Below are 55,433 nucleotides of genomic sequence, written 5' to 3'. Positions count from 1 at the left end.
CTGGCACTTTCCGCCACCGCGCTCGTCGCGGGCACGGCCGCGTGCGCCGCACCGAACGACGACACGCTCCCCGGGGATGACCAGATCTTCGTGCAGCTTCGCGAAGCCGCACGCCGCAACGACGCCGCGAAAGCCGCGCAGCTCGCGTCGATGATCCCGAACTATCCGGTCCCGTCCTACGTCGAGTATTTCCAGATCAAGCCGCAGCTGTTCGATTCGACGGGCCGCGCGCGCGTGGACGCGCCGGACGCGCCCGTGCAGTCGTTCCTGCAGCGCTACGACGGCCAGGCGATCGCCGACCGCATGCGCAACGACTACCTGCTCGTGCTCGGCGCGCGCCACGACTGGCGCAACTTCGACGATCAGTACAAGCGCTTCGTGCTCGACGACGACACGCAGGTGAAGTGCTACGCGCTCGAATCGCGCGCGTCGCGCGGCGAGAACGTCGCCGACGCCGCACGTGCGCTGCTCGTCGAGCCGAAGAACTACGGCGACGCGTGCGTCGACCTGATCACCGCGCTCACCGTCAACCAGCAGTTCACGAGCGACGACGTGTGGCAGCAGGCGCGCCTCGCGTACGAACAGAACTACACGACGCTCGGCGGCAAGATCGTCGACGCGCTCGGCGCGCGCCCGGTCGGCTTCGACCAGGCGACGAGCGCGCCGCCGCTGTACCTCGCGCGCGGCGTCGGCGCGGATGCCGCGTCGCATCAGCTCGCGCTGATCGCGCTCGGCCGCATGGCGCGCAACGATCCGGACGCCGCGGCCGGGATGCTGTCGACGGTCGCGCCGTCGCTGACCAAACAGGAGCAGGCGATCGCGTGGGGTGCGATCGGTTACCAGGGCGCGATCAAGCGCTCGCCGCTCGCCTCGGTCTGGTATGCGAAATCCGCGAATGCGCCGCTGTCGAACCCGGGCTACGAATGGCGCACGCGCGCCGCGCTGCTCGCCGGCAACTGGCCGATGGTGCGCTGGTCGATCGAGCAGATGCCGCCGTCGCTGCGCGACGATCCGGCCTGGATCTACTGGCATGCGCGCGCGCTCAAGCAGAGCGGCGACACGCTGCAGGCGAACCAGGAATTCGAGCAGGTCGCCGGCCAGTTCAACTTCTACGGGCAGCTCGCCGGCGAAGAGCTCGGCCAGCGCACGGCGATCCCGCCGCGCACGAAGGTGAGCGACGCCGAGATCGATGCGATGAGCAAGATTCCCGGCTTCGCGCTCGCGCAGCGTTTCTATGCGCTGAACCTGCGCCTCGAGGGCAACCGCGAATGGAACTGGCCGCTGCGCGGGATGACCGATCGCCAGTTGCTGGCCGCGGCCGAATACGGCAAGCGCGTCGAGCTGCTCGACCGCACGGTCAACACGGCCGATCGCACGAAGGCCGAGCACGACTTCACGCTGCGCTACCCGTCGCCGTACCGCAGCACCGTCGAGCGCTATGCGCAGTCGACCGGCCTCGACGTCGAATGGGCGTACGGGCTGATCCGCCAGGAATCGCGCTTCATCATCAGCGCGCGTTCGTCGGTGGGCGCGGGCGGCCTGATGCAGCTGATGCCGGCCACCGCGCAGATGGTCGCGAAGAAGCTCGGCATGGGCACGATCTCGCGCGCGCAGATGCACGACATCGATACCAACATCCAGCTCGGCACCTGGTATCTGGCGGACATCTACAACAACTTCGACAGCTCGCCGGTGCTCGCCACGGCCGGCTACAACGCGGGCCCGGGCCGGCCGCGCCAGTGGCGCCAGGTCTTGACGCAACCGGTCGAAGGCGCGATCTTCGCGGAGACGATTCCGTTCAACGAGACGCGCGACTACGTGAAGAACGTGCTGTCGAACACCGTCTACTATGCGGCGCTCTTCGAGGGCAAACCGCAGTCGTTGAAGAAGCGTCTAGGCATGATCTCGCCCTGATCCGCAATCTTCACACTGCCGCGCGAGACGCGGCAGTGTGCTTAAGGGCCCGTTCACGCTGATAACGGCCAGACCCCGGTTGTGATTTCTTCGTGGTCGGGCGAGCGTGCGTCATTAGCGTGAACAGGCCCCAGGAGCCTCGAATCATGGATCGCCAGACCGTCGCGCTGCTGGGCGGCACCGGCTTCATCGGCAGCCGGCTCGTCAATGCGCTGATCGATGCCGGCAAGCAGGTACGGATCGCCACGCGGCGGCGCGACCACGCGCGCCACCTGCAGATGCTGCCAGTCGAAATCGTCGAACTCGACGCGCTCGACACGCGCACGCTCGCGCGCTTCGTCGCGGGCGCGCATGCGGCGATCAACCTGGTCGGCGTGCTGCACGGCGGCCGCGGCACGCCGTACGGGCCCGGCTTCGAGCGCGCGCACGTCGCGCTGCCGGCCGCGCTCGCGACCGCCTGCACCCAGGTGGGCGTGCGGCGCGTGCTGCACATGAGCGCGCTCGGCGCCGATTCGCACGGCGCGAGCATGTACCAGCGTTCGAAGGGCGACGGCGAGGCCGCGCTGCATGCGATCGCGGCGACCGACTCGCTCGCGTTGACGATCTTCCGCCCGTCGGTCGTGTTCGGCCCCGGCGATGCATTTCTCAACACGTTCGCGAACCTGCAGCGCACGGTGCCCGTGCTGCCGCTCGCGATGCCCGACGCGCGCTTCCAGCCGGTGTTCGTCGGCGACGTCGTGCGCGCGTTCGTCAACACGCTCGATCTCGCGGCCGCGCACGGCAAGACCTACGAGCTGGGCGGCCCGACCGTCTACACGCTCGAGCAACTGGTGCGCTATTGCGGCACGCTGGTCGGCCGGCAGGCGCGCATCGTGCGGCTGCCCGACGCGCTCGCGCGGGTGCAGGCGAGCGTGTTCGAGTGCCTGCCCGGCGAGCCGGTGCTCACGCGCGACAATCTCGCGTCGATGTCGGTGCCGAACGTGCTGTCGGGGCCGCTCGCGCCGGAACTCGGGATCACGCCCGCGAGTCTCGAAAGCATCGCGCCCGCGTATCTCGGCCACGCCGCGCAGCGCTCCCGGTTCGACTGGTTCCGCTCGCGCCGCTAGGCCGGCAGCGTCTTCCTTTTCACCTTCGCGTTTTCCGGAACACCGTCATGAAACTCGTCATTGGAGACAAGAACTACTCGTCGTGGTCGATGCGCCCGTGGCTGCTGCTCGCGCATTTCGGCATCCCGTTCGACGAGATCGCGATAGAGCTGCGCCGCGACGACACGGACGCGCGCATCCGCGAGTATTCGCCGTCCGGCAAGGTGCCGTGCCTGATCGACGACCACGGCGTCGCGATCTGGGATTCGCTCGCGATCGCCGAGACGCTCGCCGAGCGCTATCCGCAGTTCCCGATGTGGCCCGCCGATCCGCTCGAGCGCGCGCATGCGCGCTGCGTCGCGGCCGAGATGCATTCGGGCTTCGCGGCGCTGCGCACGCAGATGGGCATGAACGTGCGCGCGTCGATGCCGGGGCGCGGCGCGACGCCCGATGCGCTCGCCGACGTCGCGCGCATCGATGCGCTGTGGAGCGAGTGTCTCGAAGCGTCGGGCGGCCCGTTCCTGTTCGGCGAATTCGGGATCGCCGATGCGATGTACGCGCCCGTCGTGATGCGCTTCAACACGTACGCGCCGGGCCTGTCGACGGAAGCGGCCGGCTATGCGGCCCGCGTGACGGCGCTGCCGGCCGTGCAGCGCTGGATCGACGGCGCGCGCCGCGAAACGAACGTGATCGCCGAATACGAGCCGACGCCATGAACATCTACGCAGTAGGCGGCGCGATCCGCGACGAATTGCTCGGCGTGCCCGTGCAGGACCGCGACTACGTGGTGGTGGGCGCGACGCCCGAGCAGATGGCCGCGCAGGGCTTCCGGCCGGTCGGCAAGGATTTTCCGGTGTTCCTGCATCCGCGCACGCAGGAGGAGTACGCGCTCGCGCGCACCGAGCGCAAGACGGCGGCCGGCTATCACGGCTTCCAGTTCCACTACGCGCCGGACGTGACGCTCGACGAGGATCTCGCGCGGCGCGACCTGACGATCAACGCGATGGCGCGCGAGGTGAGCCCGGAGGGCGCGCTGGTCGGGCCCGTGATCGATCCGTTCGACGGGCAGGCCGACCTGCGCGCGCGCGTGTTCCGGCACGTGAGCGACGCGTTCGTCGAGGACCCGGTGCGGATTCTGCGGATTGCGCGCTTCGCCGCGCGCTTCGCGGATTTCACGGTCGCGGACGAAACGCTCGCGCTGATGCGGCGGATGGTCGACGCGGGCGAAGTCGACGCGCTCGTGCCCGAGCGCGTATGGCAGGAAGTCGCGCGCGGGCTGATGGAGGCGAAGCCGTCGCGGATGTTCGCGGTGCTGCGCGAATGCGGCGCGCTCGCGCGCATCCTGCCCGAAGTCGATGCGCTGTGGGGCGTGCCGCAGCGCGCCGATTACCACCCGGAAGTCGATACCGGCGTGCACGTGATGATGGTCGTCGACTATGCGGCGAAGCAGGGCTACTCGCTGCCGGTGCGCTTCGCGGCGCTCACGCACGATCTCGGCAAGGCGACGACGCCGGCCGACGTGCTGCCGCGCCACGTCGGCCACGAGGGGCGCAGCGTCGACCTGCTCAAGCCGTTGTGCGAGCGGCTGCGCGTGCCGAACGAATGCCGCGATCTCGCGCTGGTGGTCGCGCGCGAACACGGCAACCTGCATCGCGTGATGGAGATGGGCGCGGCCGCGCTGGTGCGGCTCTTCGAGCGCAGCGACGCGCTGCGCAAGCCGGCGCGTTTCGCCGAGATGCTGCAGGCGTGCGAGTCGGATGCGCGCGGGCGGCTCGGGCTCGATGCGCAGCCGTATCCGCAGGCCGAGCGGCTGCGCGTCGCGCTCGCGGCCGCGCGCAGCGTCGACGCCGGCGCGATCGCGCGCGGCGTCGGCAACGATTCGGAGAAAATCCGGGAAGCCGTGCATCGCGCACGGATCGAAGCCGTCGCGCAGGCGCTCGCGATCGGCGAATAGGGTCGACGGGGAGGGCGCGCGCCGCGCGCCTGCCGCCGGACGATCGTTACGACTTCTTCTTGCGCGCCGGCTTCGCGGCCGCCGGGCGTTTGCCGGCGGACGAGCGCGGCCTGGCCGCGGCTTTCTTTCCTTTTCCGGCTGCGGTGGCGGCGCGATCGCGATCCGCCCGTTTGGGCGCCGGCACGCGGCGCTTCGCGCGCGGTTCGCCCGGCGCCGCTTTCCCGGGATCCATCGTCGCGGACACGAACCTGGCGCTGCGGTCGTCGAACAGCGGCAGCGTGCCGACCGTGATCACCTCGGCCGGCCCGTCGCCGACGTTGGCGACCCGATGCCGCTTGCGTGCGTCGAAATGCAGCGAGTCGCCGGGCGACAGCGGGTATTTCTTCCTGCCGACCGTGTAGCAGATCAGGCCGGCCAGCACGTACACGAATTCGTCGCCGCCGTGCGCGACCCATTCCGAGCAGTAGCCTTCCATCATCTGCACCTTCACTGCATTGATCTGGCTGCCGTCGAACGTGGTCGAAAGGCGTTCGTACCACTGCGATTTGGCGTCGAGCGCATACGGCTTGCGACTGCCTTCGTGCGAATCGGGCTGCGCCTGGCGCGGCTGGTCGATCAGCGCGCCGAGCGGCACGTCGAGCGCCTTCGCGACGTTGACGAGCGACGACAGCGAGATGCCCGTGAGGTGGCGCTCGACCTGGGACAGAAACCCGACCGACAGCTTCGCTTCGGTCGCGACTTCCAGCAGCGTCTTCTTCGCTTCCCGGCGCAGGCGGCGAATGCGCTGGCCGATACGCATGAGGTCTGAATCCATGAATCTCTTTCGTGGCAACGAGTCGGGAGGCGAGCGGCCGGGCGTGCGGCCGCCGGACGGTGACGGCCGCGCATCGCACGAAGCACGGCCGTCGGGACGACGATGCGCGCGCATTGTACCGCGCAGCGTTCGCCGGCGAACTCGCGTTGTGCCGGGATGCGCGGGTGTCGTGCCGATTTTAGCCCTACGAAAATTTGCGCTTGACCTCGATTTCAGCGTGCTCTAGATTCTGTCGCGCGTATCAAAAAAAGTTAAGTGGGACGAAAATTTTTAAAGGGCCCGCCGCCGCAGCGGCACGGCGGCCCGGCATCGCGCCGGGCCGGCCTCGGGCCTGCACCCCGCCACGTCACGCCGCGTCACCGCCGGCCGCCGACAACCATGACAACGGGCTTCCGATGATCGATCGACTCAAATACAGCTTCTCCGGCCTTCCCCCGTACGACGCGTCCGTCGTCGACACGCAGGCGGGCCTGTCGCGCCTGCTCGACGCGCTGCGGCTCGACGCGGTGCTGGTCACGTCGCAGGACGAATACGTGACCGAGTACCTGCCGCTCGCGAACAACCCGCGCTACGCGCTGACGGGTTTCGACGGCTCGGCCGGCTGTGGGCTTTTCCTGAGCGCGGCGACCGCGCAGGCGCTCGGGCTGCCGTCGTTCGTGCTGTTCGTCGACGGCCGCTATCACCTGCAGGCCGAGCAGCAGTGCGATCCGGCGCGCGTGCGCATCGAGAAGCTCGGGATGAACGTGACGATCTGGCAGGCGATGGCCGACTGGCTGGTCGCCCACGGCAGCCGGCTCGCACGGGTCGGCTACGACGCGCGGCGCATCAGCGTCGCGCAGCGCGATCGTCTGTTCGAACGGACGCAGGCCGTGTCGCTCGACTGGACGAGCCTCGTCGATCGCGAGATCGATCGCGCGATCGCGTTGCCGGGCTGGGTCGTCGAGCGGCCAATCTTCGAGGTGCCGGAATCGATGACCGGCGTGAGCGTCGCGCAGAACCTCGACGCGCTGAACCGCAAGCTCGCCGCGCATACCGGCGCACCGGACGGCAAGACCGCATTCTTCACCTGCGCGTCCGACGATCTCGCGTATCTGCTGAACAGCCGCGGCTATCACATCCCGAATGCGTCGTCGCATCTCGGCTTCCTGTTCGCGATCGGCGGCCAGGTGGCGTTGTTCCTGCCGGAAGGCTGCGACCGCTGCGACGTGTCGCTCGCGTCGTATCCGGCGCTGCACGTGATCCGGCGCGACGTCGCGGCGCTCGAGCGCTTTCTCGCGACGTTCGCGGTCGAGCACGTGTGCTACGGCTTCGAATCGGTGAACTGCGCGCTCGTCGATGCGGTGAAGCGCGTGTGGCCGCACGCGCGGCATGCCGACTTCAACCCGGTCGAAGCGATGCGGGCCGCGAAGACGCCGGCCGTGCTCGACCGGTTCCGCGACGCGTTCGCGCGCAGCTCCGCGGCGATCGCCGAGACGATGCGCTGGGCGAAGACCGGCGAGCCGGGTGTGCGCCATACCGAATACGACCTGGCGCGCACGATCAACGACGCGTACGGCGCGCGCTCGGCGGTGGCGCTGACGTTTCCGTCGATCGCGGCGAACGGCGCGAACAGCGCGTTCGTGCATTACACGGCGGCGAGCGCGGACGTCGAACTGGCGGAAGGCGAACTCGTGCTGCTCGACAGCGGCGCGTATTACGAAGCCGGCTTCGCGACGGACTGCACGCGCGTGGTGCTGCGCCGGACCCGGCCGGAGACGGTCGCGCAGCCGTGGCAGCGCGAGATCTACACGGTCGCGCTGAAAGCTTGCATCAAGGGGCTCGTCACGCGTTTCCCGAGCACGGCAAAGGGCGGCGACGTCGATGCGCTCGTGCGGCAGGTCTGCCGCGACCACGGCCACGATTTCGGCCACGGCACCGGGCACGGCGTCGGGATTCACGTGCACGAGGGCGGCGTGCGGTTCGCGCCGGGCGCGCAATACGGGCTCGTGCCGAATGCGGTGATTTCGGTCGAGCCGGGCATCTACCTGGCGGGCAAGGGCGGCGTGCGGATCGAGAACATCGTGATCATCCACCGCGACGACGCGCAGCCGGATACCGTGTCGTTCGAGAACATCGTGACGGTCGGCTACGACTGGGACCTGATCGATCTCGACCTGCTGGACGACGGCGAGCGCGTGTACCTGCGCGACTACGAGCGGCTGTGCGCGGCGCGCGGCACGCAGGTCACCGCGTGTCCGCTGCTGTAAGCACCGCCGCCCGCGCAGCTCAGTCCAGCAGGCGCGCGCGCACGAACGGCGCGATCCGCTCGGCGAGCCACGCGTGCGTACGCGTGGTCGGGTGCAGCGTGTCCCAGAACACGAAGCGCGCCGGCAGCCCTCTTCTGATTGTTGTGACGGGACGGCGGCGCGGCTGCGCGGCCGTGTATCGGAGGGGATGGTACGTGCCGGGCTCGGGCCCGGTCTGTCGAAGCGTGGGACGCCGCGGACGGCGGCGAGAGGCGGGAAGTATGGCGGCGGTGCGGCCGCCGATCAATCAGTGGGTCAGCGCGTGAGCGCCGACACGCGCCCGTCGGGGCCGTAGACGCCGGCTGGCGCGGGCGCCGAGCGCAGCACCGCGAGCGCGCGCTCGTTGTAGTCCATCCGGATCCGGATCAGCATCCCGTTGTTCGCATTGGCCTGGCGTGCGCGTTCGGCGGACTGCTGCAGCAACTGCCAGCGGCCGGCGAGGCGCGCATCGCGCTCGGCGGCCTGGTCCATTCCCTTCTTGCCGGCCGGAAAGCCGAGTGCGCCAAGCTGCGTGTCGCGCGTGCGTTCGAGCTGCGCGAGCCGGTCGATCAGTTCGCTTTTCTTTTCGACGATGCCGGGCAGCATCTCGAGCGGCTGCGCCATCGTCAGCGCCTTTTCCTCGTAGGCGAGCAGGGACGCGAACGCTTCGACCGTCGCGTGTTCGTCGTTGACCGTGGCCAGCAGCTCTTCTCTCATCGCGTCATGCTCGTCGCGCCGGCGCGTCAGGCGCGCCGGCAAACCGGGGGGAGACCGGCAGGGCCGGCTTCAGCTGCCCGGGCGCTGCTGTTGCAGCAGCTCGCGGGCGGTATTCAATACGCCGTCGGCGATCTTGTTCGCATCGATCGTCAACGTGCCGTTGTTCAGCGCGTCCTTGATCGACTGGACGAGGCCCGTGTCGATATCGCCGTTGCCGGACGCGGACACCGAACGCAACTGGCCGGACAGACCCGACAGGTTCACGCTCGTGTCGCCGCCGGTCGACTCCGCGTCGGCCGCCTGCGCGGACGAGGACGAGGCCGCGCCGGATTGCGCACGGGTCGCGCCGTTGCCGGTCGGCGCCAGGGGGCTCGGGTTCGGAGTGGAATCGATCTTCACGATGGGTTTCCTGTTCGGTTTGACCCAGATAACGGCCGGGTCGGCCCGAACTTTAGCATCGCGAGCCCGAAATGCTCCGAATAAACAATTCTTTACATTCTTGCGGCGCGGTCCGTCCCTACAGTGGAATTTCCACGGTGCCGGCGTCCTTGACGATCGCCGTGACGATCTGGCCCGCCGCCATCCGCACCCGCACCGACTGGCCGGGCGCCGCATTCGCGAGCGCGCTGCCCTCGGCCGAAATCGTGAAGCCGGGCCCGGCCGCGACGACCCGCACCGTCTGGCCGGCCGACACCGACGCCGCGCTCTTCAGCATGTCCTGCCGCAGCGGCAGCCCGGCCGAGATGCGCGCGAGCGCGGTCGCGCCGATCGCCTGCGCCGGATCGGTGATCACCGCGAGCGGCAGCACGGTCAGGTCGCCGTCGCGGGCGACCAGGTCGGCCGCGGACAGCGGCTCGCCGGGCGCGATCTGGCGCGCGGCGACGTAGTAGGTGGCCTGCACGGCGACTTTCGCCTGCAGGTAGACGGTCCACGGCCGCTCGCCGGCGCAGCGCACGCCGACCGTCGTGCGGCCCCACAGGCGCGCGCCGGTCGGCAGGAACGGTTCGAGCGTCGTGCAACTGACGAGCCCGCGCGGAAACGCGGTCGTGACCGTCGCGGTGGTCTTGCCCGGCAGGCCCGCGATCTGCTGCTGCAGGAACGCGAGGGCCGCGCGGCGGATCGTCTCGGGGTCCTGCTGGCCGGGCGGCGTCGCGGGTTGGGCCGGGGCCGCGTTGGCGGAAGCCGGCACCGCGCGCGGCGCCGGCGCGGCCGACGCCACGCGGGCCGCGGCCACGCGCGCGGCGACGGCCGGCTGCGGGGCCGGCCGTGCGGAATTCGACGCGGGGTCGGCCGTGCCGGCGACGACCGTCGCGATCGCGCCCGGATCGGCGGCGCGCGGCGTGCCGTAGCCGGTGCCGGCGTTCATGCGGGCGGCTGCGTAGACGGGGCGACGCGCAGGGGCCGGGGCGGGCGCGGGCGGCGGGACGGTCGTCACGACCATCGTGCCGGCCGGTTGCGCCGCGTAGCCGGCGCCGGACACGCCGGCGGCGGCGCCCGTGCCGCTCGGCGCGCGGGCCGCGTCCGGCGCCGGGCCCGAACCCGCCGCCGTCGCCGCATTCCCGCCGAACTGCCCGCCGCTCGCCGCACTGGCGTGCGCGAGCGCGGTTTCGGCCGTCTCGCCGCGGCCCGGAATCACGATCATCCCGTCGTCCGCGTGCGCGGCCGGCGCGGCGATCCACAGCGCCGCGGCGAGCGCAAGCGCGCGCCGGACGTGCGTGCGCCGCCCGTGCCTTTCGCGAAGTGCGCTGCCCGTCATCGCCGTATCCCCGATCCGTTGTTCCGCTTCGCATTCTAGGGAGCGGGGCCAGCGCGCAAACGATGAATAGAGGGGGCCTTTGCCGCGTTATTCGCCCGATTGCCGGTTGCGTCCGGCGCCTACCATCGCTGTCATGGAAAAAAGCCTCTCGGGTCGCCATCCGGCGCGAGGGGCGTGCAGCGCTTCATACGGAGAGACGCACACATGCTGGACAAACTCGATGCGGAATTCGCGTTCGGCCGACAGGCGCTGGACGTACGCGCCTACCGGCAGGAACTGCTGTCGTCGAACATCGCGAACTCCGACACGCCCGGCTATCAGGCCCGAGACGTCGATTTCGCGTCGACGCTCGCGCGTTCGCTGAAGCAGGCGGGCGGCGGCCTCGCGCCGAGCAACGCCGGGCAACTGCCGATGACGCAGCCGGCCGGCGTGACGAGCGGGATGTCGATGGTGTCGACGGCGGCGGGCCACATGGCCGGCACCGCGAGGCTGATCCCGACGGGCGGCCCGTCGGACGACTACGGCCGTGCGCAATACCGGATGCCGCTGCAGCCGTCGCTCGACGGCAACACGGTCGATCTCGACGTCGAGCGCGTGCAGTTCGCGAACAACGCGCTGCACTACCAGACCGGGATGACCGTGATGACCCAGCAGATCAAGGCGATGATCGCCGCGATCACGACGAACCAGTGACGGCGCGCAGCGCCCTCCGCATCCGAGCAAAAGGAGCTTCCATGCCTTCGTTGATGAACATCTTCGGCGTCGCCGGTTCGGCGCTGTCCGCGCAGTCGCAGCGCCTGAACGTCACCGCGTCGAACCTCGCGAACGCCGACAGCGCGACCGGCCCGGACGGCAAGCCGTACAAGGCCAAGCAGGTCGTGTTCGAGACCGACCCGATCGGCGGCGCGCGCACCGCGTCGGGCCAGGGCGTGGGCGGCGTGCGTGTGACGAAGGTGATGGACGACCCGTCGCCGATGAAGTCGACCTACGACCCGTCGAACCCGGCCGCCGACGCGAACGGCTACGTGCAGATGCCGAACGTCGACCCGGTGCAGGAGATGGTGAACATGATCTCGGCGTCGCGTTCGTACCAGGCCAACGTCGAGACGCTGAACACCGCGAAGACGCTGATGCTCAAGACGCTGACGATCGGCTCGTAAGCCGCGCGCCGACCGACGTTACAGACCCGACAGTATCGACAGTCCCGACAGAAGGCCACCCAGGATGACTTCCTCCAACACGACGATCGGCGGCAACGGCACCAGCGTGTCGAACCTGCCGACCGACACGATGAACACCAACAAAGTGTCGTCGACCAACGGCACGTCGGCGAGCGACCTGCAGGCGACGTTCCTGAAGCTGCTCGTCACGCAGCTGCAGAACCAGGACCCGACCAGCCCGGTCGACAGCTCGCAGATGACGTCGCAGCTCGCGCAGATCAACACGGTGAGCGGCATCGCGCAGCTGAACACGTCGCTCACGTCGCTGTCGACGCAGCTCACGGCCGGCCAGCAGACGCAGGCCGCGCTGCTGATCGGCACGAACGTGCTCGCGCCGGGCAACGCGGTCGCGGTGAAGAGCGGCGCGGCGTCGCCGTTCGGCGTGTCGCTCGCGAGCTCGGTGTCGAACCTGACGATCACCGTGAAGAACGCGGCGGGCAACGTGGTGAGCACGATCAACGCGGGCGCGCAGTCGGCCGGCACCGTGCCGTTCAACTGGACGCCGACCGACGCGGCGGGCAATGCGCTGCCGGACGGCAAGTACACCGTCAGCGCGTCGTACACCGACAGCAACGGCACGCCGCAGCCGGCCACGACGCTCGCGGCGTCGACCGTGCAGAGCGTGATCAAGCAGGCCGACGGCACGGCGGGGCTCGTGCTGTCGAACGGCACGACGGTGGGGCTGACCCAGGTCGCGTCGATTTTCCCGAACACCGCGTCGTCCTCGTCCGGCGGCACGACCACCAACTGATACTGATCGAGCATTCTCGAAACGGAGACCGAAATGGGTTATCAACAGGGTCTGAGCGGCCTCGCGGGCGCGTCGAACGCACTCGACGTGATCGGCAACAACATCGCGAACGCGAACACGGTCGGCTTCAAGTCGAGCACCGCGCAGTTCGCCGACATGTACGCGAACTCGGTCGCGACGTCGACCAACACGCAGATCGGCATCGGCACCGCGCTGAACGCGGTGGAGCAGAACTTCGGCCAGGGCACGATCAACACGACGAACTCGTCGCTCGACGTCGCGATCAACGGCAACGGCTTCTTCCAGATGTCGAACAACGGCGTGACGACGTACTCGCGCGACGGCACGTTCCAGCGCGACAAGAACGGCTTCATCGTCGACTCGCAGGGCCGCAACCTGATGGGCTATGCGGCGAACGCCGGCGGGGTGATCAACACCGCGCAGACCGTGCCGCTGCAGGCGCCGACGACCAACATCGCGCCGACCGCGACGACCAAGATCTCGGCCCAGTTCAACCTGAACTCGCAGGACACGGTGCCGACCAAGACGCCGTTCAGCGCGACCGACAACACGACCTACAACTACACGACGTCGATCCAGGTGTACGACTCGCTCGGCGGCTCGCAGGCGGTCAACATGTACTTCGTGAAGTCGGCGGCCGGTACGTGGGAAGCGTATGCGGGCGTGCAGGGCGCCATCAACGATCTCGGCACGGTCAACTTCAATGCGTCGGGCGCGATCCAGAGCACGACGACGGGCACGCCGCCCACGCCGACCGCGTCGGTCGGCCAGTTCCAGTTCACGGTGCCGAACACCGACGGCTCGGCGACGCCGCAGAGCCTCACGCTCGACCTGACCGGCACGACGCAGTACGGCGGCAAGGACGGCGTGAACAATCTCGCGCAGGACGGCTACGCGAGCGGCACGCTGACCACCTACACGATCGGCACCGACGGCAAGCTGACCGGCAACTACTCGAACGGCCAGACCGCCGTGCTCGGCCAGATCGCGCTCGCGAACTTCAACAACCCGAACGGGCTGGTGAACCTCGGCGGCAACCAGTATGCGGAAAGCGCCGCGTCGGGCGTGCCGCAGATCTCGGCGCCGGGCAGCACGAACCACGGCACGCTGCAGGGCAGCGCGCTGGAAAACTCGAACGTCGACCTCACGTCGCAGCTCGTCAACCTGATCACCGCGCAGCGCAACTACCAGGCGAACGCGCAGACGATCAAGACGCAGCAGACCGTCGACCAGACGCTCATCAACCTGTAAGCGCGGACAACCGGCAGCCATGGACCGACTGATCTACACGGCGATGACGGGCGCGTCGCAGTCGCTCGACCAGCAGGCGATCGTCGCGAACAACCTCGCGAACGCGTCGACGACGGGCTTTCGCGCGCAGCTCGCGACGTATCGCGCGGTGCCGATGAATTTCGGCGACGGCAGCAACATCGACCCGACGACGACGCGCACCTACGTGCTCGCGTCGACGCCCGGCGCCGACTACGCGCCGGGCCCGATCACGCGCACCGGCAACCCGCTCGACGTCGCCGTCCAGGGCGCCGGCTGGCTGGCCGTGCAGGCGGCCGACGGCAGCGAGGCGTACACGCGCGCCGGCAACCTGCACGTCGACGAGAACGGCCAGCTCGTCAACGCGAGCAACCTGCCGGTGATCGGCAACGGCGGCCCGATCTCGGTGCCGCCGAACGCGGAAGTGACGATCGGCAAGGACGGCACGGTGTCCGCGCTGATGCCGGGCGACCCGCCGACGGCGGTCGCGATCGTCGACCAGATGAAGCTCGTGAATCCCGATCCGGCCACGCTCGCGCGCGGCAACGACGGGTTGTTCCGCACCGCCGACGGCAATCCGGCCGATGCCGACCCGAACGTCGTCGTCACGCCGAATTCGCTCGAAGGCAGCAACGTGAACCCGGTGACCGCGATGGTCGCGATGATCGACAACGCGCGCGCGTTCCAGCTTCAGTCGAAGCTGATCCAGACGGCGGACCAGAACGAGCAGACGGCGAACCAGCTGCTCAATTTCAGCTGAGCGCCAGACCTTACGCCAGCCCACGCAGGAGACCTGACAAGTGAATCGTTCGCTCTACATCGCCGCCACCGGCATGAATGCGCAGCAGGCGCAGATGGACGTGATTTCGAACAACCTCGCGAACACCAGCACGAACGGCTTCAAGGCGTCGCGCGCGGTGTTCGAGGATCTGCTGTACCAGACCATCCGCCAGCCCGGCGCGAACTCGACGCAGCAGACCGAGCTGCCGTCGGGCCTGCAGCTCGGCACCGGCGTGCAGCAGGTCGCGACCGAGCGCCTGTACACGCAGGGCGGCCTCACGCAGACCGGCAACTCGAAGGACGTCGCGATCAACGGCGCGGGCTTCTTCCAGGTGCTGATGCCGGACGGCACGAACGCGTACACGCGCGACGGCTCGTTCCAGACCAACGCGCAGGGCCAGCTCGTCACGTCGAGCGGCTACCAGATCCTGCCGGCGATCACGATTCCGCAGAACGCGACGTCGCTCACGATCGGCAAGGACGGCGTCGTGTCGATCACGCAGCCGGGCTCGACCAATGCGGTGCAGATCGGCTCGCTGCAGATCGCGACCTTCATCAACCCGGCCGGCCTCGAGGCGCGCGGCGAGAACCTGTTCTCCGAAACCACGTCGTCGGGCGCGCCGAACGTGTCGCAGCCGGGCCTGAACGGCGCGGGCACGCTCAACCAGAGCTACGTCGAAGCGTCGAACGTGAACGTCGTGCAGGAGCTCGTCAACATGATCCAGACGCAGCGTGCCTACGAGATCAACAGCAAGGCCGTGACGACGTCCGACCAGATGCTGCAGACCGTCACGCAGATGAAGAGCTAACCGGAACACCCGTCGTCGCCATGAAGCAGGTTCGCCTCCTCCCGTCAGCCACCGTCCGCGCCGCGTGCGCGGTCGCGGTGGCGGCGCTCGCCGCCGGTTGCGCGCAGATCCCGCGCGACCCAATCATCCAGCAGCCGATGACGGCGCAGCCGCCGGTGCCGATGTCGATGCAGGCGCCCGGCTCGATCTACAACCCCGGCTACGCGGGGCGCCCGCTCTTCGAGGATCAGCGGCCGCGCAACATCGGCGACATCCTGACGATCATGATCGCGGAGAACATCAACGCGACCAAGTCGTCGGGCGCGAACACGAACCGGCAGGGCAACACCGACTTCAGCGTGCCGACGGCCGGCTTCCTCGGCGGGCTGTTCGCGAAGGCGAACCTGTCGGCCGCCGGCAACAACAAGTTCGCGGCGACGGGCGGCGCGAGCGCGGCGAACACGTTCAACGGCACGATCACGGTGACCGTCACCAACGTGCTGCCGAACGGCAACCTCGTGGTGAGCGGCGAGAAGCAGATGCTGATCAACCAGGGCAACGAATTCGTGCGCTTCTCGGGTGTCGTCAACCCGAACACGATCTCGGGCGCGAACTCCGTCTACTCGACGCAGGTCGCCGACGCGAAGATCGAATACTCGTCGAAGGGCTACATCAACGAAGCCGAGACGATGGGCTGGCTGCAGCGCTTCTTCCTCAACATCGCGCCGTGGTGACGACGATGCGCAACACGCCTTTCCACCGCCTGCCGGCCCGCGCGCGCACCGCCGCGCGGCTCGCCGTCGCGTTCGCGGCCGTGGCCGCGGCGTGCATGTTCGGCGCGGCGCCCGCGCACGCGGAACGCCTGAAGGATCTCGCGCAGATCCAGGGCGTGCGCGACAACCCGCTGATCGGCTACGGCCTCGTCGTCGGCCTCGACGGCACGGGCGACCAGACGATGCAGACGCCGTTCACGACGCAGACGCTCGCGAACATGCTCGCGAACCTCGGCATCTCGATCAACAACGGTTCGGCCAACGGCGGCCCGTCGTCGCTGAACAACATGCAGCTGAAGAACGTCGCGGCCGTGATGGTGACGGCTACGCTGCCGCCGTTCGCGCGGCCCGGCGAGGCGCTCGACGTGACCGTGTCGTCGCTCGGCAACGCGAAGAGCCTGCGCGGCGGCACGCTGCTGCTCACGCCGCTCAAGGGCGCGGACGGCCAGGTCTATGCGCTCGCGCAGGGCAACATGGCGGTCGGCGGCGCGGGCGCGAGCGCGAACGGCAGCCGCGTACAGGTGAACCAGCTCGCGGCCGGCCGGATCGTCGGCGGCGCGATCGTCGAGCGTTCGGTGCCGAACGCGATCGCGCAGATGAACGGCGTGCTGCAGCTGCAGCTGAACGACATGGACTACGGCACCGCGCAGCGGATCGTGTCCGCGGTCAATTCGAGTTTCGGCCCGGGCACCGCGACCGCGCTCGACGGCCGCACGATTCAGCTCGCGGCGCCGGCCGATTCGGCGCAGCAGGTCGCGTTCATGGCGCGGCTGCAGAACCTCGACGTGAGCCCGGACAAGGCCGCGGCGAAGGTGATCCTGAACGCGCGCACCGGCTCGATCGTGATGAACCAGATGGTCACGCTGCAGAGCTGCGCGGTCGCGCACGGCAACCTGTCGGTCGTCGTCAACACGCAGCCGGTGGTGTCGCAGCCGGGGCCGTTCTCGAACGGGCAGACGGTGGTCGCGCAGCAGTCGCAGATCCAGCTCAAGCAGGACAACGGCGCGCTGAAGATGGTGACGGCCGGCGCGAACCTCGCCGACGTCGTGAAGGCGCTGAACACGCTCGGCGCGACGCCCGCGGACCTGATGTCGATCCTGCAGGCGATGAAGGCCGCCGGCGCGCTGCGCGCCGACCTGGAGATCATCTAAATGGCAGCCACGCTCCCGAACGCGAACGACCTCACGCAGCGCTTTGCGCTCGACGTGCAGGGTTTCGATGCGCTGCGCGCGCAGGCGAAGCAGTCGCCGCAGGCCGGCGCGAAGGCGGTCGCCGGCCAGTTCGACGCGATGTTCACGCAGATGATGCTCAAGAGCATGCGCGACGCGTCGCCCGACGGCGGGCTGTTCGATTCGCATACGTCGAAGATGTACACGTCGATGCTCGACCAGCAGCTCGCGCAGCAGATGTCGACGCGCGGGATCGGCGTCGCCGACGCGCTGATGAAGCAGTTGCTGCGCAACGCGGGGCAGGGCGCGGGCAGCGGCTCGGCGGCCGACGTCGGCGCGGCCGGGCTGGGCGCGGCCGGCCTCGGCGGGGCCGGCAACGAAGGCGGCCTCGCCGCGATGAACGCGATGGCGCGGGCCTACGCGAACGCGGCGAACAACGGCGGGCTCGCCGGCACGCGCGGCTACTCGGCCGGCAGCGCGCTGACGCCGCCGCTGAAGGGCGCGAGCGGCGTGCAGGACGCCGACGCGTTCGTCGACCGGCTCGCGGGCCCCGCGCAGGCGGCCAGCGCGTCGACGGGCATCCCGGCGCGCTTCATCGTCGGCCAGGCCGCGCTCGAATCGGGCTGGGGCAAGCGCGAGATCCGCGCGAGCGACGGCTCGACGAGCTACAACGTGTTCGGCATCAAGGCGACCAAGGGCTGGACCGGCCGCACGGTGTCGGCGCTGACGACGGAATACGTGAACGGCACGCCGCGCCGCGTGGTCGCGAAATTCCGCGCGTACGATTCGTACGAGCACGCGATGACCGATTACGCGAACCTGCTGAAGAACAATCCGCGCTATGCGGGCGTGCTGAGCGCGAGCCGCAGCGTCGAAGGCTTTGCGCACGGGATGCAGAAGGCCGGCTACGCGACCGATCCGAACTACGCGAAGAAGCTGATTTCGATCATGCAGCAGATCGGCTGACGGCCCCGTCGGCGACCGCCCGCTGCACCCTCTGGACCGCGCCCGGCAGCCCGCCGCGCGCGGTTTCAACGTTTGCGCGAAAATAATCCCCGAATTCGATCTAAACTTTCGGTCAGCACTGCCGCTAAGTGTGAGAGACCTGCGACCGGGCCCCCGTTCTGGCCCGGTTTTATCGCGCACCGGTTGCACGGGCGCCCATGACAAGAAAGACCGGCTAGCCATGAATATCGAAACGTCGACGGACCCCAGCCTGGATGCAGGCCACTCCGGGCCCGACTATGCCCGCCGCAATCCGCTGGAAATCGGCGTGCAGCTGCGCAACCTCGTCAACCGCGGCGATTTCCTGACCGTCCAGTATCCGGGCGGCCAGCTCGTCACGCGCCTGCTCGAGGTGGATGTCGGCGCGCGGACGTTCACGTTCGACTGGGGTGCGCTGGCCGAGCAGAACGCCGGCATCCTCGGCGCGTCGCACTGCACGTTCGCGGCCGCGCCGGAGGGCGTGCGCGTCGAATTCTCCACGGGCACGCCGCGCGAGACGCGCTACGAGGGGCTGCCCGCGTTCGTCGCCGATTTCCCCGACGTGCTGACGTGCATCCAGCGCCGCGAATATTTCCGCGTCGATGCGCCGATCGTCGATCCGTTCCTGTGCCGCGGCAAGCTGCCGGACGGCGAAAGCTTCCTGTTCGAGGTGCACAACCTGTCGCTCGGCGGCGTGGGGCTGCGCACGGCCGACGAACGCGTCGAGACGCTCGAGGTCGGCACGCTGCTGCCCGACGTCGAGCTCGAGCTGACCGGCCACGGCAAGCTGTCGCTCGACCTGCAGCTCGTGTCGCAGCGTTCGACGCAGATGCCGAACGGATCGCGGCGCTACCAGCTCGGCTTTCGCTACATGTCGCTGCCGGGCAGCGCGGAGAACACGCTGCAGCGGCTGATCACGCAGCTCGAGATGAAGCGCCGCTCGCTCGCGCGGGCCTGACGCGCACGCGTCGGCCGGCCCCGCCCGGGGCGGCCCGCGCACCGTCGGCGCACAGTCGGCGGCCGGGTCCGCCGCACGCTTCGACCCGTGACGCGCGCACGCGCGTCGCGCGTGCATTTTTCCCTCAATTTTCCGAAATCGCGGCCGTTATACCGGGAGTCACGCAACCCGGCGGCCGCAGCGCGGCCGGCTCATCAGGATCGCGCATGTCCAACACACTCATGAACCTCGGCGTCAGCGGCCTGAATGCCGCGCTCTGGGGCCTCACGACGACCGGCAACAACATCAGCAACGCGGCGACGCCGGGCTATTCGGTCCAGCGGCCCGTGTATGCGGAAGCGAGCAGCCAGTACTCGGGCAGCGGTTACATGCCGCAAGGCGTGAACACCGTCACCGTGCAGCGGCAGTACAGCCAGTACCTGAGCGACCAGATGAACACCGCGCAGACGCAGGGCGGCGCGCTGTCGACGTGGTACACGCTCGTCGCGCAGCTGAACAACTACATCGGCAGCCCGACGGCGGGGGTCTCGACCGGGATCACGAACTACTTCACCGGGCTGCAGAACGTCGCGAACAACGCGTCCGACCCGTCGGTGCGGCAGACCGCGATCAGCAACGCCCAGACGCTGGCCAACCAGCTCAACGCGGCCGGCCAGCAGTACGACGCGCTGCGCCAGAGCGTGAACACGCAGCTCACCAGCACCGTGTCGCAGATCAACACGTACACCGCGCAGATCGCGCAGCTGAACCAGCAGATCGCGGCGGCGAGCAGCCAAGGGCAGCCGCCGAACCAGCTGCTGGACCAGCGCGACCTCGCGGTGTCGAACCTGTCGGGCCTGGCCGGTATCCAGGTCGTGCGCAACGACAGCGGTTACAGCGTATTCATGTCGGGTGGCCAACCGCTCGTCGTCGCCGACAAGAGCTACCAGCTTGCGGCCGTCACGTCGCCGTCGGATCCGAGCGAGCTGACCGTCGTGTCGCAGGGGATCGCCGGCGCGAAGCCGCAGGGGCCGGACCAGGTGTTGCCCGATTCGTCGCTGTCGGGCGGCACGCTCGGCGGCCTGCTCGCGTTCCGCAGCCAGACGCTCGACCCCGCACAGGCCCAGCTCGGCGCGATCGCGACCAGCTTCGCCGCGCAGGTCAACGCGCAGAACGCACTCGGCATCGACCTGTCGGGCAACAAGGGCGGCAACCTGTTCGCGACGCCGTCGCCGACCGTGTACGCGAACCAGGGCAATACCGGCAACGCGTCGCTGTCCGTGTCGTTCGCGAACGCGTCGCAGCCGACGACAAGCGACTACACGCTGTCCTACGACGGCGCGAACTACACGCTGACCGACCGCGCGAGCGGCGCGGTGGTCGACCAGAAGGCGGGGCCGATGCCTGTTTCGCTCGGCGGCCTGAATTTCTCGATCCCGTCGGGCTCGATGAGTGCCGGTGACAAGTTCACCGTGCTGCCGACGCGCGGCGCGCTGAACGGCTTCGGCCTCGCCACGACGAGCGCGTTGGCGATCGCGGCAGCATCGCCGGCCGTCACGTCGGCGGCGAGCACCAACATCGGCACGGGCAAGATCACGCTGGGCGGCGTAACCGCGGGCTATCAAGTGCCGACGACCAAGCTGACCTATGACGCGACGGCGAAAACGCTGACGGGTTTCCCGGTCGGCACCACGGTGACGATCGGCACCACGCCGCCGACGTCGGTCACGATCAACAGCCCGACGGACACCGTCCCGTACGATCCGGCGGCGGGCGCGACGATGACGATGTCGGGAACGGCCGCGGGCGCGCTCAACGGCGTGAGCGTCACGCTGTCCGGCGCACCGGCGACCGGCGACTCGTTCACGATCGGGCCGTATGCGGGCGGCACCAGCGACGGCTCCAACGCGCTCGCGCTGTCGAAGCTGGTCAACGCGAAGGCGTTCGGCAACGGCACGACGACGCTCACGGGCGCGTATGCGAGCTACGTGAACGGCATCGGCAACACGACGACCCAGTTGAAGTCGTCGAGCGCCGCGCAGACCGGGCTGATCGGCCAGATCACCGAGGCGCAGCAGTCGGTGTCGGGCGTGAACACCAACGAGGAAGCGGCCAACCTGATGCAGTACCAGCAGTTCTACCAGGCGAACGCGAAGGTGATCCAGACGGCGGCGACGCTGTTCCAGACCGTACTCGGCCTGTTCAATTGACCGGATTCGAGGGATAGAAGCGATGCGGATTTCCAGCGCCCAGTTCTTCCAGCTGAACGTTTCACAAATGAACGATCAGCAGGCCCAGCTTGCGCAGCTGTATCAGCAGATCTCGAGCGGTGTGAGCCTGCAGACGGCGGCGGACAATCCAGCCGGCGCGGCGCAGGCCGTGCAGCTGTCGATGACGTCGGCGACGCTGTCGCAGTACGCGACCAACCAGAGCGCGGCGCTCGCGTCGCTGCAGGCCGAGGACCAGACGCTGCAGAACGTGAGCGGCGTGCTGACGAGCGCGCAGTCGCTGCTCGTGCGCGCCGGCGACGGTTCGCTGTCCGACAGCGACCGCTCGGCGCTCGCAACGCAACTGCAGGGTTACCGCGACCAGTTGATGACGCTCGCGAACACCAACGACGGCGCGGGCAACTACCTGTTCGCCGGCACGAAGAATTCGGCGGCGCCGTTTTCGACGACGCCGAGCGGCAGCGTCACCTATGTCGGCGACACCGGCACGCGCCAGGTGCAGATCGCCGATTCGAGCACCGTGTCGCAGGGCGACACGGGCGCGGCCGTCTTCATGTCCGTGCCGACGATCGGCAGCTCGCCGGTGCCGTCGGCCCGCGCGGGCAACACGGGCACCGGCACAATCGGCGCGGTCACGGTGACGAACCCGTCGTTCGCGACGAACGGCCATCAGTTCTCGATCACATTTGGCGGCACGGCCGCCGCGCCGACCTACACCGTGACCGACAATTCGGTCAGCCCGCCAACCACCACGCCGGCGCAGGCCTATTCGTCGGGCTCGGCGATCTCGCTCGGCAGCGGAATGACGGTGGCGGTGTCGGGCACGCCGGCCGCCGGCGACACGTTTGCTGTTGAGCCGGCGCCGCAGGCGAGCGGCGGCTCGGACGTGTTCTCGACGCTCGACGCGATGGTCGCGGCGCTGAAGACGCCCGTGACGGGCAACCCGGTGGCGGCCGCGGCGCTGAAGAACGCGCTGATGACCGGCTCGACCAAGCTTGGCAATACGATGCGCAACGTCACGACGATTCAGGCATCGGTCGGTGGCCGCGAGCAGGAAGTCAAGGCGATGCAGGCCGTCAACCAGACCGCGTCGCTGCAGGTCACCAGCAACCTGTCCGACCTGACGAGCACCAACATGGTGACGACGATCAGCCAGTTCCTGCAGATGCAGAACGCGCTGACGGGCTCGCAGAAGGCTTACTCGCAGTTGCAGAATCTGTCGCTGTTCCAGTACATCAACCCCTGATGCACGGCGCGCCGGCCGCGATGTGAGCGCACGCTTGCATCGCGGCCGGCGTCGATCACCGCCCGCGCATGCCCCCGCGCGGACGGGCGCGACACCGGGTCGCGCCATCGCGCCCATTCATTGGGCCCTTTCATCGTGCCCCGTTTCACCCACGCGGCAAGCCGCGCTTCGGCCTCGCCGGCCCGCGCATCAGCGCGCTTGCCAGCCCCATTTCCGCTCCGTAAACTCGCGCCAGATTCCAGACCGGCGCATCCTCCGCAGCCGGCGACCGACAGGAGCCCTTTTCCCCATGTCCGATTCCTACTTCCCGCGCTGGCGGGTGCAATCGACCGGCGCGGCGTCGCGCGTGGTCGGCCCCGACGAGCGCCTGGCGTGGCCGCAGATGGTCGCGATGGGCGTGCAGCACGTCGTCGCGATGTTCGGCTCGACCGTGCTCGCGCCGCTGCTGATGGGCTTCGACCCGAACCTGTGCATCTTCATGTCGGGCATCGGCACGCTGCTGTTCTTCGTGCTGGTCGGCGGCCGCGTGCCGAGCTACCTCGGGTCGAGCTTCGCGTTCATCGGCCTCGTGATCGCGGTGACCGGCTACGGCGGCAGCGGCCCGAACCCGAACATCCCGGTCGCGCTCGGCGGGATCGTCGCGTGCGGTGTCGTGTACGTCGCGCTCGGCGCGCTGGTGCAGGCGATCGGCACGCGCTGGATCGAAACGCTGATGCCGCCCGTCGTGACCGGCGCGGTGGTCGCGGTGATCGGGCTGAATCTCGCGCCGATCGCGGTCAAGGGCGTGTCCGCGTCGACCTTCGAATCGGTGATGGCGCTCGTCACGGTGCTGTGCGTCGGCGGCGTCGCGGTGTTCTCGCGCGGCATGGTGCAGCGCCTGCTGATCCTCGTCGGGCTCGTGATCGCGTACGTGATCTACGCGATCGCGACCAACGGGCTGGGGCTCGGCAAGCCGATCGATTTCTCGATCGTCGGTCATGCGGCGTGGTTCGGCGTGCCGAGCTTCCGCGCGCCGGTGTTCGATCCGCACGCGATGCTGATGCTCGCGCCGATCGCGGTGATCCTGGTCGCGGAGAACCTCGGCCACATCAAGGCCGTCAGCGCGATGACGGGCACGAGCCTCGATCGCTACGTGGGCCGCGCGTTCATCGGCGACGGGCTCGCGACGATCGTGTCCGGCAGCGTCGGCGGCACGGGCGTGACGACCTACGCGGAGAACATCGGCGTGATGGCCGTCACGCGGATCTACTCGACGCTCGTGTTCGCGGTGGCCGCGCTGATCGCGATCGTGCTCGGCTTCTCGCCGAAGTTCGGCGCGGTGATCCAGACGATTCCGGGCCCCGTGCTCGGTGGCGTGTCGATCGTCGTGTTCGGGCTGATCGCGGTGACGGGCGCGCGGATCTGGGTCGTCAACAAGGTCGATTTCTCCGACAACCGCAACCTGATCGTCGCGGCCGTCACGCTGGTGCTCGGCGCCGGCGACTTCTCGCTGAAGATCGGCGGCTTCGGGCTCGGCGGGATCGGCACCGCGACGTTCGGCGCGATCATCCTGTACGCGATCCTGCGCAGGGAAAAGGAGCCGGGCCCGGTGGTCTGAGCGCTCGGGCGGGCGGTGCGTTGCCGCCCGCGTCGTTTTCCGCGGCGAACGTCGAAGCGCTACGCGCCGACGTTCGACTGCGTCTGCAGCCACGCGCAGAACTGTGCGACGAGCGGATCGTCGGCCGGCGCGCGCGGCGCGATCCACCAGTAGCTGCGCGTCGCGATGCGCGGCCCTTCCAGCGGCATCACGAGCCGGCCGCTCGCGAGTTCGTCGTCGATCAGCGGCAACGGGCCGAGCGCGACGCCGAGGCCGTCGACGGCCGCCTGCAGCGCCAGGTAGAAGTGATCGAACGACTGCCGCTTGCGCCCCTTCATCGCCACGCCGGCCGCCGCGAACCAGTCGCGCCAGCCTTCCGGCCGCGTATCCGAATGCAGCAGCACGTGGCGCGCGAGATCGTCCGCGCGAGAGATCGGCGCGCGCTTGAGCAACGCGGGGCTGCACACCGGAATCACGCTTTCGTCGAGGAAGTGGCCGCTCGTGCAGTTCGGCCAGTGGCCGGGGCCGCGGCGGATCGCGACGTCGAAGCCGTCGAGCGCATCGAGCGGCGCGTTCGACGTGGACAGCTTCAGCTCGACGTTCGGCACGTCGCGCTGGAACCGCGACAGGCGCGGCAGCAGCCATTTCATCGCGAAGGTCGGCAGCGCGTTGATGCGCAGCACGCGTGCTGCGCCCGTGTGGCGCAACTGCTCGGTCGCGTGCGCGATGCTGTCGAACGCGGCGCGCACGGTGTCGAGGTAGCGGCGGCCTTCGTCGGTGAGCCTCACGCGCTTGCCGTACCGGTGGAACACCGGCTTGCCGAGCCACGCCTCGAACCCGGCGATCTGCCGGCTGATGGCACCGTGAGTCACATGCAGCTCGTCGCCGGCGGCGCTGAAGCTTTCATGTCGTGCCGCGGCTTCAAAGGCCCGAAGCGCGGAAAAGGGCGGGAGATCGCGTGCCATGCTTGTGATTCTAGATCACAAGGGCGCGCCGATAAAATCGTTTTGCCGGCCGGTCGGACGGCGGTAACCTCGGGTCACCGTTCGATAAGGAGCCCCATGCAATCCGCTTCCCCGCCTGCCGCCTCCCCGCGCCGCATCGGCCTCGCCGAGCTGTTCACCGGTTTCCTGTCGCTGGGCCTGATGTCGTTCGGCGGCGCGCTGCCGTTCGCGCGGCGCACCATCGTCGAAGAGCGCAAGTGGCTCTCCGCCGACGAATTCACCGATCTGCTCGGGCTGTGCCAGTTCCTGCCGGGCGGCAACGTGATCAACCTGTCGGTGGCCGTCGGCATGCGCTTTCGCGGCGTCGCCGGCGCGTTCGCCGGCATTCTCGGGCTGATCGCGGGGCCGACGCTCGTCGTCGTCGCGCTCGGCGTGCTGTACGCGAAGACGCAGAACGATCCGCGCGTGCAGCACCTGTTCGCGGGGCTCGCCGCCGCGGCCGCCGGGCTGCTCGTCGCGATGGCCGTGAAGGTCGCGAAGCCGCTGCGGCATGCGCGCGCGGCAGCCGGCATCGCGGCGCTCGCGTTCGTCGCGATCGCGGTGCTGCGCATTCCGCTGTTGACCGCGATGCTCGTGCTGACGCCCGTGAGCATCTGGCTCGCGTCGCGGCGCCGCGACGCACCCGCACCGCAGCCGGCGCCGGCCGCGGCGCGCGACACGCAGCACGGAGGCCGGCCGTGAACGACACGCTGATCGCAATCGCGACGATCTTCAGCCAGCTGTCGCTGCTCGCGTTCGGCGGCGGCAACACGATCCTGCCGGAGATGCAGCGTCAGGTCGTCGACGTCCATCACTGGATGAGCGCGCACGAATTCACCGCGCTGTTCGCGCTGGCCCAGGCGGCGCCCGGGCCGAACATGATGATCGTGTCGCTGGTCGGCTGGCACGTGGCCGGCTGGAGCGGGCTGCTCGTCGCGTCGCTCGCGAAGTTCGGGCCGTCGTCGATCGTCACCGTGCTCGCGCTGCATGCGTGGGAGCGCTTTCGCGACCGGCCGTGGCGCCGCTACGTGCAGCAGGGGATGATGCCCGTCACGGCCGGGCTCGTCGCGGCGAGCGCGGTGCTGATCTCCGAAGCGTCGAACCGCACCGCGATCCAGTGGGGCATCACGGCCGCGTGCGCGGTGCTCGCGTGGCGCACGCGCATCCATCCGCTGTGGCTGCTCGCGGGCGGTGCGCTGATCGGGCTCACCGGCATCGGGCAGTGAGCGGCGCACACTGACCGCCCGTGCGCCATACTGGCGCGAATCTTCACGGGAGGATCGATGGATCTCGACGGCGCCAGCCGCAATCTCACCGTCGCCGCGTTGCTGACGCTGTCCGGCGGCTACCTCGACGCGTACACGTACGTCGGCCACGGGCACGTGTTCGCGAACACGATGACCGGCAACGTCGCGCTGCTCGGCATCAACCTGTCGGCCGGCGAATGGGCCGCCGCGCTGCATCACGTGCCGCCGCTCGGCGGCTTCGTGATCGCGGTGTTCGTCGCGCACCTGCTCGGCCTCGCCGCGCAGCGCGGCTGGATGAAGCACACGGCGTTCACGAGCCTGCTCGTCGAGATCGCGTTTCTCGGCGTGGCCGCGAGCGGCGTCGTCGGCGCGTCGAGTGCGTGGCTGATTCCGGGCATCTCGTTCGTCGCGACGCTGCAGACGCTGTCGTTCACCCATCTCGAGGAACTGTCGTACACGTCGGTGATGACCACCGGCAACCTGCGGCGCGCCGCGCAGAAGCTGTTCGTCGGGCTGATCCCGCGCTACGACGCGGGTGCGCTGCACGACTCGGCGCTGCTCGCGACGATCAGCTTCTGTTTCCTGGCCGGCGCGGTGGTCGGCGGCCTCGTGACGCGGCTCGTGCCGGAACTCGCGCTGTGGGGCGCGGTGCTGCTGCTCGTCGGCGCGTTTGCGGAAATCGTGCGGCGCGCGTGGCGCCGGCACACGGCCGACGGCGGTCCGGCAGCGGTGTGAGCGCGCCAGGCGTGGCGCGCGTCGCTGCGTGCGCCGCGTGCCCGCTGTGCGCATACCGCGCGTGTGCGCGTGTCGCGCGGCGTCGGCTGCGCGATCCTTTCAGACCCGACACACCGTAAGCGGCGCGATCGCCCGTTGCCGGGCGGCGTCCGAACGCGCCCGCGCCCGCCCGCCGCGCGCAGCGTTGTGCGCGGGCGACAGTTCCGCCGTGACCGCGCATTTCAATTTCTTTCAGCGATGGCACTCGTCATATGATTCAGCCCACATCGCGCGCGCCAAGAACGCGAGCGATCGCCACCCGGCTGCGCACGCGGCCGGCCATGAATGGAGACACCTACAAAAAGGAAAGCTCATGAAGCAGACCACCCGACTCGCAGCCATCGCAGGGGGCGCAGCGCTCGCATTTGCCAGCCAGTACGCGGCCGCACAAAGCTCGGTCACGCTCTGGGGCGTCGCCGACGCCAGCATCCGTTACCTCACGAACGCGAACGCGAAGAACGACGGCCTGCTGTCGATGACCAACGGCGCGATCACGAACAGCCGCTTCGGCATCTACGGCACCGAAGATCTCGGCGGCGGCCTGAAGGCCGTGTTCAACCTCGAAAGCGGCGTGAACCTGCAGAACGGCGCATTCGCCGACAGTGGCCGCCTGTTCAACCGCGCGGCGTACGTCGGCCTGCAGAGCCCGTACGGCACGGTGACCCTCGGCCGCCAGAAGACGCCGCTGTTCGACCTGCTGTCGGACACCTACGATCCTCTGACGGTCGGCAACTACCTCGAAAACGCGTGGCTGCCGGTCGCACTCGGCGGCGGCCTGTATGCGGACAACCAGATCAAGTACACGGGCAAGTTCGACGGCCTGACCGCGAAGGCGATGTACTCGACCGGCACCAACTACGAATCGACCGGCGCCGGCGGCTTCTCGGGCCAGATCCCGGGTTCGCTCGGCAAGGGCAATGCGTGGGGCGTGTCGCTGTCGTACGTGATGGGCCCGCTCAGCATCGCGGCCGGCGCGCAGCAGAACAGCGACAACTCGGCGCGCAAGCAGACGATCTACCACGCGAACGTCGTGTACGCGTTCAGCAAGGCGAAGATCTACGCGGGCTACCTGCGCTCGAAGGACGACACCGGCTTCGTCGACAGCCTGCTCGCGCAGCAGACGATTCCGGTCGCGAAGAGCACCGGCCGGATCGACGACGGTCCGTTCGCGGGCGTGAGCTGGCAGGTCAGCGCGCCGCTGACGCTGACGGGCGCGTTCTACTACGACCACATGCGCAATGCGATGACCACGAACGGCACGCTCGCGAGCGGCAACCGCTACGCGGTCGTCGGCATCGCCGAGTACGCGCTGAGCAAGCGCACGGAAGTCTACGGCACCGTCGACTTCAACAAGACGAACGGCGCGGCGAACGTCGAGCTGCCGGGTCGCAGCAACCAGACCGGCATCGCGATCGGCCTGCGCAATATCTTCTGACGAACGTCGGAACGCACGTGCCGGCAGTCGTCCGGCATGCATCGAAGGGGCGCCGCGAGGCGCCTCTTTTTTTCGTCGCGCGACCGTCATGCGCGTGCACGACTATTCGGCGAATGCTCCATTGCGCGCGCCCCGCGCCGTAAGCGATCCGTCGGCAATCCAGAACATACTTTGACAGTGCGCGCATGGCCTTTCGGCTACGCTGCGTGCATCGCCCGTTGCGTGCCGTGCGGCCCGCGCGTGCGGCGTTCCGGTCACGCTCGGCGAGTGCGGCCGGCCTGGTGCGTAACTTGTGTATCCGGCGATGACAATCGCGGTGCACCGGTTTTTTTCGTGGGACGATGCGGTCACGATTTTCTCGAAAGGGGATGACGATGGGTATCCTGAACACCGTGGGTGAAATCGCCGGCGCAATCGCCGCCGTCGAAGGCGCGGAAAAGCTCGATCCGGATGCGGGCCTGCTGACCAAGGCGGCCGCCGCCGTCGCCGGCTTCAAGGGCGCGGAAGCGATCGAAGGCATGCTCGAGAAGAAGGAAGAGCAGCCGCAGCAGGCGGACGACACGCAGGCGACGGACGGCAGCGACACGTCGCAGGCATGAGCATGGCGGCTGGCCGGCCCTCGGTGCGCCCTTCGCGCGCCCGGGCCGGCCGGTGCCGCGCAGCCGGCAGGTCGGGCATGCGGTCGATCGGTGACGCATGGCACACCCGGCAGCCGGTTTGACCGGCGAGAGGCCCCTGTCTCTCGCCGTTTTTTATTGGGCACGCGCCGCGCCTGCACCGTGCGCCGCACGATTGCCGGAATCTTGCTATCGTCCCTCCATCCGAACTGCGATGAGGGAATGCGATGGATTTCGACTACGACCTGTTCGTCATCGGCGCCGGCTCGGGCGGCGTGCGGCTCGCGCGGATGTCCGCGTCCTACGGCGCGCGCGTCGGCATAGCGGAAGAAGAGCAGATCGGCGGCACCTGCGTGCTGCGCGGCTGCATCCCGAAGAAGCTGCTCGTCTACGCATCGCACTATCCGCATGAAGTCGAGGACGCGAAGGGCTTCGGCTGGACCTTCGGTGCCGGCACGCTCGACTGGCCCGCGCTGATCGCCGCGAAGGATCGCGAGATCAACCGGCTGAGCGACATCTACATCAACCTGCTGCGGCAATCGGGCGTCGACATGCACGCGGGGCGCGCGACGCTCGTCGACGCGCACACGGTCGCGATCGGCGAGCGCCGGTTCCGCGCGCGCCACATCGCGATCGCGACCGGCTCGCGCCCGTCGCTGCCGTCGCGCCCCGGCATCGAGCACGCGATCACGTCGCGCGAGGCGCTGTCGCTCGCCGCATTGCCCAAGCGCATCGCGGTGGTCGGCGGCGGCTATATCGCGGTCGAGTTCGCGGGCATCTTCAACGGCTTCGGCAGCCACGTCGACCTGTTCTATCGCGGCGAGAAGATCCTGCGCGGCTTCGACGACGACGTGCGCCAGTTCCTGACCGACGAGATGACGAAGCAGGGCGTCGCGATCCACGCGCGCGCGGTGATCGAATCGATCGAGCGCGCGGACGACGGCACGCTGAGCGTGCGCGTCGGCGATGCGCGCCACGGGCCGTACGACGCGGTGCTCTATGCAACCGGCCGCGTGCCGAACGTCGACGGGATCGGGCTCGAACAGGCGGGCGTGTTGCTCGACGCGCGCGGCGCGATCGCCGTCGATGCGTATTCGGCGACGTCGGTGCCGTCGATCCATGCGATCGGCGACGTCACGTCGCGGCCGCAGCTCACGCCGGTGGCGACGCGCGACGGTGCGCTGCTCGCGCGCACGCTGTTCGGCGGCTCGCGCGTCGCGGCCGATCACGAGTACGTGCCGTCGGCCGTGTTCAGCCAGCCGGAGGTCGCGACGGTCGGGCTCACCGAGGCGAGCGCGCGCGACCTGTACGACGGCGACGTCGACATCTACCGCACGTCGTTCAAGGCGCTGCGTCATACGCTGTCGGGCCGCGACGAGCGCACGCTGATGAAGCTCGTCGTCGCGCGCGACAGCCAGCGCGTGGTCGGCGCGCACATGGTCGGCCGCGATGCGGGCGAGATCATCCAGGGCATCGCGATCGCGATTCGCGCGGGCGCGACGAAGGCGCAGTTCGACGACACGATCGGCATCCATCCGACCGCGGCCGAGGAGTTCGTGACGATGCGGCAGAAGGTGGGCGGCTAGCGAAAGCGGGCACGCGCGCGCCAGCGCGCGTGCGTCTGTGATGTGCCGGATCGCGGAATCGCCGGGTCGGGAATCGGCCGGCGCGCGATTTACCGGCGCGGAAAAGCCCGATTAATACGGGTGATCGTTTTCAAGTGATCGGCAACGCAAGTCGAGCTGCGCGCGATGTATCTCGATATTGTCCGACCGGAGCGCGATGCGTATCGGCAAAAATCAAACTATCGAAGTGCGCTGCTCGGATACCGGATCACCGCTGTCCGGCAACGGGTTGGCGCGAATCCGGTCGCGCTTTGCGTATCAGTAAGAAAATCGTCAACTATTATCAAGATACCCCGTCTCGATAAACAGGCTTGATATGATCGCGAAAAATCATATCCGGGGGTCGATCATGCGCGATCAACAGCGCAATCACGAGCATTACGCAATCAAGCACGCACGCGCATCCGTCGCGTATCGCGTCGCGCATCCGCTTCGGGTTGCAGCGCGCCTGCTGCCTACACCCGCCCATCCGTAGTCGAGATCGCCAGCCCGGCGACGAATGCGTGCGCGCGTCGCACCGACGCGCACATGCCCGTTCGCACTGCAATCATTTCGAGCGCCGGCTCGTCCGCGAGCCCGCGGCTCCGCTCGGCGCCCTCTTTCCCTCCAAGGAGACCAGCAGTGAACATTCAGACACGACGCACCGTCCTCGTGGCGGCAGCGGTCGTCGCAGCGTTGTCCGGCTGCGCGACCGAATCGTCGCGCACGCTCGACGTGCCGGCCGTCAGCAGCGCGCAGAAGCCGTATGCGGGCAAGCCCGTCGCGATCGCGGTCGGCAAGTTCGACAACCGCTCGAGCTACATGCGCGGCATCTTCTCGGACGGCATCGACCGCCTCGGCGGCCAGGCGAAGACGATCCTCGTCACGCGCCTGCAGCAGAGCCGCCGCTTCAACGTGCTCGACCGCGAGAACCTCGACGAGATCCGGCAGGACGCCGGCTTCATGAAGAAGGCGCAGGCCGTGAAGGGCGCGAACTACGTGGTGACGGGCGACGTGACCGAGTTCGGCCGCAAGGACGTCGGCGATCACCAGCTGTTCGGCATCCTCGGTCGCGGCAAGACGCAGGTCGCGTACGCGAAGGTCAATCTGAACATCGTCGACACGACGACGTCGGAAGTCGTCGCATCGAGCCAGGGCGCGGGCGAATTCAGCCTGTCGAACCGCGAGGTGATCGGCTTCGGCGGCACGGCCGGCTACGACTCGACGCTCAACGGCAAGGTGCTGGACCTCGCGATCCAGGAAGCCGTGAACCATCTCGTCGACCAGGTCGACGCCGGTACGCTGAAGGCGGCGAAGTAACGGGCGCGTGCGGTACCGCCTGAACTCATCATCACATCAACCAGAAGAGACAAGACCATGAAACGGGGAATCTGGCTGCCGGCGACGGCGGCCGTCATGCTGTTCGCGGGCTGCGCGGCGCCGACCACGCCGCCGCTTTATCAATGGAACGGCTATCAGCCGCAGGTGTACGAATACTTCAAGGGGCAGAAGTCGCCGCAGGAGCAGATCGACGCACTCGAAAAGGCGCTGCAGGAGATTCGCGCGAAGGGCCATACGCCGCCGCCGGGGTTCCATGCGCATCTCGGGATGCTGTATGCGAGCGTCGGCAACATGCAGCAGGCCGGGCAGGAGCTGCAGGCCGAGAAGCAACTGTTCCCGGAGTCCGCGCCGTACATGGATTTCCTGATGAAGAAGAAGGCCGGTGACTCGAAAGCCGCGAATCCGACGGCCGCCGGCCAGACGGTCGCCGCCCGCAAGGCCGCCGATTCGAACCCCGTCAAACAGTGAGTGACGCGCCCGCCATGTTCAAGACACTTTCATTCAAGCTGTTGTCCGTGCTGTCGATCGCCGCACTGCTGAGCGCGTGCGCGCAACCGGTGAAGCGCCCCGATTACACGGCGTTCAAGAAGAGCCAGCCGCGCTCGATTCTCGTGCTGCCGCCCGTGAACGAGACTACCGACGTCGGCGCGACCTACGGCGTGCTGTCGCAAATGACGCAGCCGCTCGCGGAGTCCGGCTATTACGTGGTGCCGGTCGCGGTGATGGACGAGACGTTCAAGCAGAACGGCCTGACGAACGCGACCGATATCCAGAGCACGTCGCCCGCGAAGCTGCGCGAAATCTTCGGCGCGGACGCCGCGCTGTATTCGAAGGTCACGCAGTACGGCTCCGTCTATCAGGTGGTCGACAGTACGACGATCGTCTCCGCATCGGCGAAGCTCGTCGACCTGAAGACCGGCGACGTCCTCTGGCAGGGCGACGGTCGCGCGACCGGCAAGGAAGTCGGCAACAACATGAGCGTCAATGCGTTCGGGGTCGTCGGCGCGCTGGTGCAGGCGGCCGTCAAGCAGGTCGCGCATTCGCTGACCGACGAAGCGCATGACGTGGCCGGGCTGACGAGCAGCCGGTTGCTGTCGGCCGGGCCGCCGAACGGGTTGCTGTACGGGCCGCGCTCACCGAAGTACGGCACGGACTGATACGCGGCCGACGCGTCGAAGTCCTGCCATCGGCTCGAACAGCCGCGCAAGTGCGCGGCTGTTTTTGCATCTGCATATCGATGTATCGACGTATCGACGTGTCGTCACGCTCAATGCATGCCGAACGCATCGAGCAGCCGGTACCAGCCCATCGCGAGTACCAGCGCCGGCGTGCGCAGAGCTTCGCCGCCTGGAAAGTCGCGATGGCGGATCTTGTCGAACAGGTCGAAGCGGCTCGCCTGCCCGTCGATCGCCTCGGCGATCAGCTTGCCCGCGAGTGCGGTCGTGTTCACGCCGTGCCCTGAAAACCCCTGCGCGAAATACGTCGTCGGCGTGAGGCGGCCGAAGTGCGGCGCGCGGTTCATCGTGATGTCGACGAAGCCGCCCCATGCGTAGTCGACCTTCACGTCCGCAAGCTGCGGGAACGTCTTCAGCATGTCCGCGCGCATTGCCGCCGCGAGGTCGCGCGGTTGCCGCGTCGAATAGCTGACCTTGCCGCCCCACACGAGCCGAGTGTCGGGCGCCGGCCGGAAATAGTCGAGCACGAAACGGCTGTCGCAAATCGCCGCGCGCGCGGGCATCAGCGCGGCGGCGCGTGCGTCGCCGAGCGGCTCGGTCGCGATCACGTAGGTGCCGACCGGCATGATCTTCTTCGACAATGCGGGTGCGACCGAGCCGACGAAGGTATTGCATGCGAGCACGACGAAGCGCGCGCGCACGTTGCCGCCGCCCGTCTCGACGACGTGGCCGCCCGCGACGTCGCGCACGCGCGTCACGCAACTGTCCTCGTGGATGCGCACGCCCGCTTCGGTCGCTGCGCGCGCGAGGCCGAGCGTGTAGTTCAGCGGATGGAGGTGGCCGCTGTCCGGGTCGTACAGGCCGCCGCAATAGCGCTCCGACTGCACGTAGTCGCCGAGTGCGTCGGCTTCGACGAAGCGGAATCGGTCGTAGCCGAAGCGCGTCGCGGCTTCGTCGCGCCAGCGTTTCAACGCATCGGCGTCGCGCGCGGTGTTCGCGGCGGTCAGGTAGCCGGGCACCAGCGCGCAGTCGATGTCGTGCTGCGCGATGCGCGATTTCACGAGCGACAGCGTTTCGAGCCCCATGTCCCAGATGCGCTTCACGTCGCCTTCCGGCATGAATTGCGCGAACGTGTCGATGTCGCACGCGAAGCCGCCGATCAGCTGGCCGCCGTTGCGGCCGCTCGCCGCCCATCCGACCCGCGACGCTTCGAGCACGGTCACCGAATGGCCGCGCTCGGCGAGGTTGAGCGCGGCGGACAGGCCCGTGAGGCCCGCACCGATCACGCACACGTCGGCATCGGTCGTGCCGGCGAGCGGCGCGTGGCGGGTCGTATCGTTGGCGGTCGCCGCGTAGTAGGACGCGACGTGCGGCTGGTTGGCGAAGGTCTGCATGATCGGGAGAACGGAAGAAGTTGGGCTCAGAACAGCTCGCGCACGCGGTGGTACAGCATCCCGAGTTCGAGCGCGGGTTGCCGCCATGCGTCGCCGCCGGGAAAGCGCCGGTGGCGCAAGCGCGCGAACAGGTCGAACGCGCGCGTGTCGCCCGCGATCGCGCCGGCGACCGCGCGTCCGGCGATACCGGTGAGCGCGACGCCGTGCCCGCTGAAGCCCTGGACGTAGAAGAAGTTCGGATCGAGCGCGCCGAAATCCGGTGCGCGGTTGCGCGTGACGTCGACGAAGCCGCCCCATGCGTGGTCGACGCGCACGTCGCCGAGCTGCGGGAATACGCCGACCATGCGGCGCCGGATCGTGTCGGCGAGCGTGGCGGGCGATGCGCCGGCCGAATTCGCGCGGCCGCCGAACAGCATCCGGTGGTCGGCGGACAGCCGGAAATAGTCGAGGAAGAAGTTGTTGTCGCACACGGCTTCGCGTTGCGCGATCAGCGCGTCGGCGCGCGCGTGGCCGAGCGGTTCGGTCGCGATGATGTACGACGCGATCGGCGCGATGCGCGCAGCGGTCGCGGCCGGCAGCACGCCGCCGGGGCCCGCGTTGCAGCACGACACGACGAAGCGGCAGCGCACGTCGCCCGACGGCGTCCGCACGACGGGCCGCGCGCCGCGCACGACGTCGAGCGCCGGCGTGTGCGCATACAGCGCGACACCCTCGCGGCGCGCGGCATCGGCGAGGCCGAGGCAATACTTGAGCGGATGCAGATGGCCCGACAGCGGATCGTAGACGCCCGCGAGATAGCGCGTCGATGCGATGCGCGCGCGGATCTCGCCGGTGTCGAGCCATGCCAGCGACGGATGGCCCCAGCGCCGGGTCGCGGCGCTCATCCACGCGCGCAGGTCGTCGACGCGGCGCGGCCTGGTCGCGACCGTCAGGTAGCCGCGCGTGAAATCGCAGTCGATCCCGTAGCGCGCGATCCGCTCGGCGATCAGCGCGACGCCGTCGAGCGACAGCGCCCACGCGGCGCGCGCGCCGTCGGCGCCGAGCTGCCGCTCGATCACTTCATCCTTCGCGAAGCCGGTGATCGCCTGGCCGCCGTTGCGGCCCGACGCGCCCCAGCCGGGCCGCTGCGCGTCGATCACCGCGACGGACAGCCCGCGCGCGCGGCACTCGAGCGCCGTCGACAGGCCGGCGAAGCCGGCGCCGATCACGCAGACGTCGACGTCGATCGTGCCGTCGAGCGCCGGAGCGCCGGCCGCGTGGTCGTCCACGGCGGGGCGCACGGCCGTCGCTTCGTAGTACGAGTCGTGCGCGAGCGCATCGGCGCGGCGGGTGAAAGACTGCGTCATGAAACTCACTCCCTCGAAAAGACTGCATCCTGCGCGCAGTCGCCCGGAAAACGGCGCGGGACGCCGTGCGCGCGGCACGGCGTCCCGCGCGAGCCGCGTCAGAACGAATAGATGAACTGCGTGGCGAGCAGGTCGTTGGACTTGCCGTACGACCCGTCGTTGCGCAGGAACACCTTGTTGTTCGCCCAGTCATGCCGGTATTCGACCTTCACGGTGATCTGCTGGGTCGGATAGAACAGCAGGTCGAGCGCGACGTCCTGGCGCACCGCGCCCTTGCACTCGAAGCCCAGGCCGCCGCCGGCCTTCGACATCGCGAGGCAGTCCGCGTCGACGCCGAAGCCGTTGCTCGGGTCCATCCCGTTGCCGTTCAGCGCGATGCCGCCGCCGCCGCCGCCGTTCTTCGAGTTGGCGAGCAGGTCGTAGCGCAGCGTCACGCCCATCCGACCGACCACCGGCGCGTTGAACTTGCGGTGTGCGAGCAGCGACAGGCCGTACCACTGCGCAAGCCCGCCGTTGAACGCCGCGTGCTGCTGACGACCGTAGTCGACTTCCGCGTTGTACTGAATATCGGCGAGCGTGTAGGTCGCGTCGAGTTCACCGAAGAAGAACGAACCGTAGCCGCTCGGCGCCGCGCCGCCCGGGCCGTAGTGGACGGTGCCGTCCGCATCGATCGCGCTCGCGAGCGTCTGGCGCCCGATGTTGAACGACCCGCCGAGGTCGAGCGCGCTCGACCACGTGTAGTCTGCGCGCGCGGTGAAGGTCGGCACCTTGTTGCTGGTGGTGATCGGATCGCCGAGCGCGTTGGTGCCCGTCTGCGTGACCGACCCGTACGTGCGGTACTGCTCGTTGCCGAGGAAGAACTTCCACGCCCAGTTGCCCTTCGTGTAGTTCGCGCCGATACCGACGTAGCTGCCCGGGTCGGAGAAATCGTACAGCAGGTTGTGCGTGAGCGTGAGCATCTGGTTCGACTGCTGCACCTCGTAGCCGCCGAAGCTCGGGATCAGGCCGGCGACCAGCGTCGTTTCGGCGGTGATCGGCACGTTGATGACCGCCGTGTTCAGCAGGTTGTCGGTGATCGAGCCGCGCGAGTTCTGCAGCAGCGTGATGCCGTTGCCGCGGTTCGGCATCAGCGTGATTTCCGCGGACGGCGCCATCGGGCCGACGCCGAACGTCTTCTTGATGTCGAGGTAGAGATCGCCGAACGTGCTGTTGAAGTAGTTGTACGCGTTCTCGTGGTTCGCGAACAGGAACGACGACGTGCCGGCCGCGCGGTTGTAGATGTAGGTCGGGTCGATGTAGCCCGTGACCGACAGGCCGGCGAGCGGGCCGGTGCTGGCCGCGTCGGTCAGCGAATCGACCTTCAGTTGCTGGTTCGCGATCTGCTGCTTCATCTCGCTGACCTCGTCGTTGGTCAGCGTGGCCTGCGCCTTGCCGTAATCCGGCGAACCCGGATCGGCGGCCACCGCGACGACCTTGCCGCCGCCGGCCGTACCGGCGCTCGCGCCGGACGTCGCGACGGCCGTGCCGCCCGGCTTCGCGGCGAGTTGCGCCTGCATCGCCTTCATCTGCTTCTGCAGCGCCGCGACCTGCGCCTGCAGCGCCTTGATCTCGGCGGATGTCGAGCCGGCCAGCGCGATGCCCGGCAACGCGCCGGCCACCAGCAGGCAGATCAGTTTCTTCTTCATTGCGGATTCTCCTTGTCGTGCACCTGTCGAATCGGAATCGAATCGCGCGCCCCCCCTGGGGCGGCGCGTGTTGCTTTGTCTGCAGTGCTTGTTATCTGCGAAGAGGCGGCCGGCGCGTCACGCCACCGCGAACGCCGCCTTCATGTCGGCGATGCGGCGCCGCTCGCGCATGATCATCATCCGGTTCACGACGATCACGCCGATCGTCACGGCCGTGATGAACAGCGTCGCCAGCGCGTTCATCTCCGGGTTCAGCCCCAGCCGCACGCGCGAGAACACCACCAGCGGCAGCGTCGTCGAGCCGGGCCCCGACAGGAACGCCGACAGCACCAGATCGTCGATCGACAGCGTGAACGACAGCAGCCAACCCGACAGCAGCGCCTGCGAGATCAGCGGCAGCGTCACCACGAAGAACACCTTCAGCGGCGTCGCGCCCAGATCCAGCGCCGCCTCCTCCAGCGACTTGTTCATCTCCTTCACCCGCGACTGCACGATGATCGCCACGTACGACACGCACAGCATCACGTGACCGATCCAGATCGTCACCATCCCGCGCCCCTTCGGCCAGCCGAACATCTGCTCCAGCGCAACGAACAGCAGCAGCAGCGAGATACCCTGGATCACCTCCGGAATCACCAGCGGCGCGTTGATCATCCCCGTGTACAGCGTGAAGCCCTTGAAGCGGCCGAAGCGTGCGAGCACGAAGCCCGCCCAAGTGCCGATCACGACCGACGCGGTGGCCGTCATCAGCCCGATCTTCAACGACAGCCACGCGGCGTTCAGCAGCTCGTCGTCGTCCAGCAGCGCCGCGTACCACTTCAGCGAGAAGCCCGACCACACCGTCACCAGCTTCGACTCGTTGAACGAGTACACGACCAGGCTGATGATCGGGATGTACAGGAACAGGAAGCCGAAGGCGAGGACGCCCGTCGACAGCGGTTTGCTCGGCTTGATCATTTCGCGTCCTCCAGTTCCTTGACCTGGTAGTACTGGAACAGCGCCATCGGCACCAGCAGCAGCATCACCATCGCGACCGTCACCGCGGACGCCATCGGCCAGTCCATGTTGTTGAAGAATTCATCCCACATCACGCGCCCGATCATCAGCGTATCGGCGCCGCCCAGCAGCTCCGGAATCACGTACTCGCCCACCGCCGGGATGAACACCAGCAGGCTGCCGGCGATGATCCCGTTCTTCGACAGCGGCAGCGTGATCCGCGTGAACGCGACCCACGGCTTCGCGCCCAGGTCGTACGCGGCTTCGAGCAGCGTCAGGTCCATCTTCACCAGGTGCGCGTACAGCGGCATCACCATGAACGGCAGGTACGAATAGACCATCCCGATGTAGACGCCCGCGTCGCTGTGGTACAGGCGCAGCGGCGTGTGGATGATGCCCAGCGCGATCAGCGTGTGGTTCAGCAGGCCGTCGTCCTTCAGGATGCCGATCCATGCGTACACGCGGATCAGGAACGACGTCCAGAACGGCAGCATCACGGCCATCATCAGCACGTTGCGGCGGTTCGGTTCCGAGCGCGCGATGTAGTACGCCATCGGATAGCCGATCAGCAGGCACAGCACCGTCGACACCGCGGCCATCTTCAGCGAGCTGAGGTAGGTCGCGATGTACAGGTCGTCCTGCAGCAGGAACGCGTAGTGCGACAGCTGCAGCGCGAAGTGCACGACGCCGTCCTTGAACTCGACGAGCGACGTGTACGGCGGGATGCCCATCACCTGGTCGGCGAAGCTGATCTTCAGCACCAGCACGAACGGCAGCGCGAAGAACACGGCGAGCCACAGGAACGGCACGCCGATCGCGACGCTGCGGCCCGACGGCAACAAGCGCGACAGCGCGGCGAAGCGGCCCGGGCGCGCGCGGCCGGCGCCGGCGCCCGCGGCGCTCGTCGACACCGGCGCGGAAGGCGTGGAAGCAGGGTTTGTCATCATCGCGTCCTCACTGCGTCAGCACGACGCCGCTGGCCGGCGACCACGACACGAACACGTCGTCGTTCCACGCCGGCGCACCGTCGTTCATCAGGTGCGAGCTCGACAGGTTCGACACGACCGTCTTGCCGCTCGGCAGGCGCACGTGGTACAGCGAGTAGCTGCCCATGTACGCGATGTCGGTGACGACGCCGCGCGCCCAGTTGTGTTTCGAGCCCGGCTTCTCGCGCGACACGTGAATGCGCTCCGGGCGCACCGAGATGCCGACGGGCATCCCGAGCGGGCCGGTCACGCCGTGGCTCACGTACATGCGCGTTTCGAGGTCGTCGCTCTCGACGAAGATGTGATCGGGTTCGTCCTCGACCACGCGGCCTTCGAACAGGTTGGTCGAGCCGATGAATTCGGCCGAGAAGCGGCTGTTCGGGTATTCGTAGACTTCGCCGGGCGAGCCGATCTGCACGATCTTGCCTTCGCTCATCACCGCGAGGCGGCTGGCCATCGTCATCGCCTCTTCCTGGTCGTGCGTGACCATCACGCAGGTCACGTCGACCTTCTCGATGATGTTCACGAGTTCGAGCTGGGTCTTCTGGCGGATCTTCTTGTCGAGCGCGGACATCGGCTCGTCGAGCAGCAGCAGCTTCGGGCGCTTGACCAGCGAACGCGCGAGCGCGACGCGCTGCTGCTGGCCGCCGGACAATTGATGCGGCTTGCGCTTCGCGTACTTGCTCATCTGCACGAGCGCGAGCGCGTCGGCCACGCGTTCCTTGATCTCGTTCTTCGGCGTGCCCTCCTGCTTCAGGCCGAACGCGACGTTCGATTCGACCGTCATGTGCGGAAACAGCGCGTACGACTGGAACATCATGTTCACCGGGCGGCGGTACGGCGGCAGCGACGCGAGGTCCTCGCCGTCGACGAAGATCTTGCCGGAGGTGGCGGTTTCGAGGCCGGCGAGCATGCGCAGGAGCGTCGACTTGCCGCAGCCGGAGCTGCCGAGCAGCGCGAACAGTTCGTTCTTCGCGATCGTCAGGTTCACGTTGTCGACGGCCGTGCTGTCGCCGAATTTCTTCACGACGTTTTCGATGCGCACGAAGGCGTCGTTCGGCGACCGGGCCGCGGCCGGTTGGGTCTGTCGTGCAGCAGCGGAAGAGGGTATCGATTGCATGGGAGTCACCATTCGTTCTTCACGGATTGCAGGCGTGAGCGTCCCCTCACGAGGCGCGCAACGCGACTCGCGGACAACGGCTCGTGCCGGATGGAACAGGGCGCGCGGCGCGCGCGGGCGGACTGAGGTCCGCGAATCTCAGGCGGGCAGGCGTACCGCGATGCCTGCGCCGCCGTCATGCATCGCGATCAGTGGCCGGTTTTCAGCTGCGCCCACAGACGGTTCTCGAGGCGCAGGATGTCGGCCGGCATCGGCTTCATCAGCACCATCTTCTTCAGCACGTCTTCAGGCGGGTAGACGGTCGGGTCCTGCGCGACGGCCGGCGTGACGAACTGATGCGCGGCCTTGTTCGCGGTCGGGTAGAACACCGTGTTGGTGATCGCCGCGTTGACCTTCGGGTCGGACACGTAGTTGATCCACTTCATCGCGGCTTCGGGGTGCGGTGCATCCTTCGGGATCACCATCACGTCGAACCACAGCAGCCCGCCTTCCTTCGGATTCGCGAACTTGATGTCGTACGAACGCTTCGCCTCCGCCGAGCGGCGGTGCGCGATGCCGACGTCGCCCGACCAGCCGAGCGCGACGCACACGTCGTTGTTCGCGAGGTCGTTGATGTAGCCGGACGAGTTGAACTGGGTGATGTACGGACGGACTTTCTTCAGGACTTCGAATGCAGCCTGGTAGTCGCCGGGGTTCTTGCTGTTCGGATCCTTGCCCATGTACTGCAGCGTGGCCGCGAACACGTCGACGGCCTGGTCGAGGAACGACACGCCGCAGCCCTTCAGCTTTTCCATGTTGGCCGGGTCGAACACCAGTGCCCAGCTGTCGACCGGCGCCTTGTCGCCGAGCGCCTTCTTCACCGCCTGTACGTTGTAGCCGATGCCGTCGGTGCCGTACGCCCAGGGCACGCCGTACTGGTTGCCCGGATCGGCATCCGAGATCATCTTCATCAGCAGCGGATCGAGGTTCGCGAGGTTCGGGATCTTCGACTTGTCGAGCTTCTGGTATACGCCGGCCTGGATCTGCTTGGCCATGTAGTTCGACGTCGGCACGACGATGTCGTAGCCCGAACTGCCGGCCAGCAGCTTCGCCTGAAGCGTGTCGTCGCTGTCGTAGTTGTCGTACTTGACGTGAATGCCCGTCTGCTTCTGGAAGTTCGGGATCGTATCCGGTGCGATGTAGTCGGACCAGTTGTAGACGTTCAGCTCGTCGGCATGCGCCGACGGGCTGGCGACCGACGTGAACGCGGCCGCGGCGGCGAGGGCGGCGACGGAGCAGGCTTGGCGAAGATAGCAGGCACGCATGGTGGAATTCCCCTGAGTGATGGCGGCGTGCGGCGCCCGCCGCACGCCTGTAGGCAAAACCGTTACGAAATACCCAGTTGCTGGGCGGTTGCATCGACTGCTTTTTTCGCCTTCGATACGAGTTCATCGATTTCCTGACGCGAGATCACGAGCGGCGGCGACAGCAGCATCCGGTCGCCGGTCGCCCGCATGATCAGGTTGCCGTTGAAGCAGAAGTCGCGGCAGATCGTGCCGACGTCGCCGCCGTTCGCGAAGCGGCGGCGTTCGGCCGGCGCTTCGGCAAGCTGCAGGCTCGCGACGAGGCCGTGGCCATGCACTTCGCCGACGATCGGGTGACGCGCGAAGGTTTCGCGCATCAGCGCCTGGAAGTACGGGCCCGTGTCGTTCTTCACGCGCTCGACGATCCCTTCGTCGCGCAGCAGCTTCAGGTTCGCGACCGCGACGGCCGCCGCGACCGGGTGCCCCGAGTACGTGAGGCCGTGATTGAATTCGCCGTTGTCGATGATCGGCCGTGCAACCCGCTCGTGGATTCCGACCGCGCCCATCGGCACATAACCCGACGTCAGGCCCTTCGCCATCGTGATCAGGTCCGGCTCGAAGCCGAAGTGCTGGTGGGCGAACCACTCGCCGGTGCGGCCGAAGCCGCCGATCACTTCGTCGGCGACCAGCAGGATGTCGTACTTGCGGCAGATCCGCTGGATTTCCGGCCAGTACGTCGACGGCGGGAAGATCACGCCGCCCGCGCCCTGGAACGGCTCGCCGATGAACGCCGCGACGTTCTCCGCGCCGAGTTCGAGAATCTTCGCTTCGAGCTGCTGCGCACGCGCGAGGCCGAACGCTTCGGGCGTCTCGCCCGGCTGCGCTTCGCCGAAGAAGTACGGCTGGTCGATGTGCACGATGTGCTCGACCTTCGACGGCATCTGCTCGTGCATGTAACCCATGCCGCCGAGCGTGCCGCCCGCGATCGTCGAACCGTGGTAGCCGTTCTTGCGCGAGATCACGTACTTCTTCTGCGGCTTGCCCTGCACGCGCCAGTACTGGTGCACGAGGCGCAGCACGGTGTCGTTGCCTTCCGAGCCGCTATTGCAATAGAAGAAGTGGTTGAAGCCGGCGGGCGTCACTTCCGCGAGCATCGCGGAAAGCTCGATCACCGGCGGGTGCGTCGTCTTGAAGAACGTGTTGTAGAACGGCAGTTCCTGCAGCTGGCGATACGCGGCGTCGGCGAGTTCCTTTCGGCCGTAGCCGACGTTCACGCACCAGAGGCCGGCCATCCCGTCGATGACCTTGTTGCCGTCCGAGTCCCACAGGTAGACGCCGTCGGCCTTCACGATCACGCGGCTGCCCGCGCGGTTCAGCGCGCCCATGTCCGAGAACGGGTGGATGTGGTGCGCAGCGTCGAGCGCGCGGTATTCGGCGGTCGTGCGCGCCTGCGTCGCGCGGGGCGCGGCGGCCGTGGCGGCCGGCGCGGCCGGCTGGATCCAGGCAGATTCGTTGCGGTAAGTCATGTTTCCTCCGTGATTCCGTATGGCGGTTGCGCGCGCTTAGACGTGCAGCAACAGATGGCGGCGTTCCCACGAGCTGATCACGCGGAAGAACGCTTCATATTCGGTTTCCTTCAGCGCGAAATACGCCTTCAGGAACTTGTGGCCGAGGATCTCGCCGAGCGGTTCGCACGCGGCCATCAGCGTCAGCCCTTCCTCGAGGTTGCGCGGCAACTGGTACGGCAGTTCGTAGCCGTCGCTGACGAGCGGCTCGGTCGGCTCGAGGCGCTGCGTCATGCCGAGATAGCCGGCCGCGAGCGTCGCGGCGAGCGCGAGATACGGGTTGCAGTCGACGCCCGGAATGCGGTTCTCGATGCGGCGCGCCGCCGGGCCCGAGTGCGGGATGCGGAAGCCGACCGTGCGGTTGTCGTAGCCCCACTGCACGTTGATCGGCGCGGCCATGAAGCGCGACAGACGGCGGTACGAGTTGATGTACGGCGCGAAGATCGGCATCAATGCCGGCGTGTACTTCTGCAGCCCCGCGAGGTAGTTGTAGAACATCGACGTCGCGCCGCCGGTTTCCTCCGACGTGAACAGGTTCCGGCCGGTTTCCTCGTCGACGATGCTCTGGTGCACGTGCATCGCCGAACCCGGCTCGTCTTCCATCGGCTTGGCCATGAACGTCGCGTACATGTTGTGACGCAGCGCGGCCTCGCGCACCGTGCGCTTGAACAGGAACACCTGGTCGGCGAGCGACAGCGCGTCGCCGTGCATGAAGTTGATCTCCATCTGCGCGGCGCCGACTTCGTGGATCAGCGTGTCGATGTCGAGGTTCTGCGATTCGCAGTATTCGTAGATGTCCTCGAACAGCGGATCGAACTCGTTGACGGCCTCGATCGAATACGACTGGCGGCCCGTTTCGGGGCGACCCGTGCGGCCGACCGGCGGACGCAGCGGCAGGTCGGGGTCCTTGTTCATGTCGACCAGGTAGAACTCGAGTTCCGGCGCGACGACGGGCTTCCAGCCCTTCGCCTTGTACAGGTCGAGCACGCGGCGCAGCACGTAGCGCGGCGAGATCTCGACCGGCGAGCCGTCGAAGTGCACGCAGTCGTGGATCACCTGCGCGGTCGGGTCGACGGCCCACGGGATCAGGCGGATGGTCGACGTGTCGGGCACGCACACCATGTCGGGGTCGGTCACACCCGTCAGCGAGCCGTCTCCCGGATATTCGCCGGTGACGGTCTGCACCATCACGGCTTGCGGCAGACGCATCGATTCGCCGGACGTGAACTTGTTGCGCGGCGTGATCTTGCCGCGTGCGATGCCGGCCATGTCGGGGATGATCGCTTCGATCTCGGTGATCCGGTGCTGCTTCAGAAAATCTTCGATGTCTTGCATGTCTGTTCTCGTGAGTTGGGTCGGCGCGCTCAGGCGAGCGCGGCGGCGGCCATCGCGCGCGTGCGGGCAGTGCGGCGGGCGCGGCACGCATCGCCGAAGGCGCGGAAGATCGCGCTCGACAGCGGGTCCTGCGCATGGCGCCATTCCGGATGCCACTGCACGGCGAGGGCGAAAGCCGGTGCGTCGACGACGCTCACGGCTTCGATCAGGCCGTCCGGCGCGACGGCCTCGACGGCGAGGCCGGAGCCGAGCTGCGCGATGCCCTGCTTGTGCAGCGAGTTCACGTGCACTTCGTCGCGGCCGCCGGCGAGCGCGTGCAGCTTGCCGCCGGGCGTCAGGTGCACGACGTGCGCGGGGCCGTACTGCGTGTCCATCGGCGCGTCGTCGTCCTCGCGGTGATCGGCGAGGCCCGGCACTTCATGCACGCGCTGGTGCAGCGTGCCGCCGCAGACGACGTTCAGCTCCTGGAAGCCGCGGCAGACGGCCAGCACGGGTACGCCCGCGGCGATCGCCGCGCGCAGCAGCGGCAGCGTGGTCGCGTCGCGGGCCGGGTCGTGCTTCGTGCCGGGCGCGCTCGGTTCGCCGCCGTACCGATGCGGCTCGACGTTCGAGTAGCTGCCGGTAAACAGCAGGCCGTCGACCGTGTCGATTACGTCGTCGACCGACTGGCGCTCGCCGAGCGCGGGCAGCACCATCGCGAACGCGTTCGCGCCGTCGACGATCGCGGCGACGTATTTGTCGCCGACCGTGTGCGACGCGTGCGCACCGATTTGCGTGTGGTCGGCAGTGATGCCGACGAGAGGTTTCCTTCTATCCATGACGTCAATCAGTTATCCGTAGGGTCGTTGCGTACGGCTTGCCGGCTGGGGCGAAACGCCGGCGTGCAACGGCCCGGCAGCCTTGCGCGAGACGCAGGGCCGCTGGTGAATGGGCGCAACGGGATGGCGTGGCGATCCGCGCTGCGCGCGACGATCAGGCCGTCGTTCGTTTCATTGCGAATTGCGACGAATTACGACGAACCGCGACGCGGCAACGGATGCGCGCACGCGTGCCGTCACCGCATGGACGATGCGGTTGGCGAATCGGCAGACGAAACGAACGACGTAAAGAAAGGAGAGGCGCTACGGCAGCAGCGACGCGACTTCGTCGGTATCGACGGCGACGAATGCGCGTGCGGAAACGGCGTTGTGACGTCGAACGGAACGACGGGACAGGATGGTGTAGATCGACAGGTGAAGCAGGCGAGGACTATGCCAGCCGCAACTGCCGTCGGAAGCGGGCGCCGCGCTGCGCAAACTTCGCACATCGCCTCGATCCCACCTCACCAGAGGGCCACGGACTCTCACGATTACACTCGACTGGTTGTTGAAAGTATTGAACACCTGACCGTTTCGACGCGCGGGGCGTTTAAAATAATCAAGGCGCCGGTTACGCGTTATTTACATTGATGGGCATCAATTTTTGCGTTGCAATAACGCGTTTTGCTGCCGATGAATGCTGGATGACGCTTACCTGAGAGCCAGCATATACGAGCCAAAAACGGCGTCAAATGTTTTTTAACAGTGCTGCATCAGGGCTTTCCCGAGCAGTGCGAACAAAAGATTCGCAAAAGGAATAATCCGCGAGGTGTTCATTATTTCGAACGCCTTTCAGGGTTTTCCCCGCTGATGCGCGGCATAAAGTGATTAGAATATTCAACGGTCGTCCACCGCGTCGTTTCACTTTGTCATCGCACTTATCGTGTCCGAAACCGAATCGATGTCCACCGAAGTCGCCGAGCGCCTGCGTTTCGTGCGCAACAAGCATGGCCTGTCGCAGCGCGAACTCGCGAAACGGGCCGGCGTGACCAACGGCACGATCTCGCTGATCGAGCAGGGCCGCGTGAGCCCGTCGGTCGGCTCGCTGAAGAAGCTGCTCGAATGCATCCCGATGAGTCTCGCGGAGTTCTTCACATTCGAGCTCGTCGAATCGCGTTCGGTCGTATCGCGTCGCGACGAGATGCCGAACCTCGGCAACGACACGCTCGCGTTTCATCTGGTCGGCGCGAGCATGAAGGACCGCAACATGTGCATCCTGCGCGAGATCTACCAGCCGGAGGCCGACACGGGGCCCGAGATGCTCGTGCACGCGGGGCACGAGGGCGGTGTCGTCGTGTCGGGCCGGCTCGAGCTGACCGTCGACGGCGCGACGTGGCTGCTCGACCCCGGAGACGGCTACTACTTCGAAAGCCGTTTGCCGCACCGTTTTCGCAATCCCAGCGCGGACCTGATCTGCGAGGTCGTGTCGGCCAATTCGCCGGCGACCTTCTGAGCTTCGCCCCGCGCGTCACTGCATTCGCTGCCGGCCGGCTGCGCGTCACGCGCAGCGGCGCGTCGCATCGCGAATGCCCAAAAACTGAGGCATCCTGATGAACAAGTTGACTTTGGCTGACTGGCAGGACAAGGCGGCGTCGCTCGCAATCGAAGGGCGCGCATTCATCGACGGCGCGTCGCGCGACGCGCACGGCGGCAAGACGTTCGACTGCGTGAGCCCGATCGACGGCCGCGTGCTCGCGAAGGTCGCCGATTGCGGCGAAGCCGACGTGAACGCGGCTGTTGCCGCCGCGCGCCGCGCGTTCGACGCGGGCGTGTGGGCCGGGCTCGACCCGCGTGCGCGCAAGGCGGTGCTGCTGCGCTGGGCCGCGCTGATGCGCGAGCATCTCGACGAGCTGTCGCTGCTCGAAACGCTCGATGCGGGCAAGCCGATCGGCGACACGACGACGGTCGACGTGCCGGGCGCCGCGTACTGCGTCGAATGGTTCGCGGAAGCGATCGACAAGGTGGGCGGCGAGGTCGCGCCGGCCGATCATCATCTGGTCGGGCTCGTCACGCGCGAGCCGGTGGGCGTGGTCGCCGCCGTCGTGCCGTGGAACTTCCCGATCCTGATGGCCGCGTGGAAATTCGGCCCGGCGCTCGCGGCCGGCAACAGCGTCGTGCTGAAGCCGTCGGAGAAGTCGCCGCTCACCGCGATTCGTGTCGCGCAGCTCGCGTTCGAAGCCGGCATCCCGGCCGGCGTGTTCAACGTCGTGCCGGGCGCGGGCGAACCGGGCAAGCTGCTCGCGCTGCATCGCGACGTGGACTGCATCGCGTTTACCGGCTCGACGGCGGTGGGCAAGCTGATCATGCAGTACGCCGCGCAGTCGAACCTGAAGCGCGCGTGGCTCGAACTCGGCGGCAAGTCGCCGAACATCGTGCTGCCCGATTGTCCCGATCTCGACCGCGCGGCCCGGACCGCGGCCGGCGCGATCTTCTACAACATGGGCGAGATGTGCACGGCAGGCTCCCGGCTGCTCGTGCATCGCGACATCAAGGACGCGTTCATCGAGAAGCTCGTCGCGGCCGCGCGCGCCTACGTGCCCGGCAATCCGCTCGATCCGTCGGTGTCGATGGGCGCGATCGTCGACGGCATCCAGCTCGAGCGCGTGCTCGGCTACATCGAGGCCGGGCGCAGCGAAGGCACGCTCGTCACGGGCGGCGCGCGCGTGAAGCAGGAAACGGGCGGCTTCTACGTGGAGCCGACGGTGTTCGAGGTGAAGCCGGATGCGAAGATCGCGCGCGAGGAGATCTTCGGGCCCGTGCTGTCGGTGATCGTGTTCGACGACGTCGACGAGGCCGTGCGGATCGCCAACGATACCGAGTACGGGCTCGCGGCAGCCGTGTGGACATCGGACCTGACGACCGCGCACGACGTGTCGCGCCGGCTGCGGGCGGGCACCGTGTGGGTGAACTGCTACGACGAAGGCGGCGACATGAACTTCCCGTTCGGCGGCTACAAGCAGTCGGGCAACGGCCGCGACAAGTCGCTGCACGCGCTCGAGAAGTACACCGAGCTGAAGTCGACGCTGATCCGGCTGCGCTGACGCGCAATCGGGCGCGGGCACGGCGCCGCAAGTACGGCGGCGTGCCCGCGGTTCGCCGTGTGCGCGCGTTATGCGGCGCGCAGCGCCGGGTGGAAGCCGGCGGCTTCGATGATCGACTGCACGCGTTCGGCGCCTTGCGCCGATTTGACCTTGACGATCTTCGCGGCGACGTCGATGTCGAGCTTCGCGGCGGGATCGGCGGCCGTCACCGCGCGCGTGATGGCGTTGGCGCAGCCGCCGCAGGTCATGTCCTGGACTTCGAATTCCATCGTGTTCTCCTGAGTGGACGATTGACGAATACCGCCAGCATGAAGCTTGCCACGGTGGGAAGGTCAAGCGCATTCATGCAGCGAGACACATGCATTGCCGCCTCGGCGCGGCGAGATCGCCTGCCGACGTGACGTCAGACGAATCGGAAGGCCGTCGCACGCGTCAGTCGGAATCTTTCCCGATTGACGCCGGCGCGCCGCCGGCTTCCGGAGACGAGCGCCTTGTCCGGCAAGGCTCGACGCATACTTGTGCAGCGCTATCTCCATAAAGGAAGTAAGGGTACGCGATAGGGAAATGCGAATCGATCTTACTATCAGTGCCCTTCGATATTTCATTTCGTTACGCACATGAACCGTTTCGCACTGGGTTTCACCGTGGCCCTGCTGGGCGCGTCGGCCGCCACCGCATTCGCTGCCGACGACGTCGTCAACCTGACGCTGAAGGACCACAAGTTTTCGCCCGATGGCGTGACGATTCCGGCCGGCAAGAAAGTGAAGTTCGTCGTGAAGAACCTCGATGCGACGCCCGCGGAATTCGAGAGCGACGACTTCAAGGCCGAGAAGGTGATTCCTGCCGGCAAGTCGGCCGATATCCTGGTCGGGCCGCTGAAGGCCGGCACCTACGAGTTTCACGACGAGTATCACGAAGCGCAGTCGAAGACCCACCTGACCGTCAAGTAAGCGAATCCCGCCATGCTGTCTACCGCGCTGATTGTGTTCCGTGAAGTGCTCGAGGCCGCGCTGGTCGTCTCGATCGTGATGGCCGCGACGAAGGGCGTGCCGCGGCGCGGCTGGTGGGTCGGCGGCGGGCTCGTCGGCGGCGTGATCGGCGCGGGCCTGATCGCGGCGTTCGCCGACGTGATCTCGCAGTGGGCGTCGGGCATGGGGCAGGAAGTCTTCAACGCGGGCGTGATGTTCATCGCGACGCTGATGCTGGCCTGGCACTGCATCTGGATGAGCCGGCACGGCCGCGAGATGGCGCAGCACATGGGCGAAGTCGGCCGGGCCGTCGCGGCCGGCAGCCGGCCGCTGACGGGGCTCGCGATCGTGGTCGGCGTCGCGGTGCTGCGCGAAGGCTCCGAGGCCGTGCTGTTCCTGTACGGCATCGCCGCGGGCGATCCCGGGCAGACGCCGCAGATGATCGCCGGCGGGCTGCTCGGCGTGCTCGGCGGCGCCGGGCTCGGTTATGCGATGTATGCGGGGCTGCTGCAGATTCCGCTGAAGCGCCTGTTCTCCGTCACCAACGGGCTGATCGTGCTGCTGGCGGCCGGCATGGCGAGCCAGTGCGTCGGCTTCCTGCTGGCGGCCGGCCTCGTGCCGTCATGGGGCGACACGATCTGGGATACGTCGTGGCTGCTGAAGGAGACGAGCATCGTCGGCAAGGCGCTGCATACGCTGATCGGCTATACGGCGCGGCCGGCGGGCATCCAGATCGCCGCGTACGTCTCGACGCTGGTGGCGATCTTCGTGCTGACGCGGCTCGTCGGTCGTCCGCACGTGGCGGTGAGGCCGCCGCGGCCTGTCGCGTGAGTGTTCCGGCGAGTGTTCCGGATTGCCGGGTTGAAAACGAAAGAAGGGGCGTCATGGACGCCCCTTCTTTCGTTTGCGGTTCGCAGCAGCCAGCGCCCGTGCGCGGCGGCACGCCGGATGCACGCGGCCACGCGGTCAGCGGTGGCTGTCGATCCACGCGCGGGCCCACTCGAGCCCGGCTTCGCGCGCGTCGTCCTCGGTGTCGAACACGCCGAGCACGCCGGACGCTTCCACCAGCTTGTTGTGCTGCGTGATCGTGCCGCTCGCCGCAAAGCGCTCCGGCTGCAGGATCTCGTCCTGCTGCAGGATCGCGTGGCCCCAGATCTGGTAGCCGTGGTAGGTTTGCGCTTCCATTATCGAGTCACCTCCGCGGAGCGGCCGTGCGTGCCGACCTGCAGCACGTTGCCGTCCGGCGTGTATTGCCGCGGGATGGCGGCGTAGTCGAGCGCGTGCGGCGCAGCGGGCGCGGCCGGCTGCATCACCGTCAGGCGCCCCGGTGCGGGCTGCGCGACGGGGCGCGGGGCGGCCGGCTTCCCGGCCGCGGGCGGACGATTCGAACCGGCTTTCACGGCCTGCGCGACGCGGCGCTTGTGCGGCTTCACCGCGGCCTTCGCGGTGGCATTCGCATGTTTCTCCACGCCCTTCGCGGCGCGCGCGTCGGCGCCCGTGCGAGCGGCAGGCGCAGTCCGGGCGTCCGGCGTGCGTGCTGCCGGCTGCCGCGCCTCGGGCGGGTTCCAGACCTCGACGTAATGCTCGGCGGCCCAGCCCGTCGACGCGAACGTCAGCGCCAGCAAACCGCATCCAATCAGTCTTGCCATTGTCTCTCCGTCATATTCGTTGCGGCCCGCGTTCGGCCGGCCGTGCAGGAGAACACCTCGAGCCCGTGCTTCTCGACGATCTGGAGCATCCGGGCCGCGATGCCGCTCGGTCGAGTCCGCCAGGGCCATCCCGGCGACCGGTGTTACTCCACCGTCACCGATTTCGCGAGGTTGCGCGGCTTGTCGACGTCGGTGCCGCGTGCGCACGCGGTGTGGTACGCGAGCAGTTGCAGCGGCACCACGTGCAGGATCGGCGACAGTTGCCCGTAATGCTCCGGCATCCGGATCACGTGCAGGCCGTCGTCGTTGACGATCTGCGTGTCGGCATCCGCGAACACGTACAGCTCGCCGCCGCGCGCGCGCACTTCCTGCATGTTCGACTTCAGCTTCTCGAGCAGCGTGTCGTTCGGCGCGACCGTGACGACCGGCATCGCTTCCGTGACGAGCGCGAGCGGCCCGTGCTTCAGCTCGCCGGCCGGATAGGCTTCCGCATGGATGTACGAGATTTCCTTCAGCTTCAGCGCGCCTTCGAGCGCGATCGGGTAGTGCAGCCCGCGGCCGAGGAACAGCGCGTTTTCCTTGCGCGCGAATTCTTCCGACCACGCGATGATCTGCGGCTCCAGCGCGAGCACGCTGTTCAGAGCGGCCGGCAGGTGGCGCAGCTCCTTCAGGAATTGCGCTTCCTGCGCGGCGTCGACGTGCCCGCGCAGCTTGCCGAGCGTTGCGGCGAGCACGAACAGCGCGACGAGCTGTGTCGTGAACGCCTTCGTCGACGCGACGCCGATTTCGGTGCCCGCGTGCGTCAGGAACTGCATTTCGGTGAGGCGCACCATCGCGCTCGTCGCGACGTTGCACACGGCCAGCGTATGCGTGTGGCCGAGCGACTGCGCGTGCTTGAGCGCCGCGAGCGTATCGGCCGTCTCGCCCGACTGCGAGATCACCAGCACGAGCTGGCGCGGGTTCGGCACCGATTCGCGGTAGCGGTATTCGCTCGCGATTTCGACCTGCGTCGGGATCTTCGCGATCGATTCGAGCCAGTACTTCGCGGTGAGGCCCGAGTAGTAGCTCGTGCCGCACGCGAGGATCAGCAGGCTGTCGATGGCCGCGAACGCGGCGGGTGCGGCGTCGCCGAACAGCGTCGCGTCGAACGCTTCGGTTTGCGGCACGGTGTCGCTGATCGCGCGCGGCTGCTCGAAGATTTCCTTCTGCATGAAGTGGCGATAGGGCCCAAGCTCGACTGCGCCGCCGTAGGCGCTCACCACGCGGATCTCGCGCTGCGCGAGCGCGCCGTGGCGGTCGACGATCTTCACGCCGTCGAGCGACAGCTCGCACACGTCGCCTTCCTCGAGGAACGTGAAGCGGTCGGTGCTGCCGGCGAGCGCGAGGGCGTCGGACGCGAGGAAGTTCTCGCCGTCGCCGTGGCCGACCACGAGCGGCGAACCCTGGCGCGCACCGACGACGGTGTGCGGCTGGTCCTTGTGGATCACGGCGATCGCATACGCGCCGTGCAACTGGCCGACCGCTTCGCGCACCGCGTCGAACAGATTGCCGCGATACAGGCTGTGCACGAGGTGCGCGATCACTTCGGTGTCGGTCTGCGATACGAATTCGTAGCCCTTCGCGCGCAGCGCTTCGCGCAGCGATTCGAAGTTCTCGATGATGCCGTTGTGCACGAGCGCAAGCGCGTTCGACGAGAAGATCGGGTGCGCGTTGTGCGTGACGGGCGCGCCGTGCGTCGCCCAGCGCGTGTGCGCAACGCCGGTGGTGCCTTCGAGGTGCGACTCGCGCACCTGCGCGTCGAGATCGGCGACGCGCGCGACGCTGCGCGCGCGCTTTGGTGCGCCCGGCTCGAGCACGGCGACGCCGCACGAGTCGTAGCCACGGTATTCGAGGCGCCGCAATCCTTCGATCAGCACCGGAACGATATTACGCTGCGCAACTGCGCCGACAATGCCGCACATGAATGAGTCAGTCCTGTAAGTCGACGCGGACGCCGCCGGGCGCCCGCAAAAGGTTCAGCTTTTCTTCTTGACCGGTCGGACGTAGCCGCTCTTCGCGGTCTGGGTCTTCTCGTTCAACGCGAGCAGGCCGTCGGCCACGTCCTTCCAGATCGTCGTGCCGGCGGCGATCGTCACGCCGCGGCCCACGCGCACCGGCGCGACGAGCTGCGTGTCGGAGCCGACGAACACGTCGTCCTCGATCACGGTGCGGAACTTGTTCGCACCGTCGTAGTTGCAGGTGATCGTGCCCGCGCCGATGTTCACGCGCGCGCCGATGTCGGCGTCGCCGATGTACGTGAGGTGGTTCGCCTTCGAGCCGTGGCCGATCACCGCGTTCTTCACCTCGACGAAGTTGCCGACGTGCGCTTCGTCCGCGAGCCGCGCGCCGGGGCGCAACCGCGCGTACGGGCCGATCACGGTGTGCGCGCCGAGCTCCGCGCCGTCGATGTGCGAGAACGCGTCGATGCGCGTGCCCGCGCCGATCGACGCGTTGCGGATCACGCAGTTCGCGCCGATCGTCACGTTGTCCGCGAGCGTCACGTTGCCCTCGAACACGCAGTTCACGTCGATCGATACGTCGCGGCCGCAGCGCAGCGTGCCGCGCACGTCGACGCGCGCCGGGTCGGCGAGCGTGACGCCGTCGACGAGCAGCGCGTCGGCGATCGTGCGCTGGTGGATGCGTTCGAGCTCGGCGAGCTGCGCCTTGCTGTTCACGCCGAGCGTTTCCCATTCGTCGTCGGGCTGCGCGGTGACGACCTCGAAACCGGCCTCGATCGCGAGTTCGACGACGTCGGTCAGGTAGTACTCGCCCTGCGCGTTCTCGTTCTTCAGCGCGCCGAGCCACATCGACAACTGGGCGGTGGGCGTGACGATGATGCCGGTGTTGATTTCGGCGATCTTCAGCTGTTCGGGCGACGCGTCCTTCTGTTCGACGATGCGCGTGACGAAGCCGGCCGCGTCGCGCACGATGCGGCCGTAACCGGTCGGATCGTCGAGCGTGACGGTCAGAATCCCGTAGCGGCCGTCGCGCGCCGCATCGACGAGGCGCTGCAGCGTGGACGCGCGCGTGAGCGGCACGTCGCCGTACAGCACGAGCGTCGGTTGCGCGGGATCGAGGAGCGGCAGCGCCTGGCGCACCGCATGGCCGGTGCCGAGCTGCTCGGCCTGCACCGCGAACTGGACGTCGGGCGCGGCGACGGCGGCCTGGACCTGCTCGGCGCCGTGACCCACGACGACGACGAGCCGGGACGGCTGCAGCGTGCGCGCGGTGTCGATGACGTGGGAGAGGAGCGGCCTGCCGGCCAGGGGATGAAGCACTTTCGGCAGCGCGGAACGCATGCGCTTGCCGGTGCCTGCCGCCAAAATCACGATATTCATGGCGCCAGCTGTAAGAGGAGTTCGAAGCCGGTCATTTTAGCATGCGGCCCCCGGCGTTCCGGGCCTGTCGCGGCGGGGCGACAGTGCCGGAAAGGGGGCTTGCGGCCCCGATCCGGCAAGCGTTCCGGCCCTGCTTACAGGTCGTCGAACTGGACGATCGAGATCGGTTTCGCGCCGCCCGGCGCCGCGGTGTCGTCGCCCGACGCGCATGGTTCCTCGTCGAATGCGATGTCGCCCTGCGGGTCGGCAACGCCGCTCGCGCGCAGCGACTGGAACGGGTACAGCGTCGTGTCCATCAGGTGCGACGGCACGACTTTCGCGAGCGCGTTGAACATGTTGTCGACGCGGCCCGGGAAGCGCTTGTCCCATTCGCGGATCAGCGCCTTCATTTCGGCGCGCTTCAGGTTCG

General features: G+C 68.0%; 53 protein-coding genes and 1 pseudogene (2 of these 54 running past the window's edge). 31 read left to right on the top strand and 23 right to left on the bottom strand.

What is annotated here, in order from left to right; translation table 11 throughout:
- From WJ16_RS15395 to WJ16_RS15380, 4 genes are all read left to right on the top strand, one after another.
- Positions 1-1,914 carry the 3' portion of a lytic transglycosylase domain-containing protein gene (locus WJ16_RS15395; protein WP_069257788.1) on the top strand. Its footprint begins 39 nt before the window's first position, so the window shows 1,914 of its 1,953 coding nt (coding positions 40-1,953); its start codon lies off the left edge, out of view; it ends in the stop codon at positions 1,912-1,914.
- Positions 1,915-2,060: 146 nt separating this feature from the next.
- Positions 2,061-3,020, top strand: coding sequence for a complex I NDUFA9 subunit family protein (locus tag WJ16_RS15390; protein WP_069257787.1), 960 nt, complete (start codon positions 2,061-2,063; stop codon positions 3,018-3,020).
- A 47-nt stretch (positions 3,021-3,067) separates the two neighbouring features.
- On the top strand, positions 3,068-3,715 hold the full coding sequence (locus WJ16_RS15385) for a glutathione S-transferase family protein (protein WP_069257786.1): 648 nt from the start codon (positions 3,068-3,070) through the stop codon (positions 3,713-3,715).
- Positions 3,712-4,953, top strand: a complete 1,242-nt coding sequence (locus WJ16_RS15380; protein WP_069257785.1) for a multifunctional CCA addition/repair protein — start codon at positions 3,712-3,714, stop codon at positions 4,951-4,953. The genes WJ16_RS15385 and WJ16_RS15380 overlap by 4 nt, the downstream gene beginning before the upstream one ends.
- 46 nt (positions 4,954-4,999) lie before the next feature.
- Here the strand turns inward: WJ16_RS15380 and WJ16_RS15375 are convergent, their stop codons facing one another.
- Positions 5,000-5,767: a helix-turn-helix domain-containing protein gene (locus tag WJ16_RS15375; protein ID WP_069257784.1), complete on the bottom strand. Its 768-nt coding sequence runs from the start codon at positions 5,765-5,767 to the stop codon at positions 5,000-5,002.
- A gap of 395 nt (positions 5,768-6,162) precedes the next feature.
- Between WJ16_RS15375 and WJ16_RS15370 the strand changes: the two genes are divergently transcribed.
- A complete protein-coding gene (locus WJ16_RS15370; protein ID WP_069257783.1) occupies positions 6,163-8,013 on the top strand; it encodes a M24 family metallopeptidase in 1,851 nt (616 codons plus the stop codon).
- A 294-nt stretch (positions 8,014-8,307) separates the two neighbouring features.
- Here WJ16_RS15370 and WJ16_RS15365 read toward each other — a convergent pair whose 3' ends face one another.
- From WJ16_RS15365 to flgA, 3 genes are all read right to left on the bottom strand, one after another.
- The gene (locus WJ16_RS15365) at positions 8,308-8,748 is read right to left on the bottom strand and encodes a flagella synthesis protein FlgN (protein ID WP_069258091.1); all 441 of its coding nucleotides are present in this window, start codon (positions 8,746-8,748) and stop codon (positions 8,308-8,310) included.
- A gap of 69 nt (positions 8,749-8,817) precedes the next feature.
- Positions 8,818-9,147 (bottom strand): flagellar biosynthesis anti-sigma factor FlgM, encoded by a 330-nt coding sequence (flgM, locus tag WJ16_RS15360; RefSeq protein ID WP_069257782.1) that lies wholly within the window; start codon positions 9,145-9,147, stop codon positions 8,818-8,820.
- A 118-nt stretch (positions 9,148-9,265) separates the two neighbouring features.
- The gene (flgA, locus tag WJ16_RS15355; protein WP_069257781.1) at positions 9,266-10,504 is read right to left on the bottom strand and encodes a flagellar basal body P-ring formation chaperone FlgA; all 1,239 of its coding nucleotides are present in this window, start codon (positions 10,502-10,504) and stop codon (positions 9,266-9,268) included.
- A 204-nt stretch (positions 10,505-10,708) separates the two neighbouring features.
- Here flgA and WJ16_RS15350 point away from each other — a divergent pair, with 204 nt between their 5' ends.
- From WJ16_RS15350 to WJ16_RS15290, 13 genes are all read left to right on the top strand, one after another.
- Positions 10,709-11,197 (top strand): flagellar basal body rod protein FlgB, encoded by a 489-nt coding sequence (locus tag WJ16_RS15350; protein WP_069257780.1) that lies wholly within the window; start codon positions 10,709-10,711, stop codon positions 11,195-11,197.
- Between the two features lie 41 nt (positions 11,198-11,238).
- Positions 11,239-11,664: a flagellar basal body rod protein FlgC gene (gene flgC / locus WJ16_RS15345; protein WP_069257779.1), complete on the top strand. Its 426-nt coding sequence runs from the start codon at positions 11,239-11,241 to the stop codon at positions 11,662-11,664.
- Between the two features lie 64 nt (positions 11,665-11,728).
- On the top strand, positions 11,729-12,475 hold the full coding sequence (locus tag WJ16_RS15340) for a flagellar hook assembly protein FlgD (protein ID WP_069257778.1): 747 nt from the start codon (positions 11,729-11,731) through the stop codon (positions 12,473-12,475).
- 33 nt (positions 12,476-12,508) lie between these two features.
- The gene (flgE, locus tag WJ16_RS15335; protein WP_069257777.1) at positions 12,509-13,747 is read left to right on the top strand and encodes a flagellar hook protein FlgE; all 1,239 of its coding nucleotides are present in this window, start codon (positions 12,509-12,511) and stop codon (positions 13,745-13,747) included.
- Positions 13,748-13,766: 19 nt separating this feature from the next.
- The gene (gene flgF, locus WJ16_RS15330) at positions 13,767-14,525 is read left to right on the top strand and encodes a flagellar basal-body rod protein FlgF (RefSeq protein ID WP_069257776.1); all 759 of its coding nucleotides are present in this window, start codon (positions 13,767-13,769) and stop codon (positions 14,523-14,525) included.
- A 40-nt stretch (positions 14,526-14,565) separates the two neighbouring features.
- The gene (gene flgG / locus WJ16_RS15325) at positions 14,566-15,354 is read left to right on the top strand and encodes a flagellar basal-body rod protein FlgG (protein WP_069257775.1); all 789 of its coding nucleotides are present in this window, start codon (positions 14,566-14,568) and stop codon (positions 15,352-15,354) included.
- Positions 15,355-15,374: 20 nt separating this feature from the next.
- On the top strand, positions 15,375-16,067 hold the full coding sequence (flgH, locus tag WJ16_RS15320) for a flagellar basal body L-ring protein FlgH (RefSeq protein WP_069257774.1): 693 nt from the start codon (positions 15,375-15,377) through the stop codon (positions 16,065-16,067).
- A gap of 5 nt (positions 16,068-16,072) precedes the next feature.
- Positions 16,073-17,257: a flagellar basal body P-ring protein FlgI gene (locus WJ16_RS15315; RefSeq protein ID WP_069258090.1), complete on the top strand. Its 1,185-nt coding sequence runs from the start codon at positions 16,073-16,075 to the stop codon at positions 17,255-17,257.
- The gene (flgJ, locus tag WJ16_RS15310) at positions 17,258-18,241 is read left to right on the top strand and encodes a flagellar assembly peptidoglycan hydrolase FlgJ (RefSeq protein WP_069257773.1); all 984 of its coding nucleotides are present in this window, start codon (positions 17,258-17,260) and stop codon (positions 18,239-18,241) included.
- A 220-nt stretch (positions 18,242-18,461) separates the two neighbouring features.
- Complete coding sequence (locus WJ16_RS15305) at positions 18,462-19,217, top strand: flagellar brake protein (protein WP_069257772.1); 756 nt, start codon at positions 18,462-18,464, stop codon at positions 19,215-19,217.
- Positions 19,218-19,423: 206 nt separating this feature from the next.
- Complete coding sequence (gene flgK, locus WJ16_RS15300) at positions 19,424-21,406, top strand: flagellar hook-associated protein FlgK (protein ID WP_069257771.1); 1,983 nt, start codon at positions 19,424-19,426, stop codon at positions 21,404-21,406.
- A gap of 22 nt (positions 21,407-21,428) precedes the next feature.
- Positions 21,429-22,670, top strand: coding sequence for a flagellar hook-associated protein FlgL (gene flgL / locus WJ16_RS15295; protein ID WP_069257770.1), 1,242 nt, complete (start codon positions 21,429-21,431; stop codon positions 22,668-22,670).
- 289 nt (positions 22,671-22,959) lie between these two features.
- The gene (locus tag WJ16_RS15290; RefSeq protein WP_069257769.1) at positions 22,960-24,267 is read left to right on the top strand and encodes a solute carrier family 23 protein; all 1,308 of its coding nucleotides are present in this window, start codon (positions 22,960-22,962) and stop codon (positions 24,265-24,267) included.
- 59 nt (positions 24,268-24,326) lie between these two features.
- Here the strand turns inward: WJ16_RS15290 and WJ16_RS15285 are convergent, their stop codons facing one another.
- The gene (locus WJ16_RS15285) at positions 24,327-25,211 is read right to left on the bottom strand and encodes a transcriptional regulator GcvA (protein ID WP_069257768.1); all 885 of its coding nucleotides are present in this window, start codon (positions 25,209-25,211) and stop codon (positions 24,327-24,329) included.
- 96 nt (positions 25,212-25,307) lie between these two features.
- On the opposite strand from WJ16_RS15285, the gene WJ16_RS15280 reads away from it, so the two are divergent.
- The 9 genes from WJ16_RS15280 (at position 25,308) to WJ16_RS15240 (ending at position 33,404) form a co-directional block, all read left to right on the top strand.
- Positions 25,308-25,931, top strand: coding sequence for a chromate transporter (locus WJ16_RS15280; RefSeq protein ID WP_069257767.1), 624 nt, complete (start codon positions 25,308-25,310; stop codon positions 25,929-25,931).
- Positions 25,928-26,455 (top strand): chromate transporter, encoded by a 528-nt coding sequence (locus WJ16_RS15275; protein ID WP_043184629.1) that lies wholly within the window; start codon positions 25,928-25,930, stop codon positions 26,453-26,455. The genes WJ16_RS15280 and WJ16_RS15275 overlap by 4 nt, the downstream gene beginning before the upstream one ends.
- A gap of 57 nt (positions 26,456-26,512) precedes the next feature.
- Positions 26,513-27,211, top strand: coding sequence for a YoaK family protein (locus WJ16_RS15270; RefSeq protein ID WP_069257766.1), 699 nt, complete (start codon positions 26,513-26,515; stop codon positions 27,209-27,211).
- 352 nt (positions 27,212-27,563) lie between these two features.
- Complete coding sequence (locus tag WJ16_RS15265; RefSeq protein WP_069257765.1) at positions 27,564-28,685, top strand: porin; 1,122 nt, start codon at positions 27,564-27,566, stop codon at positions 28,683-28,685.
- Between the two features lie 374 nt (positions 28,686-29,059).
- Positions 29,060-29,284 (top strand): hypothetical protein, encoded by a 225-nt coding sequence (locus WJ16_RS15260; RefSeq protein ID WP_027788932.1) that lies wholly within the window; start codon positions 29,060-29,062, stop codon positions 29,282-29,284.
- A gap of 245 nt (positions 29,285-29,529) precedes the next feature.
- Complete coding sequence (gene gor / locus WJ16_RS15255; RefSeq protein WP_069257764.1) at positions 29,530-30,888, top strand: glutathione-disulfide reductase; 1,359 nt, start codon at positions 29,530-29,532, stop codon at positions 30,886-30,888.
- Between the two features lie 666 nt (positions 30,889-31,554).
- Positions 31,555-32,226 carry a CsgG/HfaB family protein gene (locus WJ16_RS15250; RefSeq protein WP_208607001.1) on the top strand — a complete coding sequence of 224 codons (672 nt, stop codon included), beginning with the start codon at positions 31,555-31,557 and terminating at the stop codon, positions 32,224-32,226.
- Between the two features lie 57 nt (positions 32,227-32,283).
- Positions 32,284-32,715, top strand: a complete 432-nt coding sequence (locus tag WJ16_RS15245; RefSeq protein WP_069257762.1) for a DUF4810 domain-containing protein — start codon at positions 32,284-32,286, stop codon at positions 32,713-32,715.
- Positions 32,716-32,729: 14 nt separating this feature from the next.
- Entirely contained in the window at positions 32,730-33,404 is a 675-nt protein-coding gene (locus WJ16_RS15240) for a DUF799 domain-containing protein (RefSeq protein ID WP_069257761.1), read from the top strand.
- Between the two features lie 110 nt (positions 33,405-33,514).
- Here the strand turns inward: WJ16_RS15240 and WJ16_RS15235 are convergent, their stop codons facing one another.
- From WJ16_RS15235 to WJ16_RS35540, 11 genes are all read right to left on the bottom strand, one after another.
- Entirely contained in the window at positions 33,515-34,816 is a 1,302-nt protein-coding gene (locus tag WJ16_RS15235) for an NAD(P)/FAD-dependent oxidoreductase (RefSeq protein ID WP_069257760.1), read from the bottom strand.
- Positions 34,817-34,842: 26 nt separating this feature from the next.
- Positions 34,843-36,162, bottom strand: coding sequence for an NAD(P)/FAD-dependent oxidoreductase (locus WJ16_RS15230; protein WP_069257759.1), 1,320 nt, complete (start codon positions 36,160-36,162; stop codon positions 34,843-34,845).
- A 98-nt stretch (positions 36,163-36,260) separates the two neighbouring features.
- Positions 36,261-37,847, bottom strand: a complete 1,587-nt coding sequence (locus WJ16_RS15225; protein WP_069257758.1) for a DUF3138 family protein — start codon at positions 37,845-37,847, stop codon at positions 36,261-36,263.
- A 117-nt stretch (positions 37,848-37,964) separates the two neighbouring features.
- Entirely contained in the window at positions 37,965-38,804 is an 840-nt protein-coding gene (locus WJ16_RS15220) for an ABC transporter permease subunit (RefSeq protein WP_069257757.1), read from the bottom strand.
- Positions 38,801-39,787: an ABC transporter permease subunit gene (locus tag WJ16_RS15215; protein ID WP_069258089.1), complete on the bottom strand. Its 987-nt coding sequence runs from the start codon at positions 39,785-39,787 to the stop codon at positions 38,801-38,803. The genes WJ16_RS15220 and WJ16_RS15215 overlap by 4 nt, the downstream gene beginning before the upstream one ends.
- A gap of 10 nt (positions 39,788-39,797) precedes the next feature.
- Positions 39,798-40,949, bottom strand: a complete 1,152-nt coding sequence (locus WJ16_RS15210) for an ABC transporter ATP-binding protein (RefSeq protein WP_069257756.1) — start codon at positions 40,947-40,949, stop codon at positions 39,798-39,800.
- A gap of 188 nt (positions 40,950-41,137) precedes the next feature.
- Positions 41,138-42,253, bottom strand: a complete 1,116-nt coding sequence (locus WJ16_RS15205) for a polyamine ABC transporter substrate-binding protein (RefSeq protein ID WP_069257755.1) — start codon at positions 42,251-42,253, stop codon at positions 41,138-41,140.
- Between the two features lie 62 nt (positions 42,254-42,315).
- Positions 42,316-43,758, bottom strand: coding sequence for an aspartate aminotransferase family protein (locus WJ16_RS15200; RefSeq protein WP_069257754.1), 1,443 nt, complete (start codon positions 43,756-43,758; stop codon positions 42,316-42,318).
- A gap of 36 nt (positions 43,759-43,794) precedes the next feature.
- On the bottom strand, positions 43,795-45,132 hold the full coding sequence (locus WJ16_RS15195) for a glutamine synthetase family protein (RefSeq protein WP_069258088.1): 1,338 nt from the start codon (positions 45,130-45,132) through the stop codon (positions 43,795-43,797).
- A 29-nt stretch (positions 45,133-45,161) separates the two neighbouring features.
- Positions 45,162-45,950: a gamma-glutamyl-gamma-aminobutyrate hydrolase family protein gene (locus WJ16_RS15190; RefSeq protein WP_069257753.1), complete on the bottom strand. Its 789-nt coding sequence runs from the start codon at positions 45,948-45,950 to the stop codon at positions 45,162-45,164.
- A gap of 303 nt (positions 45,951-46,253) precedes the next feature.
- The gene (locus WJ16_RS35540; RefSeq protein ID WP_006402789.1) at positions 46,254-46,436 is read right to left on the bottom strand and encodes a hypothetical protein; all 183 of its coding nucleotides are present in this window, start codon (positions 46,434-46,436) and stop codon (positions 46,254-46,256) included.
- A gap of 454 nt (positions 46,437-46,890) precedes the next feature.
- On the opposite strand from WJ16_RS35540, the gene WJ16_RS15185 reads away from it, so the two are divergent.
- Positions 46,891-47,442, top strand: a complete 552-nt coding sequence (locus WJ16_RS15185) for a cupin domain-containing protein (protein ID WP_069258087.1) — start codon at positions 46,891-46,893, stop codon at positions 47,440-47,442.
- A 97-nt stretch (positions 47,443-47,539) separates the two neighbouring features.
- Positions 47,540-49,030, top strand: coding sequence for an aldehyde dehydrogenase (locus tag WJ16_RS15180; RefSeq protein WP_069257752.1), 1,491 nt, complete (start codon positions 47,540-47,542; stop codon positions 49,028-49,030).
- Positions 49,031-49,098: 68 nt separating this feature from the next.
- Here the strand turns inward: WJ16_RS15180 and WJ16_RS15175 are convergent, their stop codons facing one another.
- Positions 49,099-49,299, bottom strand: coding sequence for a heavy-metal-associated domain-containing protein (locus WJ16_RS15175; RefSeq protein WP_069257751.1), 201 nt, complete (start codon positions 49,297-49,299; stop codon positions 49,099-49,101).
- 348 nt (positions 49,300-49,647) lie between these two features.
- Between WJ16_RS15175 and WJ16_RS15170 the strand changes: the two genes are divergently transcribed.
- A complete protein-coding gene (locus tag WJ16_RS15170; protein WP_069257750.1) occupies positions 49,648-49,980 on the top strand; it encodes a cupredoxin domain-containing protein in 333 nt (110 codons plus the stop codon).
- 12 nt (positions 49,981-49,992) lie between these two features.
- The gene (locus WJ16_RS15165) at positions 49,993-50,829 is read left to right on the top strand and encodes an FTR1 family iron permease (RefSeq protein ID WP_069257749.1); all 837 of its coding nucleotides are present in this window, start codon (positions 49,993-49,995) and stop codon (positions 50,827-50,829) included.
- A gap of 135 nt (positions 50,830-50,964) precedes the next feature.
- On the opposite strand, the gene WJ16_RS15160 is transcribed toward WJ16_RS15165, so the two are convergent.
- From WJ16_RS15160 to ttcA, 6 genes and pseudogenes are all read right to left on the bottom strand, one after another.
- The gene (locus tag WJ16_RS15160; RefSeq protein WP_069257748.1) at positions 50,965-51,183 is read right to left on the bottom strand and encodes a hypothetical protein; all 219 of its coding nucleotides are present in this window, start codon (positions 51,181-51,183) and stop codon (positions 50,965-50,967) included.
- Positions 51,183-51,647, bottom strand: a complete 465-nt coding sequence (locus tag WJ16_RS15155) for a hypothetical protein (protein ID WP_069257747.1) — start codon at positions 51,645-51,647, stop codon at positions 51,183-51,185. Before WJ16_RS15155 ends, WJ16_RS15160 begins: the two co-directional genes overlap by 1 nt.
- A 47-nt stretch (positions 51,648-51,694) precedes the next feature.
- Positions 51,695-51,760: pseudogene (locus tag WJ16_RS35535) on the bottom strand (helix-turn-helix domain-containing protein); the annotation flags it as partial.
- A 30-nt stretch (positions 51,761-51,790) separates the two neighbouring features.
- Positions 51,791-53,608 carry a glutamine--fructose-6-phosphate transaminase (isomerizing) gene (glmS, locus tag WJ16_RS15150; RefSeq protein WP_069257746.1) on the bottom strand — a complete coding sequence of 606 codons (1,818 nt, stop codon included), beginning with the start codon at positions 53,606-53,608 and terminating at the stop codon, positions 51,791-51,793.
- 54 nt (positions 53,609-53,662) lie between these two features.
- Complete coding sequence (gene glmU, locus WJ16_RS15145) at positions 53,663-55,024, bottom strand: bifunctional UDP-N-acetylglucosamine diphosphorylase/glucosamine-1-phosphate N-acetyltransferase GlmU (protein ID WP_069257745.1); 1,362 nt, start codon at positions 55,022-55,024, stop codon at positions 53,663-53,665.
- A 134-nt stretch (positions 55,025-55,158) separates the two neighbouring features.
- Positions 55,159-55,433: the 3' end of a tRNA 2-thiocytidine(32) synthetase TtcA gene (gene ttcA / locus WJ16_RS15140; protein WP_069257744.1), read on the bottom strand. 721 nt of this gene lie beyond the right edge of the window; the window shows 275 of its 996 coding nt (coding positions 722-996); the start codon falls outside the window, past its right edge; it ends in the stop codon at positions 55,159-55,161.

Origin of the sequence: Burkholderia metallica (genome assembly GCF_001718555.1) — a bacterium.
In the GTDB taxonomy this organism is placed as follows: domain Bacteria; phylum Pseudomonadota; class Gammaproteobacteria; order Burkholderiales; family Burkholderiaceae; genus Burkholderia; species Burkholderia metallica.
Note: the sequence above shows the minus strand (reverse complement) of the source record. Positions and strands in the feature narration are given on the sequence as shown.

What these genes read in the sequence shown, in the direction of transcription:
- WJ16_RS15390 (WP_069257787.1), top strand. Translation starts at nt 2,061, where the DNA reads ATGGATCGCCAGACCGTCGCGCTGCTGGGCGGCACCGGCTTCATCGGC.
- WJ16_RS15385 (WP_069257786.1), top strand. Translation starts at nt 3,068, where the DNA reads ATGAAACTCGTCATTGGAGACAAGAACTACTCGTCGTGGTCGATGCGC.
- WJ16_RS15380 (WP_069257785.1), top strand. Translation starts at nt 3,712, where the DNA reads ATGAACATCTACGCAGTAGGCGGCGCGATCCGCGACGAATTGCTCGGC.
- WJ16_RS15375 (WP_069257784.1), bottom strand. Translation starts at nt 5,767, where the DNA reads ATGGATTCAGACCTCATGCGTATCGGCCAGCGCATTCGCCGCCTGCGC.
- WJ16_RS15370 (WP_069257783.1), top strand. Translation starts at nt 6,163, where the DNA reads ATGATCGATCGACTCAAATACAGCTTCTCCGGCCTTCCCCCGTACGAC.
- WJ16_RS15365 (WP_069258091.1), bottom strand. Translation starts at nt 8,748, where the DNA reads ATGAGAGAAGAGCTGCTGGCCACGGTCAACGACGAACACGCGACGGTC.
- flgA (WP_069257781.1), bottom strand. Translation starts at nt 10,504, where the DNA reads ATGACGGGCAGCGCACTTCGCGAAAGGCACGGGCGGCGCACGCACGTC.
- WJ16_RS15350 (WP_069257780.1), top strand. Translation starts at nt 10,709, where the DNA reads ATGCTGGACAAACTCGATGCGGAATTCGCGTTCGGCCGACAGGCGCTG.
- flgC (WP_069257779.1), top strand. Translation starts at nt 11,239, where the DNA reads ATGCCTTCGTTGATGAACATCTTCGGCGTCGCCGGTTCGGCGCTGTCC.
- WJ16_RS15340 (WP_069257778.1), top strand. Translation starts at nt 11,729, where the DNA reads ATGACTTCCTCCAACACGACGATCGGCGGCAACGGCACCAGCGTGTCG.
- flgE (WP_069257777.1), top strand. Translation starts at nt 12,509, where the DNA reads ATGGGTTATCAACAGGGTCTGAGCGGCCTCGCGGGCGCGTCGAACGCA.
- flgF (WP_069257776.1), top strand. Translation starts at nt 13,767, where the DNA reads ATGGACCGACTGATCTACACGGCGATGACGGGCGCGTCGCAGTCGCTC.
- flgH (WP_069257774.1), top strand. Translation starts at nt 15,375, where the DNA reads ATGAAGCAGGTTCGCCTCCTCCCGTCAGCCACCGTCCGCGCCGCGTGC.
- WJ16_RS15315 (WP_069258090.1), top strand. Translation starts at nt 16,073, where the DNA reads ATGCGCAACACGCCTTTCCACCGCCTGCCGGCCCGCGCGCGCACCGCC.
- flgJ (WP_069257773.1), top strand. Translation starts at nt 17,258, where the DNA reads ATGGCAGCCACGCTCCCGAACGCGAACGACCTCACGCAGCGCTTTGCG.
- WJ16_RS15305 (WP_069257772.1), top strand. Translation starts at nt 18,462, where the DNA reads ATGAATATCGAAACGTCGACGGACCCCAGCCTGGATGCAGGCCACTCC.
- flgK (WP_069257771.1), top strand. Translation starts at nt 19,424, where the DNA reads ATGTCCAACACACTCATGAACCTCGGCGTCAGCGGCCTGAATGCCGCG.
- flgL (WP_069257770.1), top strand. Translation starts at nt 21,429, where the DNA reads ATGCGGATTTCCAGCGCCCAGTTCTTCCAGCTGAACGTTTCACAAATG.
- WJ16_RS15290 (WP_069257769.1), top strand. Translation starts at nt 22,960, where the DNA reads ATGTCCGATTCCTACTTCCCGCGCTGGCGGGTGCAATCGACCGGCGCG.
- WJ16_RS15285 (WP_069257768.1), bottom strand. Translation starts at nt 25,211, where the DNA reads ATGGCACGCGATCTCCCGCCCTTTTCCGCGCTTCGGGCCTTTGAAGCC.
- WJ16_RS15280 (WP_069257767.1), top strand. Translation starts at nt 25,308, where the DNA reads ATGCAATCCGCTTCCCCGCCTGCCGCCTCCCCGCGCCGCATCGGCCTC.
- WJ16_RS15270 (WP_069257766.1), top strand. Translation starts at nt 26,513, where the DNA reads ATGGATCTCGACGGCGCCAGCCGCAATCTCACCGTCGCCGCGTTGCTG.
- WJ16_RS15265 (WP_069257765.1), top strand. Translation starts at nt 27,564, where the DNA reads ATGAAGCAGACCACCCGACTCGCAGCCATCGCAGGGGGCGCAGCGCTC.
- WJ16_RS15260 (WP_027788932.1), top strand. Translation starts at nt 29,060, where the DNA reads ATGGGTATCCTGAACACCGTGGGTGAAATCGCCGGCGCAATCGCCGCC.
- gor (WP_069257764.1), top strand. Translation starts at nt 29,530, where the DNA reads ATGGATTTCGACTACGACCTGTTCGTCATCGGCGCCGGCTCGGGCGGC.
- WJ16_RS15245 (WP_069257762.1), top strand. Translation starts at nt 32,284, where the DNA reads ATGAAACGGGGAATCTGGCTGCCGGCGACGGCGGCCGTCATGCTGTTC.
- WJ16_RS15240 (WP_069257761.1), top strand. Translation starts at nt 32,730, where the DNA reads ATGTTCAAGACACTTTCATTCAAGCTGTTGTCCGTGCTGTCGATCGCC.
- WJ16_RS15235 (WP_069257760.1), bottom strand. Translation starts at nt 34,816, where the DNA reads ATGCAGACCTTCGCCAACCAGCCGCACGTCGCGTCCTACTACGCGGCG.
- WJ16_RS15230 (WP_069257759.1), bottom strand. Translation starts at nt 36,162, where the DNA reads ATGACGCAGTCTTTCACCCGCCGCGCCGATGCGCTCGCGCACGACTCG.
- WJ16_RS15225 (WP_069257758.1), bottom strand. Translation starts at nt 37,847, where the DNA reads ATGAAGAAGAAACTGATCTGCCTGCTGGTGGCCGGCGCGTTGCCGGGC.
- WJ16_RS15220 (WP_069257757.1), bottom strand. Translation starts at nt 38,804, where the DNA reads ATGATCAAGCCGAGCAAACCGCTGTCGACGGGCGTCCTCGCCTTCGGC.
- WJ16_RS15215 (WP_069258089.1), bottom strand. Translation starts at nt 39,787, where the DNA reads ATGACAAACCCTGCTTCCACGCCTTCCGCGCCGGTGTCGACGAGCGCC.
- WJ16_RS15210 (WP_069257756.1), bottom strand. Translation starts at nt 40,949, where the DNA reads ATGCAATCGATACCCTCTTCCGCTGCTGCACGACAGACCCAACCGGCC.
- WJ16_RS15205 (WP_069257755.1), bottom strand. Translation starts at nt 42,253, where the DNA reads ATGCGTGCCTGCTATCTTCGCCAAGCCTGCTCCGTCGCCGCCCTCGCC.
- WJ16_RS15200 (WP_069257754.1), bottom strand. Translation starts at nt 43,758, where the DNA reads ATGACTTACCGCAACGAATCTGCCTGGATCCAGCCGGCCGCGCCGGCC.
- WJ16_RS15195 (WP_069258088.1), bottom strand. Translation starts at nt 45,132, where the DNA reads ATGCAAGACATCGAAGATTTTCTGAAGCAGCACCGGATCACCGAGATC.
- WJ16_RS15190 (WP_069257753.1), bottom strand. Translation starts at nt 45,950, where the DNA reads ATGGATAGAAGGAAACCTCTCGTCGGCATCACTGCCGACCACACGCAA.
- WJ16_RS15185 (WP_069258087.1), top strand. Translation starts at nt 46,891, where the DNA reads ATGTCCACCGAAGTCGCCGAGCGCCTGCGTTTCGTGCGCAACAAGCAT.
- WJ16_RS15180 (WP_069257752.1), top strand. Translation starts at nt 47,540, where the DNA reads ATGAACAAGTTGACTTTGGCTGACTGGCAGGACAAGGCGGCGTCGCTC.
- WJ16_RS15175 (WP_069257751.1), bottom strand. Translation starts at nt 49,299, where the DNA reads ATGGAATTCGAAGTCCAGGACATGACCTGCGGCGGCTGCGCCAACGCC.
- WJ16_RS15170 (WP_069257750.1), top strand. Translation starts at nt 49,648, where the DNA reads ATGAACCGTTTCGCACTGGGTTTCACCGTGGCCCTGCTGGGCGCGTCG.
- WJ16_RS15165 (WP_069257749.1), top strand. Translation starts at nt 49,993, where the DNA reads ATGCTGTCTACCGCGCTGATTGTGTTCCGTGAAGTGCTCGAGGCCGCG.
- WJ16_RS15160 (WP_069257748.1), bottom strand. Translation starts at nt 51,183, where the DNA reads ATGGAAGCGCAAACCTACCACGGCTACCAGATCTGGGGCCACGCGATC.
- WJ16_RS15155 (WP_069257747.1), bottom strand. Translation starts at nt 51,647, where the DNA reads ATGGCAAGACTGATTGGATGCGGTTTGCTGGCGCTGACGTTCGCGTCG.
- glmS (WP_069257746.1), bottom strand. Translation starts at nt 53,608, where the DNA reads ATGTGCGGCATTGTCGGCGCAGTTGCGCAGCGTAATATCGTTCCGGTG.
- glmU (WP_069257745.1), bottom strand. Translation starts at nt 55,024, where the DNA reads ATGAATATCGTGATTTTGGCGGCAGGCACCGGCAAGCGCATGCGTTCC.